58 protein-coding genes are annotated in these 55223 nt (G+C 28.8%); 53 read left to right on the top strand and 5 right to left on the bottom strand.

What is annotated here, in order from left to right; translation table 11 throughout:
- The first annotated feature begins 118 nt into the window (after positions 1 to 118).
- From KGF42_RS09750 to recN, 36 genes are all read left to right on the top strand, one after another.
- Positions 119 to 1315, top strand: a complete 1197-nt coding sequence (locus KGF42_RS09750; RefSeq protein ID WP_054273188.1) for an acetate/propionate family kinase — start codon at positions 119 to 121, stop codon at positions 1313 to 1315.
- A 92-nt stretch (positions 1316 to 1407) separates the two neighbouring features.
- A complete protein-coding gene (locus tag KGF42_RS09745) occupies positions 1408 to 1932 on the top strand; it encodes a YceD family protein (RefSeq protein WP_054273189.1) in 525 nt (174 codons plus the stop codon).
- Between the two features lie 23 nt (positions 1933 to 1955).
- On the top strand, positions 1956 to 2132 hold the full coding sequence (rpmF, locus tag KGF42_RS09740; RefSeq protein WP_003419113.1) for a 50S ribosomal protein L32: 177 nt from the start codon (positions 1956 to 1958) through the stop codon (positions 2130 to 2132).
- A gap of 205 nt (positions 2133 to 2337) precedes the next feature.
- Positions 2338 to 2895 carry a transcription factor FapR gene (fapR, locus tag KGF42_RS09735; RefSeq protein WP_003419115.1) on the top strand — a complete coding sequence of 186 codons (558 nt, stop codon included), beginning with the start codon at positions 2338 to 2340 and terminating at the stop codon, positions 2893 to 2895.
- A 10-nt stretch (positions 2896 to 2905) separates the two neighbouring features.
- Positions 2906 to 3928 (top strand): phosphate acyltransferase PlsX, encoded by a 1023-nt coding sequence (gene plsX / locus KGF42_RS09730; RefSeq protein WP_227826218.1) that lies wholly within the window; start codon positions 2906 to 2908, stop codon positions 3926 to 3928.
- Positions 3929 to 3953: 25 nt separating this feature from the next.
- Positions 3954 to 4940 carry a beta-ketoacyl-ACP synthase III gene (locus KGF42_RS09725; protein WP_107594180.1) on the top strand — a complete coding sequence of 329 codons (987 nt, stop codon included), beginning with the start codon at positions 3954 to 3956 and terminating at the stop codon, positions 4938 to 4940.
- A 108-nt stretch (positions 4941 to 5048) separates the two neighbouring features.
- On the top strand, positions 5049 to 5978 hold the full coding sequence (gene fabK, locus KGF42_RS09720; protein ID WP_054273192.1) for an enoyl-[acyl-carrier-protein] reductase FabK: 930 nt from the start codon (positions 5049 to 5051) through the stop codon (positions 5976 to 5978).
- A gap of 15 nt (positions 5979 to 5993) precedes the next feature.
- Complete coding sequence (gene fabD / locus KGF42_RS09715) at positions 5994 to 6944, top strand: ACP S-malonyltransferase (protein WP_227826217.1); 951 nt, start codon at positions 5994 to 5996, stop codon at positions 6942 to 6944.
- Entirely contained in the window at positions 6944 to 7693 is a 750-nt protein-coding gene (fabG, locus tag KGF42_RS09710; protein ID WP_227820932.1) for a 3-oxoacyl-[acyl-carrier-protein] reductase, read from the top strand. Before fabD ends, fabG begins: the two co-directional genes overlap by 1 nt.
- 63 nt (positions 7694 to 7756) lie before the next feature.
- Complete coding sequence (gene acpP / locus KGF42_RS09705; RefSeq protein ID WP_003419132.1) at positions 7757 to 7981, top strand: acyl carrier protein; 225 nt, start codon at positions 7757 to 7759, stop codon at positions 7979 to 7981.
- 29 nt (positions 7982 to 8010) lie between these two features.
- On the top strand, positions 8011 to 9249 hold the full coding sequence (gene fabF / locus KGF42_RS09700) for a beta-ketoacyl-ACP synthase II (protein WP_227820931.1): 1239 nt from the start codon (positions 8011 to 8013) through the stop codon (positions 9247 to 9249).
- Positions 9250 to 9465: 216 nt separating this feature from the next.
- Positions 9466 to 11184 carry a diguanylate cyclase gene (locus KGF42_RS09695; RefSeq protein ID WP_227826216.1) on the top strand — a complete coding sequence of 573 codons (1719 nt, stop codon included), beginning with the start codon at positions 9466 to 9468 and terminating at the stop codon, positions 11182 to 11184.
- A 30-nt stretch (positions 11185 to 11214) separates the two neighbouring features.
- Positions 11215 to 13215, top strand: coding sequence for a sigma 54-interacting transcriptional regulator (locus KGF42_RS09690; protein WP_227826215.1), 2001 nt, complete (start codon positions 11215 to 11217; stop codon positions 13213 to 13215).
- 357 nt (positions 13216 to 13572) lie between these two features.
- Positions 13573 to 13818: a TIGR03905 family TSCPD domain-containing protein gene (locus tag KGF42_RS09685; RefSeq protein WP_054273198.1), complete on the top strand. Its 246-nt coding sequence runs from the start codon at positions 13573 to 13575 to the stop codon at positions 13816 to 13818.
- A gap of 35 nt (positions 13819 to 13853) precedes the next feature.
- The gene (locus KGF42_RS09680; protein ID WP_079739986.1) at positions 13854 to 14579 is read left to right on the top strand and encodes a gamma-glutamyl-gamma-aminobutyrate hydrolase family protein; all 726 of its coding nucleotides are present in this window, start codon (positions 13854 to 13856) and stop codon (positions 14577 to 14579) included.
- Positions 14580 to 14600: 21 nt separating this feature from the next.
- Positions 14601 to 15914, top strand: a complete 1314-nt coding sequence (locus KGF42_RS09675) for an APC family permease (RefSeq protein ID WP_227821437.1) — start codon at positions 14601 to 14603, stop codon at positions 15912 to 15914.
- Positions 15915 to 16119: 205 nt separating this feature from the next.
- A complete protein-coding gene (locus KGF42_RS19845; RefSeq protein WP_255650946.1) occupies positions 16120 to 16251 on the top strand; it encodes a hypothetical protein in 132 nt (43 codons plus the stop codon).
- Positions 16252 to 16339: 88 nt separating this feature from the next.
- On the top strand, positions 16340 to 18325 hold the full coding sequence (locus tag KGF42_RS09670; RefSeq protein WP_227826214.1) for a fructose-1,6-bisphosphatase: 1986 nt from the start codon (positions 16340 to 16342) through the stop codon (positions 18323 to 18325).
- Positions 18326 to 18493: 168 nt separating this feature from the next.
- Complete coding sequence (gene spoIIIAA / locus KGF42_RS09665) at positions 18494 to 19462, top strand: stage III sporulation protein AA (protein WP_227821439.1); 969 nt, start codon at positions 18494 to 18496, stop codon at positions 19460 to 19462.
- The gene (locus KGF42_RS09660) at positions 19452 to 19973 is read left to right on the top strand and encodes a stage III sporulation protein AB (RefSeq protein WP_227821440.1); all 522 of its coding nucleotides are present in this window, start codon (positions 19452 to 19454) and stop codon (positions 19971 to 19973) included. Before spoIIIAA ends, KGF42_RS09660 begins: the two co-directional genes overlap by 11 nt.
- 16 nt (positions 19974 to 19989) lie before the next feature.
- Positions 19990 to 20187 carry a stage III sporulation protein AC gene (gene spoIIIAC / locus KGF42_RS09655; protein ID WP_009888937.1) on the top strand — a complete coding sequence of 66 codons (198 nt, stop codon included), beginning with the start codon at positions 19990 to 19992 and terminating at the stop codon, positions 20185 to 20187.
- A gap of 24 nt (positions 20188 to 20211) precedes the next feature.
- Entirely contained in the window at positions 20212 to 20589 is a 378-nt protein-coding gene (gene spoIIIAD / locus KGF42_RS09650; protein WP_227821477.1) for a stage III sporulation protein AD, read from the top strand.
- Positions 20590 to 20673: 84 nt separating this feature from the next.
- Positions 20674 to 21879 carry a stage III sporulation protein AE gene (gene spoIIIAE, locus KGF42_RS09645; RefSeq protein WP_054273204.1) on the top strand — a complete coding sequence of 402 codons (1206 nt, stop codon included), beginning with the start codon at positions 20674 to 20676 and terminating at the stop codon, positions 21877 to 21879.
- Between the two features lie 60 nt (positions 21880 to 21939).
- On the top strand, positions 21940 to 22557 hold the full coding sequence (locus KGF42_RS09640; protein ID WP_227826213.1) for a stage III sporulation protein AF: 618 nt from the start codon (positions 21940 to 21942) through the stop codon (positions 22555 to 22557).
- Between the two features lie 11 nt (positions 22558 to 22568).
- The gene (locus tag KGF42_RS09635; RefSeq protein ID WP_054273206.1) at positions 22569 to 23123 is read left to right on the top strand and encodes a hypothetical protein; all 555 of its coding nucleotides are present in this window, start codon (positions 22569 to 22571) and stop codon (positions 23121 to 23123) included.
- 26 nt (positions 23124 to 23149) lie between these two features.
- Positions 23150 to 23836 carry a SpoIIIAH-like family protein gene (locus tag KGF42_RS09630; RefSeq protein WP_227821442.1) on the top strand — a complete coding sequence of 229 codons (687 nt, stop codon included), beginning with the start codon at positions 23150 to 23152 and terminating at the stop codon, positions 23834 to 23836.
- A 109-nt stretch (positions 23837 to 23945) separates the two neighbouring features.
- Complete coding sequence (locus KGF42_RS09625; RefSeq protein ID WP_054273208.1) at positions 23946 to 24308, top strand: Asp23/Gls24 family envelope stress response protein; 363 nt, start codon at positions 23946 to 23948, stop codon at positions 24306 to 24308.
- Between the two features lie 80 nt (positions 24309 to 24388).
- Positions 24389 to 24895, top strand: coding sequence for a transcription antitermination factor NusB (nusB, locus tag KGF42_RS09620; protein WP_227826212.1), 507 nt, complete (start codon positions 24389 to 24391; stop codon positions 24893 to 24895).
- Positions 24879 to 25946: an O-sialoglycoprotein endopeptidase gene (locus KGF42_RS09615; protein ID WP_227826211.1), complete on the top strand. Its 1068-nt coding sequence runs from the start codon at positions 24879 to 24881 to the stop codon at positions 25944 to 25946. The genes nusB and KGF42_RS09615 overlap by 17 nt, the downstream gene beginning before the upstream one ends.
- Positions 25943 to 27148, top strand: coding sequence for an exodeoxyribonuclease VII large subunit (gene xseA / locus KGF42_RS09610; RefSeq protein ID WP_227821444.1), 1206 nt, complete (start codon positions 25943 to 25945; stop codon positions 27146 to 27148). The genes KGF42_RS09615 and xseA overlap by 4 nt, the downstream gene beginning before the upstream one ends.
- A 1-nt stretch (position 27149) precedes the next feature.
- Positions 27150 to 27365: an exodeoxyribonuclease VII small subunit gene (gene xseB, locus KGF42_RS09605; RefSeq protein WP_054273212.1), complete on the top strand. Its 216-nt coding sequence runs from the start codon at positions 27150 to 27152 to the stop codon at positions 27363 to 27365.
- Between the two features lie 2 nt (positions 27366 to 27367).
- On the top strand, positions 27368 to 28255 hold the full coding sequence (locus KGF42_RS09600; RefSeq protein WP_054273213.1) for a polyprenyl synthetase family protein: 888 nt from the start codon (positions 27368 to 27370) through the stop codon (positions 28253 to 28255).
- 29 nt (positions 28256 to 28284) lie between these two features.
- Positions 28285 to 28722 (top strand): divergent PAP2 family protein, encoded by a 438-nt coding sequence (locus KGF42_RS09595; RefSeq protein WP_227821445.1) that lies wholly within the window; start codon positions 28285 to 28287, stop codon positions 28720 to 28722.
- A gap of 33 nt (positions 28723 to 28755) precedes the next feature.
- Entirely contained in the window at positions 28756 to 30621 is a 1866-nt protein-coding gene (gene dxs / locus KGF42_RS09590) for a 1-deoxy-D-xylulose-5-phosphate synthase (RefSeq protein ID WP_227826210.1), read from the top strand.
- 132 nt (positions 30622 to 30753) lie between these two features.
- Positions 30754 to 31566, top strand: coding sequence for a TlyA family RNA methyltransferase (locus tag KGF42_RS09585; protein ID WP_227826209.1), 813 nt, complete (start codon positions 30754 to 30756; stop codon positions 31564 to 31566).
- 19 nt (positions 31567 to 31585) lie between these two features.
- On the top strand, positions 31586 to 33265 hold the full coding sequence (gene recN / locus KGF42_RS09580) for a DNA repair protein RecN (RefSeq protein ID WP_227826208.1): 1680 nt from the start codon (positions 31586 to 31588) through the stop codon (positions 33263 to 33265).
- Between the two features lie 139 nt (positions 33266 to 33404).
- Here the strand turns inward: recN and KGF42_RS09575 are convergent, their stop codons facing one another.
- Both KGF42_RS09575 and KGF42_RS09570 read right to left on the bottom strand, forming a co-directional pair.
- The gene (locus KGF42_RS09575) at positions 33405 to 33896 is read right to left on the bottom strand and encodes a GNAT family N-acetyltransferase (RefSeq protein ID WP_227826207.1); all 492 of its coding nucleotides are present in this window, start codon (positions 33894 to 33896) and stop codon (positions 33405 to 33407) included.
- Between the two features lie 59 nt (positions 33897 to 33955).
- On the bottom strand, positions 33956 to 34396 hold the full coding sequence (locus KGF42_RS09570; protein ID WP_227821451.1) for a GNAT family N-acetyltransferase: 441 nt from the start codon (positions 34394 to 34396) through the stop codon (positions 33956 to 33958).
- Positions 34397 to 34556: 160 nt separating this feature from the next.
- Between KGF42_RS09570 and KGF42_RS09565 the strand changes: the two genes are divergently transcribed.
- From KGF42_RS09565 to KGF42_RS09485, 17 genes are all read left to right on the top strand, one after another.
- Positions 34557 to 35612 carry a SpoIVB peptidase S55 domain-containing protein gene (locus KGF42_RS09565; protein WP_227826206.1) on the top strand — a complete coding sequence of 352 codons (1056 nt, stop codon included), beginning with the start codon at positions 34557 to 34559 and terminating at the stop codon, positions 35610 to 35612.
- Positions 35613 to 35753: 141 nt separating this feature from the next.
- On the top strand, positions 35754 to 36578 hold the full coding sequence (spo0A, locus tag KGF42_RS09560) for a sporulation transcription factor Spo0A (RefSeq protein ID WP_003424711.1): 825 nt from the start codon (positions 35754 to 35756) through the stop codon (positions 36576 to 36578).
- A 411-nt stretch (positions 36579 to 36989) separates the two neighbouring features.
- Entirely contained in the window at positions 36990 to 38111 is a 1122-nt protein-coding gene (gene steA, locus KGF42_RS09555) for a putative cytokinetic ring protein SteA (protein ID WP_107594194.1), read from the top strand.
- 17 nt (positions 38112 to 38128) lie between these two features.
- On the top strand, positions 38129 to 39004 hold the full coding sequence (locus tag KGF42_RS09550; RefSeq protein WP_227821453.1) for a copper transporter: 876 nt from the start codon (positions 38129 to 38131) through the stop codon (positions 39002 to 39004).
- 23 nt (positions 39005 to 39027) lie between these two features.
- Entirely contained in the window at positions 39028 to 39720 is a 693-nt protein-coding gene (locus KGF42_RS09545; protein ID WP_227821454.1) for a glycosyltransferase family 2 protein, read from the top strand.
- A gap of 7 nt (positions 39721 to 39727) precedes the next feature.
- The gene (locus tag KGF42_RS09540; protein WP_227826205.1) at positions 39728 to 40552 is read left to right on the top strand and encodes a glycosyl transferase; all 825 of its coding nucleotides are present in this window, start codon (positions 39728 to 39730) and stop codon (positions 40550 to 40552) included.
- Positions 40553 to 40556: 4 nt separating this feature from the next.
- Positions 40557 to 41624, top strand: coding sequence for a DUF3866 family protein (locus KGF42_RS09535; RefSeq protein ID WP_227826204.1), 1068 nt, complete (start codon positions 40557 to 40559; stop codon positions 41622 to 41624).
- A 1-nt stretch (position 41625) separates the two neighbouring features.
- Positions 41626 to 42162, top strand: coding sequence for an NUDIX hydrolase (locus KGF42_RS09530; protein ID WP_227821457.1), 537 nt, complete (start codon positions 41626 to 41628; stop codon positions 42160 to 42162).
- 67 nt (positions 42163 to 42229) lie between these two features.
- Positions 42230 to 42835 (top strand): stage II sporulation protein M, encoded by a 606-nt coding sequence (locus KGF42_RS09525; protein WP_054273228.1) that lies wholly within the window; start codon positions 42230 to 42232, stop codon positions 42833 to 42835.
- A gap of 11 nt (positions 42836 to 42846) precedes the next feature.
- Complete coding sequence (locus KGF42_RS09520) at positions 42847 to 43761, top strand: tyrosine-type recombinase/integrase (RefSeq protein WP_227821458.1); 915 nt, start codon at positions 42847 to 42849, stop codon at positions 43759 to 43761.
- A gap of 41 nt (positions 43762 to 43802) precedes the next feature.
- The gene (locus KGF42_RS09515; protein ID WP_107594196.1) at positions 43803 to 44975 is read left to right on the top strand and encodes a phosphopentomutase; all 1173 of its coding nucleotides are present in this window, start codon (positions 43803 to 43805) and stop codon (positions 44973 to 44975) included.
- A 55-nt stretch (positions 44976 to 45030) separates the two neighbouring features.
- Positions 45031 to 45843: a purine-nucleoside phosphorylase gene (locus tag KGF42_RS09510; protein WP_054273231.1), complete on the top strand. Its 813-nt coding sequence runs from the start codon at positions 45031 to 45033 to the stop codon at positions 45841 to 45843.
- A gap of 203 nt (positions 45844 to 46046) precedes the next feature.
- Positions 46047 to 47372, top strand: coding sequence for a pyrimidine-nucleoside phosphorylase (locus KGF42_RS09505; RefSeq protein ID WP_054273232.1), 1326 nt, complete (start codon positions 46047 to 46049; stop codon positions 47370 to 47372).
- Positions 47373 to 47585: 213 nt separating this feature from the next.
- Entirely contained in the window at positions 47586 to 48665 is a 1080-nt protein-coding gene (gene mltG / locus KGF42_RS09500; RefSeq protein ID WP_227826203.1) for an endolytic transglycosylase MltG, read from the top strand.
- 171 nt (positions 48666 to 48836) lie between these two features.
- Positions 48837 to 49511 carry an O-methyltransferase gene (locus KGF42_RS09495; protein ID WP_227826202.1) on the top strand — a complete coding sequence of 225 codons (675 nt, stop codon included), beginning with the start codon at positions 48837 to 48839 and terminating at the stop codon, positions 49509 to 49511.
- Positions 49498 to 50745 (top strand): peptidase U32 family protein, encoded by a 1248-nt coding sequence (locus tag KGF42_RS09490; RefSeq protein WP_227821461.1) that lies wholly within the window; start codon positions 49498 to 49500, stop codon positions 50743 to 50745. The genes KGF42_RS09495 and KGF42_RS09490 overlap by 14 nt, the downstream gene beginning before the upstream one ends.
- Positions 50746 to 50816: 71 nt before the next feature.
- On the top strand, positions 50817 to 52481 hold the full coding sequence (locus KGF42_RS09485; protein WP_227826201.1) for a peptidoglycan D,D-transpeptidase FtsI family protein: 1665 nt from the start codon (positions 50817 to 50819) through the stop codon (positions 52479 to 52481).
- Positions 52482 to 52578: 97 nt separating this feature from the next.
- Here KGF42_RS09485 and KGF42_RS09480 read toward each other — a convergent pair whose 3' ends face one another.
- From KGF42_RS09480 to KGF42_RS09470, 3 genes are all read right to left on the bottom strand, one after another.
- Positions 52579 to 52863, bottom strand: a complete 285-nt coding sequence (locus tag KGF42_RS09480) for a sigma-70 family RNA polymerase sigma factor (RefSeq protein ID WP_079739991.1) — start codon at positions 52861 to 52863, stop codon at positions 52579 to 52581.
- 25 nt (positions 52864 to 52888) lie between these two features.
- On the bottom strand, positions 52889 to 54403 hold the full coding sequence (locus tag KGF42_RS09475) for a recombinase family protein (protein ID WP_227826200.1): 1515 nt from the start codon (positions 54401 to 54403) through the stop codon (positions 52889 to 52891).
- Positions 54404 to 54564: 161 nt separating this feature from the next.
- The coding region (locus KGF42_RS09470; protein WP_227826199.1) for a transposase at positions 54565 to 55223 on the bottom strand (659 nt) is incomplete at its 5' end.

Genomic DNA, 55223 nt, shown 5'->3' with positions numbered 1-55223 from the left:
AATGTATACAATAATATATCTATACAAAATAATAAAAGATAGAGGTTTATTTAGACATTTATTACAAATCAAAACTTATTACATATTATTTATAAAAAAATCTAAGGAGGAAATAATAATGAAAATATTAGTATTAAACTGTGGGAGTTCTTCATTAAAATATCAATTAATAGATATGAGTAATGAAGAAGTTTTATGTATAGGATTAGTTGAGAGAATAGGAATAGAAGGTTCTATACTAAAACATGAAAAAGCAGGTAGAGATGATAAATACATTGTTGAACAACCAATGAAGGACCACAAAGATGCAATAGCATTAGTTTTAGAAGCTGTTGCTCATCCAGAATTTGGTGCAGTTAAAGAAATGAAAGAAATAGATGCAGTAGGACATAGAGTTGTGCATGCTGGAGAAAAATTTGCAACTTCAGTAGTAATAACTCCAGAAGTAGAAGAAGCTTTAAAAGAATGTATAGATTTAGCTCCACTTCATAATCCAGCAAACATAATGGGAATAGATGCTTGTAAAGCTATACTTCCAGATGTACCAATGGTAGGAGTATTTGATACTGCTTTCCATCAAACAATGCCTAAATCTTCATACTTATATGGTTTACCTCATGAGTTATATACTAAGTATGGGGTAAGAAGATATGGATTCCATGGAACTTCTCATAACTATGTATCTCAAAGAGCAGCAGAGATATTAGGAAAAGATATAAAAGATTTAAAAATAGTAACTTGTCACTTAGGAAATGGTGCTTCTATAGCTGCTGTTGATGGTGGAAAATGTGTAGATACATCTATGGGATTCACTCCATTAGAAGGATTAATAATGGGAACTAGATGTGGAGATATAGACCCAGCTATATTACCTTTCTTAATGAGAAAAGAAGGTTTAGATGCTGATGGATTAGATAAATTAATGAACAAAGAATCTGGAGTATATGGAATGACTGGAATTTCTAGTGACTTCAGAGATATAGAAGATGCAGCTAAAAATGGAGATGAAAGAGCTCAAGCAACACTAGAAGCTTATGTTAAAAAAGTGCAAAAATATATAGGTGCTTATGCTGCTGAGATGAATGGATTGGATGTCGTAGTATTTACTGCAGGTGTTGGTGAAAATGGAAAGGCTATAAGAGCAGACATCGCTTCTAATATGGAGTTTTTAGGAATGAAATTAGATAAAGAAGCTAATGATGTTAGAGGAAAAGAAACAGTAATATCTACTGCTGATTCTAAAGTAAAAATGCTTTTAATACCAACTAATGAAGAATTAATGATAGCTAGAGATACATTAAGATTAGTAAAATAATTTAAGTAAACTGATGCCTATCAAGTAAAAATACTTGACAAACAAATGCTAGATTTGTATAATAAATTTGGTGATATGTTGAGGTGAACTTAATGAAAGTTAGCATAGAAAAAATAAATAGAAAAGAAACTGACAAAATAGACTTGAATTTTTGTGAAAAAATTGATACTATTAGTTATTGTGATGAGATTTACAAATTAGTATCACCTGTAAATTTAAAAGGGAAAGTGTCAAAGACTAATAAAGGTTTATATCTAGATGTAGATGTCAATTTTACAATTGTTGACAATTGTTCAAGATGTCTTAAACAAGTAGAAATACCACTAGAGTATTCTATACAAGGTTTTTTAGTAAAAGAAGAAGATTATGATGAAGATGAATTTGAGGAATTTGATCCTTTTATATTCGATGGTGAAGAAATCGACCTTATTGATATAATAGAACAGACATTAGATTTTAATGTACCTCATAAAGTTCTTTGTAGTGAAAACTGTAAAGGTCTTTGTCAAGTATGCGGGGCAAACTTAAATGAAGAAGAGTGTTCTTGCAGTGAAATTACAAACGATGAGGAATACATAGATCCTCGTTTTGCTAAATTAAAAGATTTATTTAATTAAATTTGACTAAGGAGGTGGCGTAAATGGCAGTACCAAAGCGTAAAACGTCTAAATCAAACACAAAAATGAGAAGAGCAGCTAACTCAAAGATGGAAGCAACAGGATTTGTAAGTTGCCCACAATGTCATGAGCCAAAATTACCACATAGAGTGTGTCCAGACTGTGGATATTATAAAGGTAAAGAAGTTGTGTCTAAGTAATAGCTTCTAAAAAACATGTAGAGTATACTCTACATGTTTTTTTTGTACATATAAAAAAAGAAGATGATTTACTAGAGAAATAAGTGGATTTTATGCATATTAAAAAATAGAAAAATAATAATATAAGTATTGAAAATTTTTGTGTGTTACTATATACTACTATTAGTAGCTGGTACTAATTACAGCTATAAAATTTGGAGGGAACATGAAAAAGAAAAGTAAAGCCCAAAGACAAAAAGAGCTTATAGATATGCTAAAGACGGATCCTTTTTATACTGATGAAGAATTATCAAGTCTGTTTGATGTAAGTATACAGACTATAAGATTAGATAGAATGAGTCTAAACATACCAGAGCTAAGAGAAAGAGTAAAATCAATAGCAGAAACTCAGAGTTCAAAAGTAAAGACTTTAGGAGTAAAGGAAATTACAGGAGAAATCATTGATTTATCTGTAGGGCGATTAGGTATATCTATGTTAGAAGTTACACAAGACATGATTTACTCTAAGACTAATACTTTAAAAGATACGTATATATTTTCTCTAGCAGATTCATTGGCAATGGCTATAATAGATGCACCTAAAGTTATTATGAGAGTTGCAAATGTAAAAAGTTTTAAATTGATAGAACAACAAGATAGGCTTATAGCAAAAGCAGAAGTGTATAGAAATATAGATAAAAAACACTATGTAAAAGTTGTTATCAATAATAAAGCTCAAGAGCAAATATTTAGAGGGAAATTTATCTTTGAAGAATTAGATTAGGAGGGAAATTATGAAAATAGTAATCGATGGAATGGGTGGAGATAATGCACCTAAATCTAATGTAGAAGGCGCAGTAAATGCTATAAAAGAATATCAAGTTGATTTAATAATCACAGGAAATAAAGATTTATTAGAAAAGGAATTTTCAAATTATGAATTTGATAGAAATAAACTAGAGATAGTTCATACTACTGAGATTATAGAAAATGAAGATAAACCAGTAAAGGCTATAAGAAGTAAAAAAGATTCATCTATGGTAGTAGCATTAAATCTTGTAAAAGAAGGAAAGGCAGATGCTATAATATCAGCTGGAAATACAGGAGCCTTGCTTGCTGGTGGATTATTTGTTGTTGGTAGAATAAAAGGAATCGATAGACCTTGCTTATGCTCAGCAATACCGAATGTAAAGCGAGGAATGACACTTATAGCAGACTGTGGCGCAAATGCAGATTGTAAACCTAAAAATCTAGTAGAATTTGCAGCTATGAGTAATATTTATTCAAGAAAAGTTTTAGGTCTTGAAAATCCTAAGGTAGCATTAGCAAATGTTGGACTAGAAGAAGGCAAAGGCAATGATTTAGTTAAAAAGTCATATGAAGAAATTAAAAAATTAGATTTAAATTTTATAGGGAATGTAGAAGCTAGAGAAGTTATAAATGCATACACAGATATAATCATATGTGATGGATTTACAGGTAATATATTACTTAAATCTGCTGAAGGTGTAGCTCTTTCAGTTATGAGTCTTATAAAGGAAACTTTTATGGCAAGTACAAAAAGTAAAATAGGAGCATTACTTATAAAGGATGATTTAAGAAAATTAAAGAGCTTTATAGATTATTCTGAGTATGGAGGAGCTCCACTTTTAGGTTTAAATGGAGGAGTTATAAAAGCTCATGGTAGTTCTGATGCTAAAGCTATAAAAAATGCTATAAACCAAGGAATAAAATTTTCAAAAGGAAAAGTTGTTGAAGATATTAATCAATTTATAAGCAAATATAATGAAGAAAATAAAAATAACGAAGATGAGTAAACTCGTTTTGGAGGTTTAATATATAATGAATACAAAGGCTGGAATATTGGGAGTAGGAAGTTATCTACCTGAGCAATCATATGATAATTTTCACTTCGAAAAGATAATGGATACATCAGATGAGTGGATAAGTACTAGAACTGGTATTAAGGAAAGAAGATTTGCCAAAGAGTCTGAAGCAACTTCTGACCTAGCATCTAAAGCTGCTTTAAAAGCTATAGAATGTGCAAAGTTAAATGTAGAGGATATAGAGTTGATTATATTAGCAACAATTACTCCTGATATGTCTTTGCCTTCAACTGCATGTATAGTACAAGATTTAATTGGAGCAGTAAATGCTACTGCATTTGATATATCAGCAGCTTGTTCTGGATTTGTATATGGAGTAACTATTGCAAAGCAATTTGTGGAAACTGGTTGTTATAAAAACGTACTTGTAATAGGAGCAGAAACTTGTTCTAAGTTTTTAAATTATGATGATAGAACAACGGCAGTATTATTTGGAGATGGTGCTGGAGCTGCTGTTATTGGACCAGTAAGTGAAGGTGGAATACTATCTGCACATATGGGTTCTGATGGTAAAGGAAAAGATTGTTTAAAAGTACCTGCAGGAGGTTCAAGACTTAAAGCAAGTAAAGAGACTGTAGAAGCCAATCTACATACAATAGAAATGGCAGGTAGTGATGTGTTTAAATTTGCAGTTAGAAAGATGGCAGAAGCTTCTTTAATAGCTCTTGAAAAAGCAAATTTAAATACAACTGATATAGACTATTTAGTACCACACCAAGCTAACATAAGAATCATACAAGCTTCTTCTAAGAGGTTAGAACTTGATATGAAAAAAGTCTATGTAAACATAAATAAGTATGGAAATATGTCTGCTGCATCTATACCAGTAGCGTTAGATGAAGCTTATAGAGAAGGAAAAATTAAAAAAGGCGATAATGTAGTTTTAGTTGGCTTTGGTGGAGGTCTAACTTGGGGGGCTTCAGTTGTCAAGTGGACTTTATAGTATAAAATATCTAAGATGCTTTAATTAACAACATTAACTTTATATAGAAAATAAGGTTGATTAACAATAAAAAGTTTACTTTTATGATTTCAAGTGAAGGAGAATTGTATGAATAAAATTTGCAAAATATTAAATATAAAATACCCAGTTATCCAAGGGGGAATGGCATGGGTAGCTACTGCATCATTAGCAAGTGCTGTATCTAATGCAGGAGGGCTTGGAATAATAGCAGCAGGAAACGCACCAAAAGAAGCTATAAAGAAAGAAATTGTTGAGTGCAAAAAGTTAACAGATAAACCTTTTGGGGTAAATGTAATGCTTATGTCACCATTTGTTGATGATATAATTGACTTAATTATAGAAGAAAAAGTTCAAGTTATTACTACTGGTGCTGGAAATCCTGCAAAATATATGGATAGATTAAAAGAAGCTGGGACAAAAGTTATTCCTGTAGTACCTACAATAGCTTTGGCACAAAGAATGGAAAAGCTAGGAGCTACAGCAGTAATAGCAGAAGGAACTGAAGGTGGAGGACATATAGGAGAACTTACTACTATGGTTTTAGTTCCACAAGTTGCTGATGCTGTAAGCATACCTGTAATAGCTGCTGGAGGAATTGTAGATGGTAGGGGAATTGTTGCTTCATTTGCATTAGGTGCTAGTGCAGTTCAAGTAGGAACTAGATTTATTTGTAGTGAAGAATGTTCTGTACATTCAAACTATAAAAATTTAGTACTAAAAGCAAAAGATAGAGATGCAATTGTAACAGGAAGAAGTACTGGTCATCCAGTAAGAACATTAAAAAATAAATTATCGAAAGAATTTTTAAAGATGGAACAAAATGGAGCTACTCCTGAAGAATTGGATAAAAAAGGTACAGGAGCTTTAAGATTTGCAACAGTAGATGGAGACATAGAAAGAGGTTCATTTATGGCAGGTCAAAGTGCTGCTATGGTAAGAGAAATAACACCTTGTAAAGAAATTATAGAAACTATGGTAAATCAAGCAAAAGAGATTATGCCAACAATAGAACTGTAAATCAGGAGGAGCAAGATGGGAAAAGTTGCACTAGTATTTCCTGGTCAAGGAGCTCAATATGTAGGTATGGCCAAGGATTTATATGAAAATAATGATGTTGCTAAAAGTGTAATAGATGAGGCTAATGAAGCCTTAAAAATGGACTTAAAAAATCTTATGTTTAACGGAAATGAAGAAGAACTTTCTAAAACTGAAAATACTCAACCTGCTATGGTTACACATAGTGTAGCAGTATTAAAAGCAGTACAAGCTCAAATAGATTTAAAATATAGTGCATGTTTGGGTTTATCTTTAGGAGAGTATAGTGCATTGGTTGCAGCAGATGCAATTGACTTTAAAGATGCTGTATGTTTAGTTAAAAAAAGAGGTAAGTTTATGCAAGAAATAGTTCCAACAGGTGTTGGAGCCATGGCAGCAATATTAGGTCTAGATAGACGTGTACTTGAAGATGTAGTTAAAGATATACAAGGAGGTATTGTAGAAGTAGCAAATTACAATTCTCCTGGACAAATAGTTATATCTGGTGAAAATGAAAAGATAGAAGAAGCAATGGTAAAATGCAAAGAAGCAGGAGCAAAAAGAGCAGTTAAATTAAATGTAAGTGGACCTTTTCACTCGTCAATGTTAAAAGAAGCAGGAGTAAAATTAGCTGGTGAGTTAGAAAAAGTTAACATAACTAAACCTAAAGTTGATGTAGTGGCAAATGTAAATGCAGATTACTATAAAAATGAAGGTAAAGACCTACTTATAAAACAAGTAAGTTCATCTGTTCTTTGGGAAGACTCTATAGAAAGACTTTTAAATGATGGATATGATACTTTTATAGAAATGGGACCTGGAAAAACTTTAAAAGCATTTATCAAGAAGATAGCTTCTAATAAAAAAGTAAGTGTAAATATTTATAATATAGATGGTATAGATTCTCTTAATGAATTTGTACAAAATTATAGAAATGGAGAGATATAATGATAAATCTTACAGGACAAGTAGCCGTTGTTACTGGTGGCTCTAGGGGTATAGGAAAAGAAATAGCAAAAAAACTAGCATCTTTTGGAGCTGATGTAGTAATCAATTATACTTCTAAAGAAGATGAAGCACTAAAAACTAAAAATGAAATAGAAGACATGGGTGTAAAGTGTACTTCTATAAAATGTGATGTGTCTAAATCTGATGAAGTGAATCAAATGATAGATTCTGTTGTAAAAGAATTTGGAAAAATTGATATATTGATTAATAATGCAGGTATAACTAAAGATGGTTTGCTTATGAGAATGAAAGAAGAAGATTTTGATAGAGTTATAGATATAAACTTAAAAGGTGTATTTAATTGTACAAAAGCAGTTACTAAACCTATGATGAAAAAGAAGTATGGAAGAATAATAAATATGACTTCAGTAGTTGGAATTATGGGTAATGCAGGACAAGCTAATTATTGTGCATCAAAAGCAGGTGTAATTGGATTTACAAAAGCTTCTGCAAGAGAATTGGCATCAAGAAATATAAATATAAATGCAGTAGCACCTGGATTTATAGAAACAGATATGACTAAAGTACTAAGTGATGATGTAAAAGAATCAACACTAGCAAACATACCAAAGAAGTCTTATGGTAAACCAGAAGATGTAGCCAATGCCGTAGCATTTTTAGTTAGTGATATGTCAAGTTATATAACAGGACAAGTAATAAATGTAGATGGTGGAATGGTAATGCAATAATAAAAAATAATAATTTAAAAAGTAGAGAAATCTATTAAAATAAAAAATCTTAGGAGGTACACAATGTTTAATAAAGTTGTAGAAATAATAATAGAGCAATTAGGAGTAGAAGATAAAGAAATAACTATGGAAACATCACTAATGAAGGATTTAGAAGCAGATTCATTAGATGCAGTAGAAATAATAATGGCACTTGAAGATGAATTTGGTATAGAAATACCAGATACAGAAGCAGAAAACTTCAAATCTATAGGAGATATAGTTAAGTATATAGAAGCTAATAAATAGTCGAGCTTTAAAAAAAGTGGAGGTATCCGATGAAGAAAAGAGTAGTAATAACAGGACTTGGATGTGTTACACCGTTGGGAACGGGAAAAGAGGAGTTCTGGAGCAATATAAAATCTGGAGTATCTGGTATAGATAAAATAACTAATTTCGATGCTAGTACGTATCAAACTCAGATAGCAGGAGAAGTTAAGAATTTTCATCCAGAAGAATATATAAGCAAAAAAGAATTGAAGAGATTAGATAAATTTGCTCAATTTGCAATAGTATCTGCAAAATTAGCAGTTAAAGATGCAAATCTTGATTTAGATAAAGTTGATAGAGAGCGTGTTGGTGTTATAATAGGTTCTGGAATAGGTGGAGTTGAAGCAATAGAAACTCAGCATAAAATTCTTTTGGAAAAAGGAAATAAAAGAGTAAGCTCACTTTTTGTACCTATGATGATAGGAAATATGGCAGCTGGTCAAGTTTCAATATTTTTAGGCGCAAAAGGACCTAATACTAATGTGTGTACAGCTTGTGCATCAGGGACTCATTCAATAGGTGATGCTTTTAAGGTTATACAAAGAGGTGATGCAGATATTATGGTAGCTGGGGGTTCTGAAGCTGCTGTAACAGGTCTTGCTTTTGCCGGATTCTGTAATATGAAGGCTATGTCAACTAGAAATGATGACCCTAAAACTGCATCACGACCATTTGATAAAGACAGAGATGGTTTTGTAATGGGAGAAGGAGCAGGTATCGTTATATTAGAAGATTTGGAACATGCTTTAGCGAGAGGTGCTAAAATATATGCAGAAGTAGTTGGATATGGTTTAACTGCTGATGCATATCATATGACAACTCCGGCTGAAAATGGAGAGGGAGCAGCCAGATCTATGAATATGGCTTTGGAAGATGGAAATGTTCCATTAGAAGAAGTAGATTATATAAATGCTCATGGTACTTCAACTTATTACAATGATTTGTATGAAACTATGGCTATAAAGACTGTATTTGGAGAAAAGGCATATGATTTATGTGTATCATCAACTAAATCTATGACTGGTCACTTACTAGGAGCATCAGGTGCTATAGAAGCTGTTGTTTGTGCTATGAGTATAGAAGATAATTTTGTACCTCCAACTATAAACATACAAGAAGTTGGAGAAGATTTGGACTTAGATTATGTTCCAAATCAAGGTAAAGAAAAAAATATTAGATATGCACTATCAAATTCTTTAGGATTTGGTGGACATAATGCTACAATAGTACTAAAAAAATATGTATAATTAAGTATAAAGTTAAAATAAGTACTTATTTTAACTTTATAAATTTATATTGACTTAAATTTAAAGTCTCCTAAATTATTTTAGGAGATTTTTTTATTAAGATTTAATTCTAGCATATGTTGTAAATCATTTTGATATATTGTATTATTAATTATTAAGAGGTTATTTATATATGCAAGTTGTCATTCTACAATATACAAAAGGAGGACTAAAATTTTGAATTTTAGACTACCAAAAAAAAGGTTACCCAAAAAGTTAATTTTTATATGTATAGTACTTATTAGTATTATTTTGTTTGTAAAATATGACCAAAATGGACTGAAAGAAAGAGAAATTATAAATAAGGGAAAATATATGTCTGAAAGTCTTGTGGCAGATAAAGAGTATGATGAAGCAAAAAAAGTGGTTAAGACTTCTTTTGAATCTATCCCAGAAAAAAAATACAATAAAGTATATAATGAAGTTTGGGATATGTTAAAGACTATTTCATATGTTCCAGATGGAACGAAGGTAGTCATTGATTCTTTAGAAAAGATGAGAGAATCAGATGTAAAGTTATCTGATGAGTGTAGATTTAATATAGAAAAAAGATTAGCATCAGTGTACATAATGGATAATAATTATTCTAAAGCAGTAGATTTAACTGTAAAATCTATAAAATTGGCTGAGAAGTTGGGGAATAATTATGAAAAAGCAAGACTAGATGTTGATTTGGCGAGCATACTTTTAAAGGTAGGTAGCTATGAAACAGCAGAGAAATTAATAAAAGATTCTTTTAAGATAGATATTGACGAAGGTGAAAAAAATGGAATGGTTAGATTATATGCTCTTATAAATCTAGCAGAAATATATATAGAGGTGGGAGAATATGATAAAGCCATTGAAATAAGTAGCAGAGTAAAAGATTATAAAAAATTTGTAAATACAGATGATTACAATGATTTTGAGATAATGGCTTCTATAATACAGGCAAATGCGTATGTAGGAAAAAATAATGTACAAAAGTCAAAGACTTTTTTAGAAAGAGCTGATTATCTTATAAAATCTGATAGAACAGTTCATATATTAGATAAAGATATGTATTATTATATGGCAGTGGGAAATTTAGAATATAAAAGCGAAAATTATAATTCTGCAATAGATAATTATAAAAAAAGCTTAGAGATATCCACTAAGAGAAAGTTAACTCAGGAGAAAATAAAAAATTTAAATAAGATATTAAATATATATGAAAAACAAGGAAATGTAGAATCTTTAAATGAGTATCAAAAGATGTTAATAAATGAATATAAAGAGAACAAAAGTATAAGAGATTCAGAGACTAGTTTCTATATAATTGATAAAGTATCAAATGAAAGTGAGCTATTTGAAAAAACTAAAAAAGAAATAAAATATTATAAAATATTGTTTACAGTAATTTTAATCGCTATATTAGGGTCTACTTTTTTATATAATAGATTGAAGTATTTTAAAGCACAAAATTTACATGATGGTCTTACAAATGTTTATAATAGAAAAAGTTTTGATATTATGTATGAAAAGTACAGAGAGAAAGATGATAATTTTGCGCTTGTAATGATAGATATTGATAATTTTAAACTCATAAATGATAATTATGGGCATAAATTTGGTGATGTTGTTATAAAAGGGATAACAAATACTATTTGTGTTATGTTGGAACAAGATGATAAAGTCTTTAGGTATGGAGGAGAAGAGTTTTCTGTATTGATAAGAAATAAATCTGGTGAAGAAGTAGCAGATATAATTGACAATATAAGAGTTGCAATTGAAAATAAAAAGTGGAATGAAGGTGTGACTGTGACTATAAGTTCAGGTGTGGCTCATATTTCGGATAGTAAAAATGTACTAGAAGAAGCTGATAAAAATCTATATAAAGCAAAACAGCTTGGTAGAAATAAAGTAGTATATAAGTAATTGTATGCTATATAAATAAGAGGTATAAATATGAAACAATCAATAGCTATAGTAACTGATAAAATAACCAAATTATCATCTTTTTTAGAAGAAAATATACGCTTGGTTTTAGGGGATTATGTTGATATAAACCATTATTATCTAGAAAATTTAAACGAGGATGATAAAATACAAGGTGATTTTGTATTAGTAATGAATGATGATAGATTAAATAGCATGAGAAAGCATTTAGTACAAGATAGCAAGATTATAGTGGTGAGGAGAACTCTTAAAGAAAATGAAATCTATGGATTATTTTCAATACCAAATAGAACAGAAGTATTGGTTGTAAATGATACAAAAGAAACTACCTTAGAAACGATAAGCTTATTTTATAAGATAGGAGTAAAAAATTTGAAGTTTACCCCATATATTGAAGGAAAAACTTATAAAAATATAGACATAGCTATAACACCTGGAGTAAAGGAGAAAGTACCAAGTTATATAAATAAAGTAATCGACCTTGGTAATAGATATATTGATATATCTACTTTTATAGAAATAATAAATGGTCTTAGAATTGATGTCAAAGAAATACGTAAAAACTTAATGGCATATTCTGAGAGCTTAATAAGCTTAGATAATGGAGTTAAAGATAATTATAGACAACTGTTTTTGAAAATAGAAGAACAAGATGTTATATTGAATCTATCAAAAGATGGAATAATATTTACTTCAGCAGATGGTGTTATAAACACATTTAATAAAGAAGCTTTAAAAATTTTAGGGATAAATGAAAATCCACAAGGTAAAAACATAGAAGAAATTATTTCTAAGGATTTAAATATTCTACTTGGAGACAACGAAATAGTTGATGAAGTCGTATTTACAAATAAAAAATATATAAATGTAAATAAAAAAAGTATTTTTTCTATGGGAAATAAAGCTGGTGTATATTATAATTTACAAGAAATAACATATATAAAAAAATTAGAACAAAATCTTACTAATAAACTAAGAGAGCAAGGTCAAATAGCTAAATATACATTTAAAGATATAAAAACTAAAAATAAGAATATGATAAAATGCATAGAATTGGCTAAAAAAATATCTAAATCAGACCTTTCTGTGTTAATAATAGGAGAAAGTGGTACTGGCAAAGAATTGTTGTCACAATCAATTCATAATGCCTCTAATAGAAGTAATCAACCATTTATAGCAGTTAATTGTGCAGCAGTTCCAGATAGCCTATTAGAGAGTCAACTATTTGGATATGAAAAAGGCTCTTTCACAGGAGCTTTAAGAGAAGGAAAAAAGGGTCTATTTGAACTTGCTAACAATGGAACTATATTTCTAGATGAAATTGGAGATATGCCTCCAGTATTGCAGACAAAGTTACTAAGGGTACTACAAGAAAAGCAGGTTATGCCTATAGGCTCTCATAATGTTATAAATATAGATGTTAGGGTCATAGCAGCAACAAACAAAAACTTGCCAAGGATGATTAGAGAAGGAAAATTTAGAGAAGATTTGTATTATAGACTAAATGTATTGCCAATAGATGTACCATCACTAAGGAATCGAAAAGAAGATATAATAACGCTTATGAATTTCTTTTTGAGAAATAATATAAGACTTTCACCTGAAGTTGTAACTATTTTAGAAAAATATAATTGGCCAGGAAATATAAGAGAGTTACAAAATGTTGCTTCTTATGTAAGTTTAATGTGTGATAGCATGGTTTTTAAAGATGGCTTACCACCATATATAAAGACAGAATATATTGCTAGCTATGAAGATGGATTTGGTTATACCAAAAAAGAATTTGAGGAGATATTAAGAGTTCTATATGAAAGGAGAGATTCATCTTCTGGAGTTGGAAGAGGATTTATAATAGAAAAGCTTATGGAGGAAGAAATTGAGATTTCTGAAAGTAAAGTTAGAAAGGTGTTATCTTATTTAAGTGAATGTGGATATATATCATCTAAATCTGGAAGATGTGGAAGTCAAATAACTCCAGAGGGGATAAAACTTTACAATAGTATTACTTAAGTATACTAATATTAAAATAAGATATTCAAAATATAAATATTTAAATAATCATAAACTTTTATACTTATAAAATTTAAGTTTATATTGTGAGAGAAAGAATTTTATACATTTAAAATAGTTTAAATTAAATACTAATAGGTTTAAAAAATAGGTTTAGATAGGTAATAGGTTATAATAAAATAACCCATTACCTATTTTTATTTGTAAAAAAAACGTACACACAGTTAAAAATAAAAAATATAGTTGATAAAAGTATTGAAAATACTAGAAGAAGAATAAATAAAAATAATTAAAAATTTTGGCATACATATTGCTAATTATAGAGATAAGATGACAAAATAATTGGGAGGTTTAATTATGAAATACAAAACAACAGGGACTTGTGCTACAGAAATTGAATTTGAGGTAAAAGAAAATAAAGTTACAAGTGTCAATTTCACTGGTGGATGTGATGGAAATTTAAAAGGGCTAAAAGTATTAGTTGAAGGTATGAATGTAGAAGATGTAATTCAAAAATTAAAAGGAATAGAGTGTAAAACAAAGCCAACATCTTGCCCAGACCAACTTTCTTTAGCATTGGAAAATTATATGAATATAAAATAAATACATAAAACAATCGATTAGTTAGGAGCTTGATTATGAAACCAATAATAGGTATTTTAGGAAATTTAATAATAATGGAAAATGGTATGTTTCCAGGGCTTGAAAGGTCATATGTAAATAATGATTATATAAATGCAGTACTAAAAGGTGGAGGTAGCCCAGTTATTATTCCAGTAAATACAGATAAAGAAGTGATAAAAAAACAGATTGAGATGGTTGATGGAGTATTAATATCTGGGGGATGGGATGTCAATCCTCAATTGTATGGAGAAGAAACAAGAGAAGAAACAACCTTTATATATCCAGAAGTAGATGAATTTGATTTAATTGCAATAAGTATAGCATTAGAGCTTAAAAAGCCTATGTTAGGTATATGTAGGGGGCTACAAATTTTAAATGTAAGCTTAGGAGGAACTTTGTACCAGGATAATAATCTTGTAGAAGGAAATTATATAAAACATACACAATCTTCCAAAAGACATGTAGCTACTCATAAAATAGATGTTAAAGAAGGAAGTATTTTAGAAGGAATCTTAGGAAAACAGTTACTTACAAATAGCTATCATCATCAAAGTGTCAATCAGCTTGGGAAAGGATTAAAGGCTATAGCACACTCGAAAGATGGTATAATAGAAGCTATTCAAAAAGAGGATGATAATTTTGTAGTAGGAGTACAATGGCATCCAGAAATGATGGTAGATTACTGTAATAAAATGGAAAATCTATTTAAATATTTTATAAATATTTGTTCAAATTTATAATATACCTTGGAGGGATTGAACATGAATGAAAAGAATAAAATGGGATTAATAAGTATTATACTTTTAGGTATTAATGCAGTAGTAGGAGCAGGAGTCTTTCTATTACCAGGAGATGCAATGAAAGCATTTGGAGTAGCAAGTATATTTGTGTATATGTTTGATATGTTATTAGTTTTATCCATGGCATTTTGTTTTGCTGAAGTAGCAGGTAAATTCAATAAAAATGGTGCTGCTTATGTTTATACTAAAGAAGCTTTTGGAGATTTTTGTGGCTTTGAAGTAGGTCTTATGAAATGGGTAATAGGATGTATTTCTTGGGCAGCTTTAATAGTAGGTTTTCCTACATCATTATCAGCAGTATGGGCTCCAGCAGGTGACCCACATATACAAAAAATTATAATTGTAGCTATGATAGTTGGACTTACAATTATAAACTTATTAGGTGTGTCTCTATCAAAAATTGTACAAAATGTTATAACTGTAGGTAAACTAATTCCATTAATATTATTTATAGGAATAGGTATATTTTTTATAAAAGGGGTTAATTTTACTACTTCAACAATGGTGCCTCCAGGTGCTGGAGCAACAGAGTTTGGAGCAGCAGCACTTTTAATGTTTTATTCATTTACAGGATTTGAATCTATAGCAGTTGCAGCGGAGGACATGGATAACCCTAGAAAAAATATACCAATAGCAATTATAAGTGTAATAGTAATTGCATCAATAATATATATATTAAATCAAGTTGTATGTGTTGGTATACTAGGAGATTCATTATCTAGTACATCTACACCAGTTGCAGATGCTGCAAGAATATGTTTTGGAAATATGGGTGCTGGATTAGTTACTTTTGGAACATTGGTTTCTGTTGGTGGAATTTGTATGTGTGGTGCTTTCGTAAATCCAAGAAGTTGTGTAGCTTTGGCTGATGATAAAATGTTACCAAGAATATTTGCAAGAAAAGATAAAAAAGGTACACCATATATAGCGATAATAGCTACTATGATAATCACTATACCAATAGCTTTATCTGGAAGTTTTGCTGAATTAGCAGCAATAAGTGCAGTTGCTAGATTCATACAATACATACCAACATCTTTATCAGTATTAGTATTTAGAAAGAAAAGACCAGAATTAGTAGGTACCTTTAAAACACCTTTTGGAGTAGTGATTCCTCTAATTGCTGTATGTGTTGGGACATGGTTATTATTCCAAGCATCTATTCATCAATTAATTATGGGATTAGGAGCATTGGCAATTGGAGTACCATTATATTTTATAATGAAGTCTTATAATAGAAAGGTTTATGGTGAAAATTTAAAGAAAATAATTTAATTATATTATAACAGATTATTGAGTTAAAGTTAGATATTGTCATAAAATTAAATACAAATAAGTATCTATAAGGCTATATTAAAATATTATTAATTTTTTATTTTAATATAGCCTTATATTGTTATTAATACGTGAAAAATATTGTAACAGCAGAAGAACAATAGTATTATGTTTATAGACAACATACTTATTAGGAGGTAAATTTATGCCAACAACAACATTATCTGATAATTCAGTAAAATTGATTGCATTTATAGATGGTGAAATAGTTGGTACTGCGACGATTGATTCTAATCAAAAAGCAAAAGGAAAGCATGTTGGAGTATTGGAAATATAATTAGTGTACATTTTATCTCGAAAAAAGTATATTAAGTATGGTATAATTAAAAAAGAATATAACTTAATATAATTTTGGAGGACGAATTATGAAAAATCTGTGTAAAATATCAGATGATTATTTAAACAGCAAACTTAAGTATTTAAAGTTATTATCAAAACAATATCCAAGTATATCAAAAGCAAGTACAGAAATAATAAATTTAGAGGCTATATTAAATCTTCCAAAGGGGACAGAGCATTTTATAACAGATGTACATGGTGAATATGAACCATTTGTACATGTATTAAAAAATGGTTCTGGTGTAATAAAGAGAAAAATAGAAGAATTATTTTCAAACACAATAAGAGATAGCGAAAAAAAGATGTTAGCAACTCTTGTATATTATCCTGAACAAAAGTTAGATTTAATAATTAAGCAAGAGGAAAATATAGATGATTTTTATAGAATAAATATTTATAGACTTATAGAACTGTGCAAGTATGCTTCTAGCAAGTATACTAGGTCTAAAGTTAGAAAACTTTTACCAGAAAATTTTAAATACATAATAGAAGAACTTTTACATGAGCATGTTAAAAGTGAACATAAAGAAGAGTACTATAAAAGTATAGTTGAAACAATAGTTGATATAGGAATAGCTAAAGAGTTTATAATTGCTATTTCTACAGTGATACAAAAATTAGTTGTTGATAGACTACATGTAATAGGAGATATTTATGATAGAGGTCCAAGACCAGATATAATTGTGGATAAGCTTATTGAACATCATTGTGTAGATATTCAATGGGGAAATCATGACATATTATGGATGGGTTCGGCGGCAGGTGAAAAAACTTGTATAGCAAATGCACTTAGGATATCAGCTAGATATGCGAATTTAGATATTGTAGAAGACATATATGGAATAAACTTATTGCCTTTAGCCACTTTTGCTATAGAGATGTATAAAGATGACCCTTGTAAAGAATTTATTCCAAAGATTAATGACCAAAGTGTGACAACAACAGAAAAGTCTTTAATGGCGAAAATGCACAAAGCAATAAGTATAATTCAATTTAAGCTTGAAGGTGAAGTTATAAGACGAAGACCCGAGTTTGAGATGGAACATAGACTTTTACTTAATATGATAAACTATGATGAAGGCACAATTACTCTAAAAGGAAAAACATATAAACTAAAAGATACTTATTTGCCTACAATAGACAAAAAAGACCCATATAAATTAACAATGGAAGAAAAAAACGTTATTGATAAATTAGTGTCTTCATTTAGAGGTAGTGAAAAATTACAAAAACATGTTTCATTTTTATTTTCTAAAGGAAGTATATATTTAAAGGCAAACTCAAATTTACTGATTCATGGATGTGTACCATTAAATGAAGATGGAAGTTTTATGTCTATGAATATAATGGGAAAAGAGTATAAAGGTAAGGCTCTTATGGACAAAATGGAATCTCTAGCAAGAGAAGGGTTTTTCTTCAAAGATAAAGCAGAAGAAAAACTATATGGTATGGATATTATGTGGTATTTGTGGACTGGAAAGTGTTCATCATTATTTGGTAAAGATGATATGACCACATTTGAAAGATATTTTATAGCAGAAAAAGAGACTCATAAAGAAAATAAGAACCCATATTTTAAACTTAGAGAAAATGAGGTGGCTTGTGAAAAAATATTTGAAGAATTTGATTTAGAACTTGATGAATCACATATAATAAATGGGCATGTTCCTGTGGAAAGTAAAAATGGAGAGAGTCCAATAAAAGCTAATGGTAAAATTCTTGTTATAGATGGTGGTTTTTCTAGAGCTTACCAAAAAACTACTGGTATAGCTGGATATACTTTAATATATAATTCTAGAACTCTGCAATTAGTATCACATGAACCATTTAATTCTGCTGAAGAAGCTATTGCAAATGAAAGCGATATTTTATCGACAACTGTTGTAGTAGAGCATAAGGCAAAGAGAAAAATGGTGAGAGATACTGATGAAGGAGTAAAAATACAAGAAGAAATAGAAGACTTAAAATTACTTTTAATGGCTTATAAAAAGGGGCTAATAAAAGAAATGTAGATATTATAAAGATTAATAATATTAGTAGAGTCTACTCACTAAGTGAATCCTAAATAAAAGGGTTCACTTTTTTTATTGATAAACATTATTAAAAAAAATATATATGTTTTGGTAATATTCCTTGTCCTTTATAAATAGAATTATATAAACAAAGGAGGAGGACAAGAAATGAATAAACTTTCTGATGAAATAATAAACTCTCTTTCTACAACTATAAGAGAAAAGGTAGAAAAAATATCAAACAATAATCTAAATATAGAAGAAATTAGGTTACGTTCACAAAAACCATTGATACTGAATGCAAACTCTAAAGATTATTTTTACAATCAGAAAACTATGACACTTGATTTAAATCAACAAAACTCATATGTAGTTACAAGAGAAGATGTAGAGCAAACTTTTCAAATAATATGTAAATATTCAATACATTCATTTATGGACGATATAAAAAAAGGATTTATAACTTTGAGAGGAGGTCATAGAGTAGGATTAGTTGGAAAAGTAATAGTGGAAGATGGACAAGTCAAAAACATAAAGCATATATCATCTTTAAATATAAGAGTATCAAGAGAAATTATTGGATGTTCGGATAAGATTTTAAGTCATATCATAAAAGGAAAAAATCAGATTAATAATACTTTGATAATATCACCACCTCAGTGTGGAAAAACAACTTTAATAAGAGATATAGTAAGGAATTTAAGTAATGGTAATGAGTATTATGGATTTAAAGGTTTAAAAGTAGCTTTAGTAGATGAGCGTAATGAGATAGCAGGTGCGTATTTAGGTGTTCCACAAATGGATGTTGGAATAAGGACTGATATAATAGAAACTTGCCCAAAAGACTTGGGTATTACAATGCTTTTAAGGTCTATGTCACCAAATGTTATTGTGACAGATGAGATTGGAAGCGAAAAAGAAATAAAGGCATTATACACAGCATTAAATGGAGGTATAGGATTAATAACTACTGTACATGGAGATTCAATAGATGATATACAAAATAGAAAAGAATTAAACAGGCTTCTAGATAAAGAATTATTTAAAAAAATTATAATTCTTTCTGCAAAAAGAGGAGCAGGAACGATTGAAAAAATTTACGATTTAGAAGAAAAGAGATGGTATTTTGCAAATTAAAATAATTATTATAGCTCTTTTAATAGGAAGTAGTTATTTGATAGGTGAACATATATACAAAACTTATACTCGTAGACATAAACAATTGAATGATTTAATAAGAGTTCTAGAAATTTTGAGGATGGATTTATCTTTCGGGCTTTATACATTAGAAGAAATTTTTAATAGAATAGGTGGAAATAAAGAGTTTTGTTTTTGGAAGTTTTTCTATCAAATATCAGAAGAACTTCACAATGAACAAAGTAAAACTTTGGAAATGATAATATCAGAAAATATTGATGTCCTAAATAAAGAAACTTATCTAGGTAATAAAGAAATCGAGGAGTTGAAAAATCTAATCCTTACTTTAGGTAAAAGTGATATAGAGTCACAACAAAGAATGATAGATTTATCTATAGAAAATTTGAAAAAACAAACCTATGAGACAAAGGAAGATATAAACAAAAAGGGCATATTATATAAAAAACTAGTGACATTTATAGGCATAGGTATATGTATTATATTGATTTAGTATGGGGAGGTTTATTATGGAAATATCATTGATATTAAAGGTTGCAGGTGTCGGTATTCTAATATCAGTATTGAATATGATATTGGAAAAAACAGATAGAAAAGATTGGGCAGGTCTTACTACATTAGCAGGTGTAATAATTGTATTGGGTATGGTGATAACAGAAATAAGTGATTTGTTTAATACTGTAAGAACAATGTTTCAACTTTACTAAAGAGGAGGGAGTAATTTGGAAATAATGCAATTAATAGGAATTGCAATCATTTCAACTACACTCTGTTTAGTAATTAAAAAAGATAGACCAGAGATAGCAAATTTCATAGCAATAATAACTGGAGTAATAATATTATTATCAGTTATGTTTAAGTTGAATTTTATAGTAGATAGTATACAAGACTTAGCTAACAAGGCTAATATCCCAACTATGTATATATCATTAATAATAAAATTAATTGGGATAGCATACTTAATGGAATTTGCGATACAACTTTGTAAAGATTGTGGGGAAGGAAACATTGCTTCAAAACTAGAGTTTGGAGGTAAAATAATAGTTATGTCAATGTCTTTCCCTATACTTTTATCCATTGTAGAAATGGTCATGAACATAATTCCATAGTTGTGTATATTGAAATAACTATAGGTATATTAGAGTGCTTTTGTTGTATTGAGGTTTATAGAGTGAAGAGAGGCATGGTTGCTTATGAAAAAAAGATTTTTACCAATGATTATAGGTTTTTTATTTACTTTCTTTTTTATAAATATCTTTGCTATTATGATATTTGCTAATGAAGTACCAAGTAGTGAAGATAAAGAATATGGTGAAACAAAAAATAGTATAGATAAGTATATAGATGGTCAGTTAGACAAGCTTGATATAAATGAAATTCAAGATTATATAAATAAAGAAATAGTTATTAATGATGTTAATTTAAAATCATTTGTAAAAGATTTAATTAGTGGGGAAAAAAATATCTTAGATTTATTCAATAAAGATGGATTGAAGATATTGATGTTTGATGAATTTAAAGCGAGCTTAAAGGTAGTAGCAGTGATTTTGGTATTGGCTCTATTATCATCCATTTTAAAGAGTCTAGAAAACTCTTTTTCATCAGGTGCAGTAAGTCAAATAGCAACATATATAATATTTATTACAATGGTATCACTTACACTTGTTGGGTTCAAAGATGTATTACAGATTTGCTATGATGCAATAGACCATACTGTAGGTCTTATGCAAGTTATAATGCCAATATTAATAACATTTTTACTTTTAATTGGGTTCCCAATAACGTCTACTACTTTAAATCCTATCTTTATAGGAGGAGTAACATTTATAAATGTATTTTTTAAAAATTTCCTATTTGTATCCATTACTGTTGCATTTGGAATTTTAATAATAAACAATTTATCAAAAAATATAAGGTTAAAGAGATTTTTCTCCTTTGTGAAACAAATCAATTATGTTTCTATTGGAGCAATGTTTACTGTTTATTTAGGTCTTGTATCTATACAAGGATTGTATGTAACTAGTTTTGATAAATTCAGTGTAAAGACTGCTAAATTTGCTATAGGTAATTTTATTCCTGTTGTTGGCGGGTTTGTATCTGATTCAGTGGATATTTTATTATCTTCATCTCAGCTTATAAAAAATATATTTGGAGGAATAGGACTTATCTTACTTGTTGGAATTTGTTTACTTCCAGTGATAAAAATTTTATCAGTAATAGTAGTATACAAATTAGCAGCAATAATTGTAGAACCTGTTGGAGAAGATGGAATATCTAATTTTTTAAATGAAGTTGCAAATTTAATGATAATAATGCTAGCATCGGTAATTGCTATAACAGTAATGTTCTTTGTGACTGTAGCTATCTTGACATCGATAAGTGTCGTAAGTCAAGGATAATTCATATATAAATAAAAAAGTTATTACGTTTAATCTAAATTTTTTAGAGAGGAGGATGCTATGTTAGAGGGCATAAAGACATGGATAGTTAGTGTTTTGATAGGAGCGTTTATAGTAAATATAGTAGATATGATTTTACCAAGCTCTAAGATAAAACCTTATGTTAACCTAGTTTTAAACTTTATGTTTGTATTTATTGTAATAACTCCAGTAGTGGGTTTTTTTTCAAAAGATATGAGTTTAGAAGATAGAATCTTGAAATCTATGGGTAACTATAACAAACAGTATGTAGATAGTACAAATGATTTGGCGAAAGAGACTGGAAATAATAGTTTATCCAAGGGATATGAGGACGGTTTAAAAGAGGTGCTTAAGTTAAAGCTTGACGAATATGGTTATGATTTAGAAGATATAGAGCTCAATGGGGCAAACATAAACAATATAAAAATAAAAGAAAAAAATAATACTACAAAAAGTAATAGCAGTATTAATAAAGAAAATAAAAATAATAGTACTAAAGGGGATGGAGAAAACATAAACTCTAATGACAAAGAAAATTCTAAACAAGTCTTTAAAAAAGGTACAGAATATGGACTGAACCTAAATGAAGAAAAATTAAAAAATGACTTAATAAAGGTGCTAGATGTTTCTATAGAAGATATACAAATTGATAAATAGGAGTTGGGATAATGTTGAAAAACTTAAATGACAAAGATAAGAGAAAAGTGTATTCACTAATAACTATAGCTGGAATATGTGTGGTTTCATTAGTCTTATTATCTTGTTTTCCTAGTAGCAAAAATGAAAAACAAGTTGGAAAAACAGATACTAACAAAACAACTGAAAAACAAGTTACTAAAGAACAAGAAAAAGATGATTTAGAATCAAAATTAACAGCAATACTATCTAAAATTGATGGAGCAGGGGATGTTGATGTAATGGTTACATTTGAATCAAGTGAAGAAATACAACCTGCTTTTAATTCAAATAATACAACAGAAACAACAGAGGAAAAAGATGCACAAGGTGGAGAAAGAACAGTTACGACTTCTAGTGAAAATAAAACAATGATAACTTCAAATTCAAGTGACCCTGTAGTTATAAAAACTACAGAGCCAAAGATAAAGGGAGTGATAGTAGTAGCAAGTGGAGCAAGTGACCCAAGTGTTAAAGAAACACTTTATAGTGCAGTACAAACATCATTACAAGTGGCTGGTCATCAAGTAGAAATATATTCTAAATAAATACATATAACCGGGGGGATAAATGAATGAAGTTTAATTATAAGGGAAGAGGATTTGTAATAATAACTTTAACTGCAATGCTAGTGGTAGTAGGAACAGTGAATTACCAATTGAGTAAGAAATCTTTATTGGAAACATCAAAAGAGTTTAAGGCATATGAAGAAGCACAATTACAAAAAAATACTGATGATAGTGATAGTAGCAAAACAGAGGATTCTAGTAACGTAAGTAAACAGGACGGAAGGGAAAGTGCTGATATTGACATAGTTGATAGCAAAGCCAGTAAAGTAAAGGAAAAGGCAACTGAAACAAGTAAAGAAATAAAAGCTCAATTATCATCTGAAAAAAATATGAAAAAGGCATCTTATATTTTAGATATGAAAATGAATAGAGAAAAACAAAGAAATGAATTAGTTCAAGATTTAAATGAAATGATAAATAATCCATCTACAACAGAAGAATCTAGAAAAGAAGCTTCTAATATGAAATTAAATATAGTTAAAATTCAAGAAAAAGAACTTCAAATAGAAAATCTTTTGAGTACAAAAGGATATGAAGAAGCATTAGTTTATATAAGTGATAACAAAGTTAATGTCGTTGTAAATGAAGCTAAATTAGAAAAGAAAGATGCAGCAAAAATATTTGATTTAGTTGCAGAGCAAGCTAATGTAAAGTATGAAAATATTAAACTTACAAATAATAATAATAAGTAAATTATAAACCTCAGAATTAACTGAGGTTATTTTCTTGCAAAGTAGACTTGTATTTGGTATTATTATACTTATAAAAATAGTTCCTTAAAATCAGGAGGTAAGTTTTAATATGGAAGATAATAAATTTGGACAAGTAAAAATATCTAATGATGTAATAGCTACAATAGCGGGTCTAGCAGCATTAGAAGTTGAAGGCATAGAAACTACAGCAACATTAACAGATAAGTTGTTAAAAAATAATGGAGTAAAAATACAAATAGAAGAAGAGGATGTTAATTTAGATGTAATGGTTACGATAAAGTATGGAATGTCAATACCAGATACAGCTTTTAAAGTTCAAGAAAATGTAAAAAATACTGTTGAGACAATGACAGGATTGAAGGTTTCTCAAGTAAATATACACATTCAAGGAATCAGCTTTAAGAAAGATAAAGTTGATAAGGAAGAAGCAAAAGCAGCTAAGAAAAATTAATATTAACCCTCTGAAAAATCAGAGGGTTTTTTGATGACAATTGATTTTATATAATTAAACTTAAAGGAGAATTGTAATTGATGAAAAAAGATAGGGCACAAAAGAGTACAACAAGAGAATATATAATGAAACTTATATATCAAATAAATATTAATAAAGAAGATTTTGAAGCTTTAGAGGATAAGGTAGATACTTTTTTAAAAGATAATTCAGAGAATATTATAAATAGATATGAAGAGCTTGCTCTTCAATATTCAAGTAACTCAAATTTAAAGTTAGAAGATACTAAGCTTGAAGATGTTATAGACAGAAAATATATAAATTCAGTATGCAAAGCACTAAAAGAAAATCATGATAAGATAGATGAATTAATAAACAAGCATGCTAAAAACTGGACAGTAGATAGAATGCCAAAGGTAGATGTGTCTATACTTAGATTATCTGTGTGTGAAATACTTTATTTAGATACTCCTAATAAAGTATCAATAAATGAAGCTGTAGAACTTGCAAAGATATATTGTGATGATAAATCTCCTAAATTTATAAATGGTATATTAGGAAGTGTTGTTGATGAAATTGGAAAATAATATAATAATTGGAATTGATACTAGCTGCTATACTACTTCTATAGCAGCTATCTCTTTAGAGAAGAAAGTTATATTTAATGAAAAAATAATGCTAGAAGTAAGGGATAATGCAAAAGGTTTAAGACAGAGTGAAGCTGTATTCCAACACATAAATAATTTAGGGATTCTTAGTGATAGGATAAAATCATTTAAAGATAAGTTTAATGTAGAAGGGGTTTGTTCCTCAACAAAACCTAGACCTGTTGAAAATTCATATATGCCTGTATTTAATGTAGGACATAATTTTGGAAAGCTATTGTCTAGTATATATGGTTGTAGGTTTTATGAGACTACTCATCAAGAAAATCACATAGAATCAAGTTTATTAAATAGTAAATTGAAAAATAATAATAGATTTATTTCTGTTCATATATCTGGTGGTACTACAGAGATACTTTTAATAACCAAACAGGATAGTAATTACAATATATGTAATACTAATTTAGATAGAATTGCCAAAATAAGTATTAAAAAAGATAATAAAAGTAAATTATACAATAATTTTGGATATAATATAGATATAATTGGAGGAAGTAAGGATATTAGTTTTGGTCAACTTATAGATAGGATAGGAGTTAAGTTAGGATATAAGTTTCCTTCAGGAAAATATTTAGATGAAAATGCTTTAAATTGTAATCTTAAAATAGAAAGTGGTCTGAAAACTTCTGTAAGAGATGGATATATGAATTTATCTGGGTTAGAAAATCAGGTAAATAAGATTATAGAAGATAATGGAGATAATACTAAAAAAGAATACGTATCTAAGTTGGTATTAGATTCAGTAGTCAGAAATATGTTTAAATCTTTAGTATATTTATGTGAAACTTACAATGTAAATGAAGTAGTCTTTGCAGGTGGAGTTTCTGCAAGTAAGTATATTCTTAAAGAATTAAGTCTGAAATTAAGAAAAAAGCATATAGAAGCTCATTTTACAGAACCACAATATTCAACTGATAATGCTGTTGGGTGTGCTATAATAGGATTGAATAACTTTTTAGGAGAAAGAGTATGAAACTAAGAGCTTTAGATATAAGTGAAGCAAATTCATATATTAAAAGAATTTTGATAAACGACCCAATACTTTCCAATCTTAAAGTTAAGGGAGAAATTTCTAATTTTAAGGTTCATAGTAGTGGAAATGTATATTTATCACTTAAAGACGAAACATCAAAGTTAAACTGTGTAATTTTTAAAAGTAATTTTAATCGTAATCTAAAACTAGATAATGGTGTGAAAGTTATAGCCAATGGATATATATCGGTCTATGAAAGAGATGGTGCGTATCAATTATATATTAATGAAATTGAAATAGAGGGAATAGGAAATTTACACATAGAATTTAATAGATTAAAAGAAAAACTTAATAAAGAAGGATTATTTGACCCTAAATACAAGATACCTATACCTAAAATGCCAAACTCAATTGGCGTTATAACATCTCCAACAGGTGCTGTTATAAGAGATATAATAAATGTAATAAAAAGGAGATACCCAAAAGTTAACATAAAGCTTTACCCAGTAACAGTACAAGGAGACAAATCAGCAGAAGAAATATGTGAAGCAATTAGGTTTTTCAATCATATGAAGAATATTGATACACTTATAATTGGTAGAGGTGGGGGTTCGATAGAAGAACTTTGGTCTTTTAATGATGAAATGGTAGCAAGAGAGGTTTTTAATTCTCAAATTCCAATAATATCAGCAGTTGGGCATGAAACTGACTTTACTATTTGTGATTTTGTATCTGATATGAGAGCACCAACACCATCAGCAGCAGCAGAGATTGCTACTCCATCACTAGATGATATAAACTATAAACTTGGAAATATAAAAAGCAGAATGAGTAAGTCTCTTACAAATCAAATTGAGCTAGACCAATATAGATTAGAATCAGTATTTAATAAGATAAATAACTATTTAGATTCTTACACAATAAAAGATAAAGTTATACAATTGGACAAAATATATGATAAAATAATTTTTGGAATAGAAAATAATTTAAAATTAGAAGATGAAAAATTAGTAAAAATTGGAGCATTACTCCATAATTTAAGTCCATTGGCGACTATGGATAGAGGTTATAGTATAGCTCAAAAAGATGGAAAAGTAATAAACAGTATAAAAGGATTGAAAACAAAAGATAGCATAGATATAGTATTGAAAGATGGAAATTTAGAATGTATGATAGATAAAATTGAAAATAAAGAGGTATAGTATGAATTTAACCTATGAAGAAGCTTATAAAAGATTAGAGAGTATTTTAAATGAATTAGAATCTAAAAATGCTAGCTTAGATGAATCTTTAAGCTTGTATGAAGAAGGTATAAGCCTTTATAAACATTGTAATAAGCTTTTAGATGATGCTAAATTGAAAATAAGTAAATTTAATCAATTAGGAATAGAAGAAGATTTTAAAGTAGAGGAGGAGTAAAATTGGAATTTAAACAATGTCTGAAAGAGAAAGCAAGTTTTATAGAAAATGTACTTAAAGAATATATGCCTAAAGAAGAGGGATACCAAAAAACTGTTATTGAAGCTATGAACTACAGTTTGAGTGCTGGAGGTAAAAGATTAAGACCAATACTTACATTAGAGGCTTGTAAAATAGTTGGAGGGAATGAAGAGGACGCTATTGCCTTTGCTGTTGCAATTGAAATGATACATACATATTCGCTAATACATGATGATTTACCTGCTCTTGACAATGATGACTTAAGAAGAGGAAGACCAACAAATCATAAAGTATATGGAGAAGCGATGGGGATTTTAGCAGGAGATGCTTTATTGAACTATGCCTTTGAAGTAATGCTTGCAGGTTCAATCAATAAAGAAAACCCAGAAAAGTATCTAAAAGCTATAAATGAGATTGCTAAAGGTGCTGGTATATATGGAATGATAGGCGGTCAAGTAGTAGATGTAGAAAGTGAAAATAAGCAAATTGAAAAAGAAAAACTAGATTATATACATATGAACAAAACTGCTGCAATGATGGTAGGCTGTATGAGAGCAGGAGCTACTATAGGTGGAGCAAATGCAGAGCAAATGGAAGAAATAACTAAATATGCAAAAAATATCGGATTATCATTCCAGATAGTAGATGATATACTAGATATAGTAGGAGATGAAGTTAAGTTAGGGAAAAAGGTTGGAAGTGATATAGAAAATCATAAGTCAACATATCCATCTCTTTTAGGTTTAGATAAATCTAAAGAAATTGCACATAATTTGATTGATGAAGCAAAGAAGAGTATAGAAAAATTATCTGAAGATGTAGATTTTTTAAAGGGATTGGCTGAATATATAATAGATAGAGAATACTAAAATATACAGCTAAAATCGAGGAGGGAAAAATGGATTTTTTTTCGGAGATTTTTAACAATGGGGCTTTGGGAATAAGTCTGATTGCTTGTTTCTTAGCACAATTTATAAAAATATTTACTGGCAAGGAAAAAGGAATTGAGTTATCAAGAATACTTATTTCAGGAGGTATGCCTAGTTCCCATAGTTCTTTTGTTACAAGTTTAGCTACAGTGGTAGGTATTGAAAAAGGCTTTAATTCTACTGATTTTGCTATAATTACTGTGCTTGCTCTGATTATAATGTATGATGCAGCAGGTGTTAGACGGGCTGTTGGTAAACAAGCTACTATATTAAATCAAATAGTAGCAGACATACAACATGGAAAGCATATAGAGCAGAAGAAATTAAAAGAATTAATAGGTCACACACCACTAGAAGTTTGGTTTGGAGCTTTACTTGGTATAGTAACAGCTTTAATATTGATGTAAATTGAAAATTTACAAAATAAAGGTGAGGATAATATGTATAAATATTTAGATAAAGTAAATTCTCCAAAGGATATAAAAAATATGAGCATAGAAGAAATGGATTTACTTGCAAAGGATATAAGAAAGTTCTTAGTAAAATCTGTTTCTAAGACAGGAGGACATTTGGCTTCTAATTTAGGAGTAGTTGAGTTAACATTAGCACTTCATAAAGTATTTGATAGTCCTAAAGATAAGATTGTGTGGGATGTAGGACATCAATCTTATGTTCATAAAATGGTTACTGGAAGAAAAGATTGTTTTGTATCTTTGAGACAATTTAATGGACTAAGTGGTTTTCCAAAGGAGAGTGAAAGTCCTCATGATATTTTTGACACAGGGCATAGCAGTACATCTATTTCTATAGCTACAGGTATTGCCTGTGCTAGAGATATAAAAAAAGAAAACTATAGTGTTATATCTGTAATTGGAGATGGTTCTATAACAGGAGGTATGGCACTTGAAGCTTTAAACCAATTGGGATATATAAATACCAATATGATAGTAATCCTTAATGATAATGAGATGTCTATAGATAAAAATGTTGGTGGAATGTCTAAATATCTGTCAAGTATTATAAGAAACTCAACAGTTGAGAAAATGACAGATGAAGTTGATAAAATTTTAAATGTTACACAAACAGGTGAAATTTTATCCAAGACTGCACATAGATTTAAAGATAAACTAATGTGTAGCTTTTCTCCTCAGGACTGTTCATTTTTTGATTCATTAGGTATAAGATATTATGGTCCTATAGATGGTCATAATACTAAAGACTTAATAGATATATTGAGAAAGGCTAAACACAAAAAAGGACCTGTTCTTTTACATGTAATTACGAAAAAAGGAAAAGGGTACAGATTTGCAGAGGAACAACCTGATAAATATCATGGAGTATCAAAGTTTGATATAAAGACAGGTGTTATATCTTCAAAAGTTAAGTCTATGTCAACTAGTGTTGGAGAAAAACTGGTTGATATGGCTAATGAAAATGAAGAGATAGTAGCTATAACGGCTGCGATGCCATCTGGTACAGGTCTAAACCTATTTGAACGTGCATATCCAAAAAGATATTATGATGTTGGTATAGCTGAACAACATGCAACAGGATTTGCAGCAGGTCTTGCAAAAAATGGTATGAAACCTTACTTCGCTGTGTATTCGTCGTTTTTGCAAAGAGCATATGACCAACTTATTCACGATGTATGTATAACAAAAAAGCCAGTTACTTTTCTTATAGATAGAGCTGGGTTAGTTGGAAATGATGGAGAAACTCATCATGGTATGTTTGATTTAAGTTACTTAAATTCTATTCCAAATATTGTAGTAATGGCACCAAAAGACACAAAAGAGATGGAACTTATGATGGATTTGTCATTACAATTAGATTGTCCATTAGCAATTAGATACCCAAGAGGAAATAGTTATTACCTAGATAAGGGAGAATATAAAGAGATTGTATTAGGTAAATATGAGGTATTAGATGATGGACAAGATACAGTTATACTTTCTATTGGAAGTATGGTAAAACATGCTTTGGATGCTAAAGAAATATTATTAAAAGAAGGAATAAATCCAACAATAGTCAATGCGAGATTTTTAAAGCCAATGGATGAAGATATGCTGAATGTCTTATTAAAGAATCACAAAAATGTAGTTACAATAGAGGATAATATTGTAACTGGAGGATTTGGAAGTAGAATAAATAAGTTTATTATAGATAATGAATATAAGGTAAATGTACTTAATATAGCAATACCAGAAGAATTTATAAAACATGGCAATGCAGATGAATTATATGATTTTGTAGGATTATCGCCAAAGAGTATTGCTGATAAAATAAGAAAACTAGTTATCGAGTAAAAGATTAATATGAATATTATAAATTAAAACTTATATAAAATATAAAATTTATCAATTAGAATAAATATCAAGTGTGTTACTTCAAGCTACTTTAGTTATTATTAAAGTAGCTTTTAACAGAAAGGTAATTTTATGAAAAAAAGAATAGATTTATTGTTAGTAGAACAAGGGCATTTTGAAAGTAGAGAAAGAGCCAAAAAAGCAATAATGGCTGGATTAGTTTTTGTTGATAATCAAAGATGTGATAAGGCTGGTACAGAAGTAAAAGAGGACTGCAATATAGAAGTAAAAGGAAACCCAATACCATATGTCAGTAGGGGTGGTTTAAAGCTTGAAAAAGCAATGAAAAATTTTGACTTAACTATTGATGGAAAAGTATGTATGGATATAGGTGCATCTACAGGTGGTTTTACAGATTGTATGCTCAAAAATGGAGCAATAAAAGTATTTTCTATAGATGTTGGCTATGGTCAACTCGCATGGAAATTGAGACAAGATGATAGAGTTGTGTGTATGGAAAGAACAAATATAAGAAACGTGACAATAGAAGATACGAAGCAGTTTGCAGATTTTGCATCAATTGATGTGTCTTTCATATCATTAAAATTAGTACTTCCAAAAGCAAAGGAGTTAGTACGTCATGATGGAGAAATTGTCGCTTTGATTAAACCTCAATTTGAAGCAGGAAGAGAAAAAGTTGGCAAAAAAGGGGTAGTTAGAGAAAAATCTACACATATAGAAGTTATAAAAATGATTTCTGATTTCTCCGTCGAAAATGGATTTGAGATTTTAGGATTAGATTTTTCTCCGATTAAGGGACCTGAGGGAAATATAGAATATCTAATTCATTTGAGAAATGGAAATGAAGTATATGAATTTGATAGTGATATACACAATAATAAAATAATAGAAGTCGTTGAGGCTTCTCATAATTTAGACAAATAGGTTAAAAGGGGGCTTAGACTTGATCCTCGAATTATATATGAAAAACTGTGCTTTAGTTGAAGAGCTAAGGTTGAATATTGATAAAAATTTAAATATACTTACAGGTGAAACTGGTTCAGGAAAATCTATAATAATAGATGCACTTGGACTTTGTCTAGGTGATAAATATGATAGGTCTTTTCTAAGAAAAGGAACAGATAAGGGACTTGTTGAGGCTGTGTTTTTGTCAGATAATATATATCTAAAAAAAATATTAGATGAAAATGATATAAGTATGGAAGATGATAATTTATTGGTCATAACTAGGTTGATATACTCAGACGGAAAGAGTACTGCTAGAGTAAATGGAAGGACTGTTAAAGTATCTCTTCTTAAAGAAATTGCATCTACACTTATAGATATACATGGTCAACATCAAAATCAGGCTTTGTTTAATAAAGATACTCATTTGAAATTTCTAGATCTTTTTGGAGAAAATGAATTAGAAAAGTTTAAAGCTGCCTATAGAAAAGTATACCATAAGTATAGTGAATTAAAAAAAGCTTTGAATAGCTTGACAGAAAATAAGGATGAGATGCAAATTCAACGAGAAATAGATTTATTAAGATTTCAAATAAATGAAATTGAGGCTGCAAACTTAAATAAGAATGAATATGAAGATTTATTAAAACAAAGAGAAGTTTATAGAAACAGTGAAAAGATATATAATAATCTAAATTCTAGTTACAGTAAATTACATAATGGTGAGTATAATGTTATTGACCTAATAGGTCTTGCATCTAAAGAACTTAATGATATATCTAAATATGACAGTGTTTTAAGTGAATACAGTGATACTGTAGAAAGGATTATGTATGAGTTACAAGATATATCTGGTGATATAAGAAATTACAAAGATAATATAGACTTTGAACCTTATGAGTTAGAACAGATTGAACTTAGAATCGATGAGATTAACAATTTAAGAAGAAAATATGGAGATAGCATAGACGATATATTTGAGTATTATGGAAAAATTAAAGGTAGATTAGATGAAATATTAAATAGAGATGAAAGAGTTGAACAGTTAAAAAGTAAACTGATGAATATAGAAGAAGATTTAAAAATAAAAGCTAATAAATTGACTAATGCGAGAATAGAAGTAGCAACTACTTTAGAAAAAATACTTCTTGATGAATTAAAAAGTCTAAATATGAAAAATGTAATGTTCAAGGTTAATTTTGAAGCAAGTTCATTTACCCTAAATGGGATAGATGATATTGAATTTATGATATCCTTTAACTTAGGAGAAGATATTAAACCTATATATAAAGTTGCATCAGGTGGTGAGATGTCTAGATTTATGTTGGCATTTAAGACAATATTGGCTGATATAGATGATATTGATACATTAGTGTTTGATGAAATAGACACAGGCATAAGTGGAATAGCAGCACAAATTGTTGGTGAGAAATTGAGTGATATAGCAAAGAAAAAACAGATAATATGTATAACTCATTTACCTCAAATTGCTGCAAATGCAGATACTCATTATTGTATAGAGAAAGATACCTCAAATAATAGGACATTTACAAATGTTAGTAAATTAAATCAATGTCAAAGAAAAAATGAAATTGCTAGACTTATAGCAGGTAATAATATAACAGAAAAAACTATTGAGCATGCAAGTGAAATTATTGAAATGGCTAAAAAGTGTTAGTGAAAAATGGGTATTTTAACAGGTGTAAAGAATTTTTAGATAAATGCTTTACACCTATTTTTTATGATTAAATTATTTTAAAATATTTAATGGTTATATTGAACTAAAACGTCCACTTTGAGACACTCCCTATTAAAAATTATAATTTTAATTCCATATATCTAGCCCCTTCAATTGGATTATAAGTATAAGGCTCTATATCATAAAAACCAATCTTTTCATATAATCCTTGTGCACTTTTCATGCTTGGAAGAGTGTCTAATCTCATATGTGTATATCCAATTTTTTTAGCTTCTTCAATGATTTCTTCTAATAGTATTTTTCCTATCTTTAACCCTCTAAATTGATTTCTTACATATAATCTTTTTAATTCACATACTTTGCCTTCAAGTTTTTTTAAAGCAACACAGCCTGCCAAATTTTCATCAACAAATGCCAATATCAATGAGCCTGAAGGTTTTTTATATTTTCCTGGAAGTGTTTTTAATTCATTATTAAAGTCTTGGAAACATAAGTCTATATTTAAGGAATTAGAATATTCAGTAAATAAAATTTTTACGTTTTCAAGGTTTTCTAAATCTTTTTCTTCAATAAATTCTAAAGTTGTATTTTGAGCCATTTTATCCATCATTATATGATATGTTTATATAATGACTTCACCTCCTTGATATATATATATTTTTGTTAATATCAATTAGATTTTAATACCATTACTTTTTCGCCACCATAGTCAAGCTCTCCATTAAATTCAAATCCAAAATCTTTATAAAGCTTAATAGCCATTTTATTATCGTCGAATATACTAAGATATAGTTCCTCACAGTTATATTCCTTTTTAAGATAATTTACAAGAAAATCTAATGATGCCTTTCCATATCCTCTGCCTTGATATTTTGAATCAATCATAAATCTATCAAGCCAAACTCTATCATCTTCTAGACGACCATACATAGCAAATCCTATTAGAGAATTTTCATCATATATTCCAACAGGTATCCAAGCTGTTATAAATTTAGATTCAGCAATAGAAAGTGCATTGCTTTCAATATAATCTAACTGACTTTTATCTACAGACAATTTAACTAAATCACGCCAATTATTTATGTCTGCAATTCTTACATTTAATTTCAATATATTACCGCCCTTCAAACTTTTTGTTACAATATAATACTATCATATTATATATTAAAAAGCACTTAGTAAGATTTTAAATGAGGTTTTTAAATGAATAAATTTTCTGGAAAAAGGAATTATAAATACATAATAATACAGCATAGGAGTAGATGGATATATGAACAAAATAAATAAAAATTTTAAAAATATTTGGATAGTATTAGTAGCTGTATCGATTTTTACCATGTTTATAATTTTTCAAAATAAGAATTGTAATACGGAAACCCCAATAGAAGCTTTTACAATTAAGAATCATAATAAAAAATTTGTATATCCTATGGGAAATATAATTGGAGTAAAAGCAAATACAGACGGTGTATTGGTCTTAGGGTATGAGGAGGAAGATGTAGACTATATTGGAGGCATACAAATTGGTGATAATATAGTAAAAATAGATAATAAAAGAATAAAAAATAGTCAAGATGTATCAGAAATTTTGAATACGGTTAAAAAGAGTAAAGTTGATGTGACTTTTGAGAGAAAAAATAAGTATAAAACAGAAGTAATAGAAACTAAAAAAGAAAATGGTAAATATAAACTTGGATTGTGGGTAAGGGATAAAATATCTGGAATTGGAACTATGACTTTTTATGACCCTAGCATGGAAAAGTTTAAAGCAATTGGTCATGCCATAAAAGATTCGGACACCAATGAACTATTAAAAATAAAACAAGGATATATATACAAGCCAGAACAATTAAAAATAGTAAAGGCTAGTAATGAAAAAGTAGGTAAAATAAAAGGTGATTTTAATGACAGTAATTTAATGGGGAATTTCTCAAATAATTCAGAACTAGGTATAAGTGGTAATATTACAGAAAAACATAATAAAGAATTTAATTTAGCAAATAAAGAAATGCAATTAATAGAAGTTGGAACACCACAAGATGTAAAAATAGGAGATGCAGTAATTCTTTTTGAGGACAAAAACAAAAATATAACAAGCTATGATATAAAAATAGAAAGTATAGTATATGATAAAGGAAATTATAGAGATATGGTAATAAAAGTAGTAGATGATAAGTTATTGGAATACACAGGAGGTATTGTACAGGGTATGAGTGGAGCTCCAATAATACAAAATAATAAAATTATTGGTGCAATAACTCATGTTTTTAGAGATAATCCGAAAAAAGGATATGGTATTTTTATAGATGAAATGATAAAATTGTAGGTGAGGCATTAAAAAATTTTATTATTTTATCAATTATCTAGAAGGAATATAATTTTGGAGTGTCGAATATGCTTTAGAGTAGATAATTAGGAAGCAATTGTGTAAAAAGTTTAGTTTTCTGTAATAAGAAGATGTTTTTTAATGGGGGGATTTTTAGTGGAAAAAATCAAAATAGTTTTAGCAGATGACAATAAGGATTTTTGTCAGGTATTAAAAGAGTATTTGTCTAATGAGGATGATATCGATATATTAGGCATAGCTAAGGATGGAATTGAAGCATTAGACTTAGTAAAAAAGACACAACCGGACTTATTAATATTGGATGTAATAATGCCACATCTAGATGGATTAGGTGTAATTGAAAAATTGAATACTATGGATATACCTAAAATGCCAAAAATAATAGTACTATCAGCAGTAGGTCAAGATAAGATAACTCAAAGCGCAATAAATCTAGGAGCAGATTACTACATAGTAAAGCCATTTGATTTTGTTGTGTTTATAAACAGAATTAGAGAACTAGTTTCTAATAGAGTTACTCAAGTTGAGCCAAAGCCTAGACCAGTTCAAGAAACTCAAATGACTAGAAGTGATTTTGTTAAGAATGTAGGAAATATAGAAACAGAAATCACAAATATAATACATGAAATAGGAGTACCAGCTCATATAAAAGGATATTTGTATTTAAGAGAAGCAATAAAAATGGTTATTGATAATGTTGAGCTTTTAGGTGCAGTAACAAAAGAGTTATATCCAAGTATAGCAAAAAAATTCAATACAACACCAAGTAGAGTTGAGAGAGCGATAAGACATGCGATAGAAGTTGCATGGAGTAGAGGAAAAGTTGATACAATAAATCAGCTATTTGGATATACGGTACACAATACTAAAGGAAAACCAACTAACTCGGAATTTATAGCAATGATTGCTGATAAATTAAGACTAGAACATAGTATGGTTAAATAAACAGACATAAAAAGTAAGGCTTTTTAATTAAGGCATTGGCTATAAATGCGTATTACAAGCAGCGAAACGGTATAACCAGCAAGGTTATACCGTTTCGCTATTTTAATAAATACAAAATTTTTATTTATTATTTGCTTAATATATCAATATAATAATTTTATTATACGATAGTTATAGTATGTGTCTTTACAAGTTGTAAATTGACAGTGGTTTATTTTTTAATATAAATATTGGCTTTAATGTAGATAAACCTTGTATTTTTAAGTGTATTATGGAATATATTAAATAAAAAAATGATGAAATATAGCATTGTGAATACCCAAGATGCAAAACAAACTTAAAACATTTATTTTATTGTTAAGTAATGCTATAATATAATGTGATTTTAATAATGATAGTGGAGGTTTAAAAATGAGAGTCGAGGCCCCTATAAAAGTAGATCGAAAAACCAAAAAACTTGCTAAAAGAGTTGGAAGTGGGGAAATAGCAGTTATAAATCATATCGATATAGATGAAGTTGCTGCAAACTCTTTAGTAGAAGCTAAAATAAAACTTGTCATAAATGCGGCTCCTTCTATAAGTGGTAGGTATCCCAATAAAGGTCCAGGAATATTAACTGAGAATAATATACTAATAATTGATAATATTGGAGAAGAGTTATTTGAAGAATTAAAAGAAGGACAGACTATAGAAGTTGTAGATGGAAAGATATATAGAGAAGGAAAATTTTTAGGTGCAGGCGAAGTTTTGGACAAGTATGAAGTTGCACATCAAATAAAGGCTGCTTATGAGAATTTAGCTGTAGAATTGGACAGATTTATAGATAATACTATAGATTATGCTAAAAAAGAAAAAGGATTTATACTTGGAGAAGTAGAAATTCCAAAAGTGAAAACTAATTATGCTAATAAACATGTATTGATAGTTGTAAGAGGTCAGGACTATAAAGAAGATTTAAGTACAATGCTTTCTTATATAGAAGAGGTAAAGCCAGTTTTAGTTGGTGTTGATGGAGGAGCAGATGCTTTAATTGAGTTTGGATATACTCCAGATGTAATTGTAGGAGATATGGATAGTGTAAGTGATGAAGCGTTAAAAAAGGCTAGTGAAATAGTAGTACATGCTTATACAGATGGAAGAGCACCAGGTCTTGAGAGGGTTCAGGAATTAGGTTTGGATGCAGTTGTATTTCCTGCACCAGGAACTAGTGAAGATATAGCTATGCTTATCGCTTATGAGTATAAAGCGGAGCTAATAGTGGCGGTTGGCACACATTCAAACATGATTGATTTCCTTGAAAAAGGAAGAAAAGGTATGGCAAGTACTTTTTTAGTTAGACTCAAAATAGGTTCAAAACTTATAGATGCTAAAGGAGTGAATTTGTTGTATAGAAGTAAATTAAAAATAAAGTACATATGGGCATTAATAGCAACAGCATTATTTCCTGTGTTGGTAGTTGCATCATTGTCACCAGGAGTTCAACAATTCATACAGCTAATGCAATTGAAGTTTAGAGTATTATTACAGATGTAAATTTTAGGAGGATAAATATGCATATTAATATGAAATATTATATAGTCACTATAGGTGCTATATTTATAGCTTTGGGTATAGGCATGTTAGTAGGATTTAATTTAAATAATAATCAACAATTAAGTGAACAACAAGCAAATATAATAAATGATTTAGATGATAAATTTAGTATCTTAAAAGAAAAAAATGATAAACTTGGCAGTGACCTAGCAAATGTAAATAGAGATTATGAAGAAGCAGTTAATTTTATAAATAAAAATGTAGATAAGATTTTAGCTGGTTTATTGAATGGTAAAAGTATAGGAATAATATCAGCTAATGAAAATGACGATTATACAAAGAATATAGAAGACATAATAAATAAATCTAATGGAAGTGTTGCATTTAATATAGTATTAAAAGAAAATATAGCAAATCCAGAAAAGTTAAAAGAAATCTCAACTAAATTAGGTACAGAGGTAAAAAATGCAAATGATGCAGTTAATTATATAATTGATACTCTTAAAAAGGAAGATGCAAGTGATATTCTGACATATCTTCAAGAGCTAGATGTAATAAAATTTAACTCTCTTGACAATACATATCTAAAATATGATTCTGTTGTAATAGCTGGTGGAAATGATGCAAAAGATAGTACAAAACAGTTTGAAAAGATAGAAAAATTTGTAGTTTCAAAACTTAAATCAGAAAATAAATATTTAGTTGAAGTTCAAAATACAGGAGTTAAAACTTCTTATGTAGGGCTATATTCTAAAAACAAGATTGCAACTATAGATAATATTGATGAAGGTGTAGGAAGTTTATCTTTAGCTATTCTTTTACAACAAGGTAATATAGTTGGTAATTTTGGTAGATTAGATACTGCAACTTCATTGTTGCCATCTATTAAATAGAAATAATTTTAAGGAGATAAAAAATGGATTCTTATATAAGTATAATAATACCAGCTTATAATGAAGAAAGTAGAATAAAATATACATTAGAAAGTATAGTGGATATTAAGCAAATAAATGAAATAATAGTTGTTGATGATGGCTCAACTGATAATACTGCTAACGTTGTATCTAAACTAGAGAATGAAAAGATTAAATTTTTTAAGTTAGATAAGAATAGAGGTAAAGGATATGCTTTAAATTATGGTATTAAGTTATCAATGAAAAATGCAGATATTATAGGGTTTTTAGATGGAGATTTAGAAAGTTCTGCTAAAGAAGTTGAAAAATTAATTGTACCTATATTAAATGGTGATGCTGATGTTACTATAGCCAAGTTTCCTCCTGCAAAGAAAAAAGGAGGCTTGGGTTTTGTAAAGGGTTTAGCTAAGAATTCTGTGTTTGAGATGACTGGTGTTGAGTTAGATGCAACTTTATCAGGTCAAAGAATATTTAAAAGAGAAGTTTTAGAAAAATTTGATGAAATACCTTTTGGATATGGAGTAGAAGTTGGAATGACCATTGATATATTAAAGTATGGATTTAAAATTAAAGAAGTATTAGTAAATATGACTCATAATGAAACAGGAAGAAATTTAAAAGGTTTTATTCATAGAGGGAAACAGTATTATCATATAAAAAAGGTTTTGGGACAAAAAAAGAAAGAATGGAGGTAATATCTTAGTGAAAGATTATATACTTTATACCATTTTATTATTAACTGGATTATTTGGAACCTATGCTGTAATTCCACTATTTAAGAATTTATTGATAAATGGAAATGTACTTAGACCAAACTATAAAAAAGATATGATACCAGTAAGTATGGGAATTGTATTTTTGCCTATGATTGTAATTAATGGAATAGTACTTGCTTTCTTTACTACAGAATTTAAGGATTTAGCATATATATTTATGTTTATGTTTGGCATGATATCCATGTTTTTTGCAGGGATACTAGACGATGTTGTTGGAAATAGAGATGTAAGTGGTTTAAAGGGGCATTTTAAAAGTCTATTTAAAGGAAGTCTTACAACAGGAGGTTTTAAAGCTTTATTTGGTGGATTTGTAGGACTTATAGTTTCTGTTTCTATATCAAAGGATCTAATTGATATAATGATAAATACACTAATAATAGCTCTATCAACTAATTTGATGAATCTTTTGGATTTAAGACCAGGAAGGGCAATAAAAGCATATTTATTCATAATGGTAATTATATTTTTAACATTGACAGGATTTGTTCAAGTTCTTCCATTACTTATAGTACCAAATGTACTTGCATATTTTAATTATGATTTAAAGGCAAGGGCTATGATGGGAGATACTGGTTCAAATGTCCTTGGAATATCTATTGGAATGCTTATTTCTTTTGGGTATCCATTTAACGTTAGATTAGGCTGGCTAATATTTGTAATTATTATGCATATATTCACTGAGAAATACTCATTGACTAAAATAATAGAAAAAAATAAATTATTAAATTTTATAGATAAATTGGGAAGGTAACATTATGATAAGCAAAAGAATGGGGACTGTTGAATCAATAGTAAGTCAAACTGAAACTCTAGATGATATAAGAGTAAATGTAAATGGGGAAATACAAAGGGCATATAATTATCCAAAAATATCTGGAACTATAAGTATAGGAGATGAAGTAGTCTTAAATACAACAGCAGTAGAACTGAGCTTAGGTACAGGTGGATACCATTTTGTAATAACTAATTTAAATAATTTAGAATCTACCTTAACTGAAGGTGGTCATATAATGAAACTTAGATATACACCTCTTCAAATAAAAGTGGATTCTGTTGAAGAACAAGAGAGTATTTATCATGATGAATTTGAGAAGTTTAAAAGCTTAGAAGGTCTTTCTGTTGTAGTGGGAACTCTCCACAGTATGCTGACTCCATTTGCAGCTTCATTTAAAAGAAATAATCCAAATAAAAAATTAGTATATATAATGACTGATGGAGCATCTCTTCCAATTTATTTAAGTAAAAATGTGAGTACTTTAAAAGAAAAAAAAATAATAGATAGTACAATAACTATAGGAAATGCATTTGGTGGAGATTGTGAATGTATAAATATATATACTGCACTAATTACAGCAAAAGAAGTATTAAAAGCAGATGTAGTATTTGTAAGTATGGGACCAGGAATTGCTGGGACAGGAACGAAGTATGGATTTACAGGAATTGAACAAGGTCCAATTCTTGATGCTGTAAAAAAACTTGGAGGAAGAGCAATAGCGATTCCAAGAATTAGTTTTGCTGATAAACGAGAAAGACATCAAGGCATTTCACATCATAGTATGACTATACTTAAAGACATTGTAAATGTAAATGTAGATATACCAATAACTATATATGATGATGAAAAATTAAAATTTATAAAAGAGCAAGTTAATTCAAGTGCTTTAGACAAAAAGCATAATATAATTTATATAGATAATAATAAAACTAAAGAGGATTTAGACTATTTTAATCTAAAAGTAAAAAGTATGGGAAGAAATTATGAACAAGATGAAGCATTTTTCAAAGCTGCAAGTACAGCAGCATATTACTTAATGGAGGTTTAAGATGGTATTAGAAGAAAAAACTATTAGTAGTGATAGGGTTTATACAGGTAAAGTAATTACTTTAAAGGTTGATACTGTTGAAATTCCAGGGCAAGGCTATCAAAAAAGGGAGTTAGTAGAAGTTGGTGGGGCAGTAGGAATAGTTGCAATTACAGATGATAATAAAGTTGTACTAGTTAAGCAATTTAGAAAACCTATAGAAAAGCCAATCTTTGAAATTCCAGCTGGTAAACTAGAAAAAAATGAAAGTCCAAAAGAATGTGCTGAAAGAGAATTAAAAGAAGAAACTGGTTATAGTGCAAAAAATATTAAGCTAATACATAAATTTTTCACTTCAGCAGGTTTTTCTAATGAGATAATGTTCGTATATTTAGCAACAGGTCTTACTCCAGGAGATAATAATCTAGATGCAGATGAGTTTTTAGATGTCTATGAAATTGAGCTTGAAGAAGCATATAATATGGTATTAAAAAATGATGTTGAGGATGCAAAAACTTCTATTGGATTATTATTAGTAAAAGATTTGTTTAAAAATTAATATTTATAAAATGAATAACCCCTTGTCCTAAAGCATATTATTTTATAAAGGACAAGGGGGAATAAAATTGAGAAGAACATATAGAAAAAATGATTTTAGAGAATTGAATAGACAAATAATTATTATAGGATTGTTGTTTATGATGTCTATTGTTGTTGGGTCTTACATAAATAAAATTTTACCAGGTTCTAGTGACAATATATTAAATAATATAAATCCTGCTGTAGAGTATTACAATCTAAATATAAACATAAAAGATACAGTTATACAAAATTTAAAATCAGATGTAATCTTTATGGGTTCAATAGCTCTATTGAGTCTGTTTGTAGTAACAATTCCAGCAGTGCTTGTAGCTTTTGTATTAAAAGGTATGTCAATTGGTTATACGATAAATAGTTGTATACTGGCATTAAAATTTAAAAGTATAAAAATGATTTTAATAATATTATTTAAAAATTTGATTATTATTCCATGTGCAATCATACTAACATTAATTAGTCTAAGCTATTTTAAAGAGATGGTTTATGAATTTAAAAAGAAAAATAAAAAAAATATGCAATTTTTAGTTAAGAGGTATATACTAAATATTATAATTATAATAGCACTATCATTGGGGTTGCAATTAATATTGAATACTGTAAGTATTGGTATTATTAAGTTCCTAGTTAAATAAAGGAGTTTATAATGGATATTATAGAGGGATATATAGATTACATAAAAGATAAAAAAAGATTATCAGAAAATACAGTGGCATCATACGTTATGGATATAAAAAAATATATGGAATATATAAATCAAAAAAGTATTAAACTAGTAGATATAGTGGAAAATGATATTATAAGTTACTTAATAAAGTTGGAAAAAGATAATGTATCAATAGCTACAATAGCGAGGATGATATCATCTATAAAATCTTTTCATGATTATTTATTTTTAAATCATGTATGTACAAATAATCCTGCAAAGGATATAAAAAAACCTAAAATAAAAAAAGAAGATATAAATATACTTACAGAAGAAGAAATTGAAAGATTACTAAACTTTCCAAAGTTAACAACACCTAAGTTGATTAGAGACAAGGCTATTTTCGAAGTATTATATGGTACTGGTATAAAAGTATCTGAATTAGTAGATATGAATATAGAAGATGTTGACCTTGACATTGATTATATTTATTGTAATTCATGCTGTAAAAGTCAAAGAGTGATACCACTTTGTGATATTACAAAACTTTATTTAGAGAAATATTTAAAAGAAGCAAGACCTAAAATCGCTGTAGAAGGTGAAAAATCATTATTTGTAAGTTCATTAGGTCAAAGGTTTACACGACAAGGTCTTTGGAAAGTTATAAGAAAATATTCTAATTTAGCTAATATAGATAAAAATATAAATCCTACAATGCTTAGACATTCATTTGCAATTCATCTGTTAAATGAAGGCGCTAACATTGCTGTTGTGAGTAAAATTTTAGGAAATGTTAATTTATCTAGTTTGCAAGTATATTTAAATCATATAGATAAAAACGTGAGAAGAGAAATAAAGGAAAAACATCCTAGAAATGATATTGATATAGAATTACAAAAAGCAGAAGCTAAATAGACTGTATAGCAAATTTTATAATTTAAAAGGAGTATATTTATATGAGCAGAGTAATTTGGATTGTAATTGATAGTGTTGGGATAGGAGCATTGCCTGACGCTGAAAATTTTGGAGATAGTAAGGATGTAAGTACTCTTGGAAATATATTCAGGGAATATCCAGATATAAAGATTCCTAATATGAGAAAACTAGGTATAGGAAATATAGATGGTGTAGATTTTTTTGAAAGTATAAAAGATCCAATAGGTTGTTTTGGAAAATGTAAGGAAATGTCTCAAGGAAAAGATACTACTACTGGTCATTGGGAAATGACTGGTATAATAGTTGAAAAACCTTTTAAGACATTTGAACATGGATTCTCAAAAGAAATAATAGAAGAATTTGAGGAGAAAACTGGAAGAAGAGTAGTAGGAAATAAACCAGCTTCAGGAACTGTAATAATAGACGAGTATGGAGAACATCAAATAAAAACTGGCGATGTAATAGTATATACTTCAGCTGATAGTGTATTTCAAATAGCTGCTAATGAAGAAATAATACCACTAGAAGAACTTTATAAGATGTGTAAAATAGCTAGGGAAATAATGATGGGAGATAATGCAGTAGCTAGAGTAATAGCTAGACCATTCATAGGTAAGAAAAAAGGTGAATTTGTGAGAACTTCAAATAGAAGAGATTATTCATTAGACCCATTTGAGCCAACAGTTCTTGACAATATAAAAGAATCAGGATTTGACGTTTTAGCAGTTGGAAAAATAGAAGATATTTTTAATGGAAAAGGAATTACAGAGGCTATTCACACTAAAAGTAATATGGATGGAGTAGATGAAACTTTAAATTATATGAAACAAGATAATAAAGGTCTGATATATTCAAATCTTGTTGATTTTGATTCTAAATATGGTCATAGAAGAGACCCAGAAGGATATAAGAAAGCACTTGAAGAGTTTGATAGTAGACTTCCTGAAATAATGGACAATATGAGAGAAGATGATATTCTAATAATCAATGCAGACCATGGGAATGACCCAACATATAAAGGTACAGACCATACGAGAGAATATATTCCAGTTATGATTTATGGTAAAAAGGTTAAGAAAGGTTTTAATTTAGGAGTGAAAGATACATTTGCTGATATTGGAGCAACTGTTGCAGATATATTAAATGTAAAATTGCCTAAACATGGGTCAAGCTTTAAAGAAGATTTATTTTAAATTAGAAAATGATAAAAAGTTAAAAAACTTAACTTAATAGGATGGAGGGATTGGAATGTTTGAAAAGATAGAACAAAGTAGTAAATTTATAAATTCTAAAATTAATATAAAGCCTAAAATTGGTTTGATATTAGGTTCTGGACTTGGCGATTTAGCAAATGATATAGAAGGTTCTGTTACAATTAAATATAGCGAAATTCCAAATTTCCCTGTATCAACTGTAGAAGGACATGCTGGACAACTTGTTATTGGAAAACTTGGAGGAAAAGAAGTAATTGCTATGCAGGGTAGATTTCATTATTATGAAGGATACTCTCAGAAAGAAGCTACTTTTCCTGTAAGAGTTATGAAAGCCTTAGGAGTTGAGATTCTTATAGTAACTAATGCTGCTGGAGGCGTAAATAAAAAGTTTAAAGCAGGAGATTTGATGATTATAAGAGACCATATAAACTTTAGTGGGAATAATCCATTGGTAGGGAAAAATGATGATAGGCTTGGAGCTAGATTTCCAGATATGTCAGATGCCTATTCTTCTAAATATGTAGATATAGTTAAAGAGTGTGCTAAGCAATACAGTATAGATGTAAAAGAAGGTGTTTATATGTTTTTTAGTGGACCAAACTATGAAACACCAGCAGAAGTAAGAATGGCTCAAATTTTAGGAGCTGATGCTGTAGGTATGTCTACTGTTCCAGAAGTCATAGTAGCAGCACACTCTAATATAAGTGTTATTGGTATATCTTGTATAACAAATATGGCTGCTGGTATCTTAAATCAGCCACTAAGTCATGAGGAAGTAATACAGACTACTAAAAAAGTTAAAGTAGAATTTATGAACCTAGTTAAAAGTACAGTTGAAAATTTATAAATATCTTGAATTTATAAAATTTTTGAATAAATTTATAACAAAATAGTCAATGTTTGATTTAAAAATAATTAATAAGGAGCTGTCTTGATATAGAAAGTTATTTCTAATAAGGGACAGTTTTTTTATAATACTATCATATTTAAAAATATTTTAAAGTTTAAAACTTATTTAAATTATTAAAGAGTAGAATGGAGATTTCAAGTATGAGAATGTATGATATTATAAAAAAGAAGAGAGATAATCTAGAACTTAGTAAAGAAGAAATAAATTATTTTATAGAAAACTATTCAAAAGGGGATATTCCTGATTATCAAGCTTCTGCACTGTTAATGTCTATTTATTTAAATAAGATGAATAAACAGGAAACTGTGTATCTTACAGAAGCAATGATGAACTCAGGTGACATGATAAACTTATCAGATATAGATGGTATAAAAGTGGATAAACATAGTACTGGTGGTGTTGGAGATAAGACCACTATAGCTCTTATACCTTTGGTTGCTTCATGTGGAGCACCAGTTGCAAAGATGTCTGGTAGAGGTCTTGGTCATACTGGTGGTACTATTGATAAATTGGAGTCTATACCAGGTTTTTCAACAGAAATGAATATAAATAAGTTTATTGACTCTGTAAATAAGTCTAAAATAGCAGTTTGTGGTCAAAGTGCAAAAGTAGCAATTGCAGATAAGAAAATATATGCTCTTAGAGATGTTACAGCTACAGTTGATAATATATCATTAATAGCATCCAGTGTAATGTCTAAAAAATTAGCTTCAGGGGCTGATGCAATTGTGTTAGATGTAAAAACTGGAGATGGAGCATTTATGAAGACTTTAGAAGAGTCTTTTGAATTAGCGAAATCTATGGTTGATATAGGTACTGGTATGAATAGGGATACAATAGGAATTGTAACAGATATGGATGAGCCTTTAGGGTTTGCAGTAGGGAATTCTTTGGAAGTTATAGAAGCCATTGAGACTTTAAAAGGAAATGGTCCTGAAGACCTTGTTGAACTATGTGAAGTATTAGGAGCATATATGTTGGTTTTATCAAGAGTTGTAGACAATTTTGATGATGGTGTAAAAAAGATAAAAGAATCTATAAAATCTGGTAGTGCTATACATAAACTTAAAGAGTTTATAGAAAACCAAGGTGGGAATAAAGATGTAGTAGATGATTATTCTCTATTCAAAAAATCAAAATATAAATATCCAGTTAAATCAAATAAATCAGGTTATATAAGCAAAATTAAAGCTGAAGATGTTGGTGTATCAGCTATGATTCTTGGAGCAGGCAGAGAAACTAAAGAGGATATTTTAGATTTATCAGCAGGGATAATTTTAGAAAAGAAAGTTGGAGATTTTGTAAATGAAGGTGACATTTTAGCATATATGTATTATGATGATGAACAAAAACTATCATTTGCAAAAGACAGATTTATTGATTCATATTCTATTGTAGATGAAAAAATAGACAAAAATAAATTAATATATGGTATTGTAACTAAAGATGAAATTAAAAAGTTTTAGAAAATTTTAGAAAAGTGATTATAAAAGACCTAACATGTCAAAAATAGTGTTAGGTTTTTTATTTTTTTGATAAGCGATAAATGGTAACAAAAATATATATTTTAAAACATTTTTTACAATATAAATAATTTTATTCTACAAGATGATTGAAAATTAAAGTATCTAGCTTTATAATAGAAAATGGATAAATATACATAAGGAGTAGATTATATTATGAGATTTAAAAAAAATAGATTAAAGTTAACAGCATTAATTATTGTTATATTAATTATTTTAGCAGGGATATTTGTATCTATGCAAATAGGTCCTTATGATAAAAGTAACAAGAATGATGTAATTATCGATATTCCAAGTGGAGCATCTGTTGGAAAAATATCTGACATATTATATGAAAATAAATTAATAAAAAATGAACTATTATTTAAACTTTTGGTAAAGGTTAGCAATAAAGCTCCATCTATAAAATCAGGAACATACTTACTTAATCAATCATATTCAAATAATGATATAATAAGTCTTTTAGTTTCAGGCAAAATATATCAGAATGGTATAAAAGTAACTATTCCAGAGGGTGCTACATCCAAAGAAATTATAGCAATGTTAGTAAATAAAAATTTAGGGGATAAAGCTACTTTTGAAAAATTAATAAAAGAGCCTCAAGAATTTTATGATAAATTTCCATACTTGAAAGAAGATGGAATAACTTCTTTAGAAGGGTTCTTGTATCCAGAAACGTATTATTTTAATTCAAAGAAGCAATCAGAAAAAGATATTCTAAGCGAAATGTTAAATGTATTTGACAGTAAATATATGGACAAGTTTAAAAAGAAACAAAAAGAATCAAAGATGACTCTTCAAGAAGTAATGGAAATGGCTTCAATAATTGAGAAAGAAGCTGTTCTTGACAAAGATAGACCAATAATATCAAGTGTGTTTTATAATAGACTTAAGGTAGGTATGCCTCTTCAATCAGATGCTACAATACAATATATATTTGAAGAGAGAAAGAAAATTGTAACGTATGATGATTTAAAAATTAATTCACCATATAATAGTTACAAAAATAAAGGATTACCTCCTACACCAATATCAAATCCTGGTATAAAATCTATTGAAGCAGCACTATATCCAGACAAAACAGACTATTTATACTTTGTAGCTAAGATTGATGGTGGAAATAACTATAGTACAAACTATCAAGACCATTTAAAATATGTTAAAGAGTATAAAGAAGCAAGAGAGAAGCAAGCAAAAGATACAAAGGCAACGAATAAAGAGAATACAAAAGAATAAACAATGATTATAAAAAGTCTAACAGGGTAAGAATAATGTTGGGCTTTTTTATTGAAAATTGTTATTCTTAGATTTATAATAAAGAAAGTGTAAATATATATAACAATATGAATTTAAAAAATAATAAATTAAGACAAAACTTGAACATTTATTATTTTAGGGAGTGTTTTTATGAGTAATATAGTTAATGATTTGGTTGAAGATTATATAAGAGTGACATTAAAAGAAAAAGAAGGACTTTTAAAAGATTTGGAAATTTATGCAGAGGAAAATAGTGTTCCTATAATACATAAAGAGGTCTCAGATTTATTAAAAGTATTATTAAAGATTCAAAAGCCAAAGAGAGTTTTAGAAGTAGGATGTGCTATTGGTTATTCTTCTATTTTTTTTGCAACTATTATAGGGAAAGATGCAGATATCGTAACTGTTGAGAGAAATGAAAAAATGATAGAAAAAGCAAAAGAAAATATAAAATTAGCTGGATTTGACAATAACATAACTATACTAGAAGGAGATGCAGAAGAAAAACTTAGTCAAGTCCAAGGTGAATTTGACCTTATATTTATAGATGCAGCTAAAGGGCAATACAAGTTATTCTTTGATTTAGTTATAGATAAACTAAAAGATGGTGGACTTTTAGTATCTGATAATATTTTATATAAAGGTATGGTTGCTCATGATGATTTTGTTGTAAGAAGAAAGAAGACCATAGTAAAAAGGATGAGAAATTATTTAGATTATATATGTAATTGTGACTATTTAAGTACATCATTGGTACCAATAGGTGATGGTGTGGCACTAAGTTATAAAGAAAGTAAAAGAGGTGACGTAGATGGAATTAAATAAAGTTGAACTTTTAGCTCCAGCAGGTGATTTGGAGCGATTGAAAATAGCTATAACATATGGAGCAGATGCTGTTTATATAGGTGGAGAAATTTTTGGAATGAGGTCTGCTGCAAAGAACTTTAGTAAGGAAGATATGGCAGAAGGAGTAGCTTTTGCACATGAAAGAGGTAAGAAAGTATTTGTAACAGTAAATATAATACCTCATAATGAAGATTTTCTACAATTAGAAGATTATTTGTTGGAATTAGAAGAGATAGGTATAGATGCAGTTATAATAGCTGACCCAGGAGTGCTTAGTGTTATTAAAAAAGTAATTCCGAATATGGAAATACATTTAAGTACACAAGCGAATACAACTAATTATCTAAGTGCAAATTTCTGGTACGAGCATGGAATAAAAAGGGTTGTAGTGGCAAGAGAATTGTCTTTTGATGAAATATCTGAGATAAGAGCAAAAACACCTTTAGATATGGATATAGAAGCGTTTATGCACGGTGCTATGTGTATTTCTTATTCTGGGAGATGTCTAATAAGCAACTACATGACTGGAAGAGATGCAAATAAAGGTTCTTGTGCTCAATCTTGTAGATGGCAATATCACTTAGTTGAAGAAAAAAGACCTGGAGAGTATTTCCCAATATATGAAGATGAAAGAGGTACATTCTTTTTTAACTCAAAAGATTTATGTATGATAGAGTATATACCAGAATTAATCAAATCTGGTATAACAAGTTTAAAAATAGAAGGTAGAATGAAGACTGCATACTATGTAGCTACTGTTGTAAGAGCATACAGAATGGCAATAGATGAATTTTACAAAGACCCAGAAAACTGGAAGTTTAATCCAATGTGGATGGAAGAGTTAAAGAAAGGTAGTCATAGACATTTTACATCAGGTTTTTACTTGAATAAACCAACAACAGAAGACCAAAACTATCAATCAGCATCATATGTTAGAAACTATGATTTTATAGGTATAGTCAGAGAAACAGAAGATGAAGATGGTCTTATTGTAGTTGAGCAAAGAAATAAAATGTGTGTTGGTGATGAAATAGAGGTCATGGGACCATATAAAGAAACTATGTTTACTAAAATTGAAGAAATGTATAATGAAGAGGGAGAAGCTATAGAGTCAGCTCCTCATCCTAGACAAATAGTGAAGTTAAAGCTATCAGTAAAAGTTGGTAAAGATTATATGCTTAGAAAAGTTATAGAAGAAAAGGTTGAAGAATAATAAAAAATTGATAAAAATAGTATTAGCCCCTTAGAAATTGTCAATAATGAAATTATCTAAGGGGTGATTTCATGTCAAAAAAGAAGACTCCATTTTTGAAAAAAGTGGGAAAGAGAAGCTGGTATATATTTACTATAATTTTAATAATTTATAGTGTTTTAATTTATAGACTAGTTGATATACAGTTATTAAAAGGTGATAAATACAAACAAAGTGTTGAATCGCAAAGTGTTGAGAAAGTAGAGTTAAATAGTGGAAGAGGAATAATCTATGATAGAAATAACAAAAAACTTACAGATACAAGTAAGTCTCAGGTATTGGTTGTTGAAAAAGAAAAATTAAATAATAACTATAAAATTTTAGAGCTTGTTAAGAAAGCTACTAAGATGAATGATTTAGATATATATAAAGCTATACAAGAACAATTGACACGTCCTATAATACAGATTCAGGCTAAAAAGATTGATAGGAGCATGAAAAAAGAGCTTGAAAAAAATGGAATAATAGTAGAAGAAAAAACCATGAGATATTCAAAAGATGGTTTATTATCACATACAATAGGATATATAAAAGAAGACGATAAATCAGGTCAATCAGGAATTGAAAAGAGTATGGATAGTGTGCTTAGAAATTCAAATGAAAAGTATATAAGTGCTTTTAAAGCTGGAGATGCAGGAAATGAAAAGTCTCTAAACATACTAAAGGGAAGTGTAAAAACTGTTGATGATAAGGATAAAGATAGACATCTAAAAACTACAATTGATTATAACATTCAAAAAAAATTAGAACAGATACTAAACAAAGAAGAAAATCCTACAGCAGTAGTAATCTCAGAGGTATCTACAGGTGAAATTCTTGCAATGTGTTCTAGACCTAATTTTGACCAAAATGACATATCAAAAAGTTTAAAAGGAAAAAATGGGGAATTTGAAAATAGAGTTATAAAAGCGACATATCCACCAGGGTCTGTATTTAAGATGGTAGTTTTATTTTCTGCACTTGAAAATGGTGTTATAGATGAGAACTACACTTATAATTGTACAGGAAAGACTAAAGTTGGGAATACTAATGAGATACTAAGATGTAACAAAAGAGATGGGCATGGTTTTCAAAATTTAAGACAAGCTTTTTCTAATTCATGCAATCCTGCATTTTTAGATATAGCTATGAAGCTTGGCAAAGAAAAGATTTTGAAATCTGCTGAAAAATTGCATTTATTTGAAAAAGTTGATATTGGTCTTGATGAAGAAAAAATTAGGGAAGCTCCCAAAAATATATCAATACGAAATTTAGCTATAGGTCAAGAAAATATAGAATTCACACCACTGCAAATAAATCAAATGACTCAAATAATGGCTAATAATGGAACATTCAAACCATTGTACTTATATAAAAGTCTTGTGGACAATGATATGAATACAATAAAAACTTATAAATCTTCAAAAAAGGAAGAACTTATTTCTCCCTATGTGTGTACACAAGTTAAAGAATATATGAAGTCTGTGTCTAAGGTTGGTACAGCCAAAGACTTGAAGGATTTAGATGGTGGATGTGGAGTTAAAACAGGTACAGCTCAAAGTAGTTTGAACAAAAAAGCAATAGACCACGGATGGATAACTGGATTTTATCCAGAAGAAAGACCTAAGTATGTAATAACTGTACTAGTAGAAGGAACTCAAAAAGGAAGTAAATCTGCAATACCTATATTTAAAGAAATATGTGAAAGTATACAATAAAATTATGTAGCTTAAAATTTAAGGATATATCGTAATTTTGATTTTCAGACAGAAAGTTTTGTCTAACAATGTACGATATATCCTTTTAAATATAGTATTAATTTTCTTGAACAAGCTCTTTTTCTAGTTTTTTAAGAGCCTTTTTTTCGATTCTAGATACATATGACCTCGATATATCGAGTTTTTGTGCAATTTCTCTTTGCGTCTTATAGCCATAAGGAGTTAACCCGTATCTTAACTGGACAATTTCTCTTTCTCTAGGAGTAAGAATTTTGTTTAGTTGCTCGTAAAGTTTTCCAACTTGAACTTTTAGCTCAACTTCATCAAGAACATAGTTAGCCTCTGTACCAAGTATATCTAAAAGGCTTATTTCATTACACACTACTCTTTATATGTTATTGATATTACTAGTCTTCATGTAATTTCAAATGAACCATTAATTCAAAAGAATCTAGTTTTTGTTCTTTAGACTTATAATAAACTGCTTTATCAATTACAGATTTTAGGAGTTTATTTTTTCCAAGTGAATCTGAATCATGGTAAAGTGATAACACAGTTTTAATATCTTCTATTATTTTAGCATTGTCTTTTTTAACAGTACTCAATCTATTTTTTACTGTCTTAATTGAATCTTTAATTTCTTCAGTTCTTGAACTTATATTGTTGGACCTTTCAATAAATGTATCTTCATCATATATTCCTCGTTCTAGTAAATCATATAACTTATTTTTTTGCTTGCCTAATTCTTTTAATTCAGTTTCTAAGCCCTTTAAGACTCGCTTTTGAAATTCTATATTACTATCTTTATTATTTTTATCTAAGTCTAAATCAGATGCTTTTAATTGATATTTTTTTACAGTGTCTTCCAAAGATTTCAAAATGGCAGCTTCAATAAATTCAAATCGAGAACTTTTATTGCAACCAGGATGATAACAAATTATATAGTCATGGTCTGCATATGGTCTATATACTAATGGTCTACCACAATTTTTGCAAATCACTATTCCTGCAAGTGGATTTTTTATTTGATTACCATAGCTGACATGACCATTTTTTTTAAGTATATTTTGAGCCTTTTTCCATGTTATTTCACTTATTAAAGGTTCATGTTTTCCTTTTGCTTCAATCCATTCATCTTTAGGTCTTAGTTTAACTGTTTTTATTTTATTTGGATTTTTAGATTTTTTGTAGTCCTTTTTTTGCCACTGAATGTAGCCACAGTAGACCTTATTTTTTATTATATTTGTAATTGCAGAATTGTACCAATTAGCACCTGTAGCAGTTTTAATGCCTAAGTTATTTAGGTATTTTGATATTTTACTGCAACCCATATCTTCATTAATATATAAGTTAAAGATGGTCCTAACTATATCAGCATCCTTATTTGGTACAAGTATTCTTTCTTTTCTGCCTGTTGTTACAGCATCATATCCAAATGGAGCAGAAGTTCCTATGAAATTACCTTCTTCAACTGATTTTATTCTACCTCTTTGCATACGTCTAGATATAAGTTTTAGTTCTTTTCTTGCCATAAATGCTTCAAATTCTGAATACTCTTCATCAAATTCATCTGTTAAGTCATATGTTTTTCTAGGTGTGATGATTTTGGTTTTGCTTTCCTTAAAAGTTTCTAGTATGATACCTTGGTCTTTCATGTCTCCACGGCCAAGTCTGTCTAAGTCCATTACTAGAACTGCATCGTATTTATTTTCTTCAACTTCTTTTAGAAGTTCAAGCATTTTGGGTCTATGTATTATACTTTCGCCAGAAACTAATTCTTCTTTTATTTCAATTACATCTAAGTTTTGTTCTTTTGCTAGTTTTAGTAGGGTTGATTTATGTCTACTTAAAGTTTCAAATTCACCTTGCTTTTCTGCTTCTTCATCAGCACGAGATTTTCTTAAGTATATAGCAACACTCATAATAAGTAATCACACTGCTACTCAAAATATGGTCAAATATATCCATATCGAGATTTTTCCTTCTTCATTGAACCTCGCCTTGCCTAAGCTACTACGGATTTGGTATAGTTCTCCAAAGGCTTAAATTCCGAAGTTAGCCCTCCGTACATATATAAGTGCTTTTAAGCTATCTTATATTTTTTAGCATTTTTAAGATTAATACTTGCATTTAAATCTCTATCAATAGATAATCCACATTCACATTTGTACACTCTATCTTTAAGTTTTAAACCTTTATTAACCTCTCCACATTGGCTACAAGTCTTTGATGATGGATACCATCTATCAACTACTCTAAGTTCTATATTATTTTGCTTGCATTTAGCAGTTAGTTTATTTCTAAATTCAAAAAACTTTTGACTTGATATCGCCTTTGATAAATGCTTATTCTTCATCATTCCAGTAACATTTAAATCTTCAATGGTTATATGGCTTGGTTTTTGCTCTATTACCTGAGATACTGTTTTATTAATATAATCAGTTCTTATATTAGCTAATCTTTGATGAATTTTTTGTACTTTGACTATCTGTTTTTGGATATTCTGACGAGTAGCTACTCCTTCTTTTATATTTTTATTTCTTACTTTTAAACTCTCATATTTTCTTGAAAGTTTTCCTTGTTCTCTTTTTAATTTCTTTTCAACTTTTTTGACAGTTGAAGTCTTGTTTATATTTTTAAATTTACTTCCATTTGAACATATTGCAAAATCTTTAATTCCTAAGTCAATACCTATTCCTTCATTAGTACATTTAGATACTTGAATATCATCTTCCTCAACTA

The organism is Clostridioides sp. ZZV15-6383, assembly GCF_020657735.1.
In the GTDB taxonomy this organism is placed as follows: domain Bacteria; phylum Bacillota; class Clostridia; order Peptostreptococcales; family Peptostreptococcaceae; genus Clostridioides; species Clostridioides difficile_D.
Note: the sequence above shows the minus strand (reverse complement) of the source record. Positions and strands in the feature narration are given on the sequence as shown.

Bases quoted from the DNA above. Each gene is read 5' to 3' on its own strand.
- KGF42_RS09680 (WP_079739986.1), top strand. From the start codon at position 13,854: ATGAAACCAATAATAGGTATTTTAGGAAATTTAATAATAATGGAAAAT.
- spoIIIAE (WP_054273204.1), top strand. From the start codon at position 20,674: ATGAAAAAAAGATTTTTACCAATGATTATAGGTTTTTTATTTACTTTC.
- spoIIIAD (WP_227821477.1), top strand. From the start codon at position 20,212: ATGCAATTAATAGGAATTGCAATCATTTCAACTACACTCTGTTTAGTA.
- KGF42_RS09520 (WP_227821458.1), top strand. From the start codon at position 42,847: ATGGATATTATAGAGGGATATATAGATTACATAAAAGATAAAAAAAGA.
- KGF42_RS09505 (WP_054273232.1), top strand. From the start codon at position 46,047: ATGAGAATGTATGATATTATAAAAAAGAAGAGAGATAATCTAGAACTT.
- fabF (WP_227820931.1), top strand. From the start codon at position 8,011: ATGAAGAAAAGAGTAGTAATAACAGGACTTGGATGTGTTACACCGTTG.
- acpP (WP_003419132.1), top strand. From the start codon at position 7,757: ATGTTTAATAAAGTTGTAGAAATAATAATAGAGCAATTAGGAGTAGAA.
- nusB (WP_227826212.1), top strand. From the start codon at position 24,389: ATGAAAAAAGATAGGGCACAAAAGAGTACAACAAGAGAATATATAATG.
- KGF42_RS09630 (WP_227821442.1), top strand. From the start codon at position 23,150: ATGAAGTTTAATTATAAGGGAAGAGGATTTGTAATAATAACTTTAACT.
- KGF42_RS09550 (WP_227821453.1), top strand. From the start codon at position 38,129: ATGCATATTAATATGAAATATTATATAGTCACTATAGGTGCTATATTT.
- KGF42_RS09670 (WP_227826214.1), top strand. From the start codon at position 16,340: ATGAAAAATCTGTGTAAAATATCAGATGATTATTTAAACAGCAAACTT.
- xseB (WP_054273212.1), top strand. From the start codon at position 27,150: ATGAATTTAACCTATGAAGAAGCTTATAAAAGATTAGAGAGTATTTTA.
- fabK (WP_054273192.1), top strand. From the start codon at position 5,049: ATGAATAAAATTTGCAAAATATTAAATATAAAATACCCAGTTATCCAA.
- KGF42_RS09545 (WP_227821454.1), top strand. From the start codon at position 39,028: ATGGATTCTTATATAAGTATAATAATACCAGCTTATAATGAAGAAAGT.
- fabG (WP_227820932.1), top strand. From the start codon at position 6,944: ATGATAAATCTTACAGGACAAGTAGCCGTTGTTACTGGTGGCTCTAGG.
- xseA (WP_227821444.1), top strand. From the start codon at position 25,943: ATGAAACTAAGAGCTTTAGATATAAGTGAAGCAAATTCATATATTAAA.
- fapR (WP_003419115.1), top strand. From the start codon at position 2,338: ATGAAAAAGAAAAGTAAAGCCCAAAGACAAAAAGAGCTTATAGATATG.
- KGF42_RS09585 (WP_227826209.1), top strand. From the start codon at position 30,754: ATGAAAAAAAGAATAGATTTATTGTTAGTAGAACAAGGGCATTTTGAA.
- KGF42_RS19845 (WP_255650946.1), top strand. From the start codon at position 16,120: ATGCCAACAACAACATTATCTGATAATTCAGTAAAATTGATTGCATTT.
- KGF42_RS09615 (WP_227826211.1), top strand. From the start codon at position 24,879: ATGAAATTGGAAAATAATATAATAATTGGAATTGATACTAGCTGCTAT.
- KGF42_RS09510 (WP_054273231.1), top strand. From the start codon at position 45,031: ATGTTTGAAAAGATAGAACAAAGTAGTAAATTTATAAATTCTAAAATT.
- KGF42_RS09490 (WP_227821461.1), top strand. From the start codon at position 49,498: ATGGAATTAAATAAAGTTGAACTTTTAGCTCCAGCAGGTGATTTGGAG.
- spoIIIAA (WP_227821439.1), top strand. From the start codon at position 18,494: ATGAATAAACTTTCTGATGAAATAATAAACTCTCTTTCTACAACTATA.
- KGF42_RS09530 (WP_227821457.1), top strand. From the start codon at position 41,626: ATGGTATTAGAAGAAAAAACTATTAGTAGTGATAGGGTTTATACAGGT.
- KGF42_RS09595 (WP_227821445.1), top strand. From the start codon at position 28,285: ATGGATTTTTTTTCGGAGATTTTTAACAATGGGGCTTTGGGAATAAGT.
- rpmF (WP_003419113.1), top strand. From the start codon at position 1,956: ATGGCAGTACCAAAGCGTAAAACGTCTAAATCAAACACAAAAATGAGA.
- KGF42_RS09475 (WP_227826200.1), bottom strand. From the start codon at position 54,403: ATGAGTGTTGCTATATACTTAAGAAAATCTCGTGCTGATGAAGAAGCA.
- KGF42_RS09750 (WP_054273188.1), top strand. From the start codon at position 119: ATGAAAATATTAGTATTAAACTGTGGGAGTTCTTCATTAAAATATCAA.
- spoIIIAC (WP_009888937.1), top strand. From the start codon at position 19,990: ATGGAAATATCATTGATATTAAAGGTTGCAGGTGTCGGTATTCTAATA.
- KGF42_RS09575 (WP_227826207.1), bottom strand. From the start codon at position 33,896: ATGATGGATAAAATGGCTCAAAATACAACTTTAGAATTTATTGAAGAA.
- KGF42_RS09745 (WP_054273189.1), top strand. From the start codon at position 1,408: ATGAAAGTTAGCATAGAAAAAATAAATAGAAAAGAAACTGACAAAATA.
- KGF42_RS09635 (WP_054273206.1), top strand. From the start codon at position 22,569: ATGTTGAAAAACTTAAATGACAAAGATAAGAGAAAAGTGTATTCACTA.
- KGF42_RS09725 (WP_107594180.1), top strand. From the start codon at position 3,954: ATGAATACAAAGGCTGGAATATTGGGAGTAGGAAGTTATCTACCTGAG.
- KGF42_RS09675 (WP_227821437.1), top strand. From the start codon at position 14,601: ATGAATGAAAAGAATAAAATGGGATTAATAAGTATTATACTTTTAGGT.
- steA (WP_107594194.1), top strand. From the start codon at position 36,990: ATGAGAGTCGAGGCCCCTATAAAAGTAGATCGAAAAACCAAAAAACTT.
- KGF42_RS09565 (WP_227826206.1), top strand. From the start codon at position 34,557: ATGAACAAAATAAATAAAAATTTTAAAAATATTTGGATAGTATTAGTA.
- mltG (WP_227826203.1), top strand. From the start codon at position 47,586: ATGAGATTTAAAAAAAATAGATTAAAGTTAACAGCATTAATTATTGTT.
- spo0A (WP_003424711.1), top strand. From the start codon at position 35,754: ATGGGGGGATTTTTAGTGGAAAAAATCAAAATAGTTTTAGCAGATGAC.
- KGF42_RS09535 (WP_227826204.1), top strand. From the start codon at position 40,557: ATGATAAGCAAAAGAATGGGGACTGTTGAATCAATAGTAAGTCAAACT.
- fabD (WP_227826217.1), top strand. From the start codon at position 5,994: ATGGGAAAAGTTGCACTAGTATTTCCTGGTCAAGGAGCTCAATATGTA.
- dxs (WP_227826210.1), top strand. From the start codon at position 28,756: ATGTATAAATATTTAGATAAAGTAAATTCTCCAAAGGATATAAAAAAT.
- KGF42_RS09515 (WP_107594196.1), top strand. From the start codon at position 43,803: ATGAGCAGAGTAATTTGGATTGTAATTGATAGTGTTGGGATAGGAGCA.
- KGF42_RS09690 (WP_227826215.1), top strand. From the start codon at position 11,215: ATGAAACAATCAATAGCTATAGTAACTGATAAAATAACCAAATTATCA.
- plsX (WP_227826218.1), top strand. From the start codon at position 2,906: ATGAAAATAGTAATCGATGGAATGGGTGGAGATAATGCACCTAAATCT.
- KGF42_RS09640 (WP_227826213.1), top strand. From the start codon at position 21,940: ATGTTAGAGGGCATAAAGACATGGATAGTTAGTGTTTTGATAGGAGCG.
- KGF42_RS09495 (WP_227826202.1), top strand. From the start codon at position 48,837: ATGAGTAATATAGTTAATGATTTGGTTGAAGATTATATAAGAGTGACA.
- KGF42_RS09485 (WP_227826201.1), top strand. From the start codon at position 50,817: ATGTCAAAAAAGAAGACTCCATTTTTGAAAAAAGTGGGAAAGAGAAGC.
- KGF42_RS09625 (WP_054273208.1), top strand. From the start codon at position 23,946: ATGGAAGATAATAAATTTGGACAAGTAAAAATATCTAATGATGTAATA.
- KGF42_RS09685 (WP_054273198.1), top strand. From the start codon at position 13,573: ATGAAATACAAAACAACAGGGACTTGTGCTACAGAAATTGAATTTGAG.